General features: G+C 63.4%; 55 protein-coding genes (1 of these 55 running past the window's edge). 25 read left to right on the top strand and 30 right to left on the bottom strand.

Annotated features, from left to right (window positions below):
• A protein-coding gene (gene cbpA, locus QYE47_RS20730) for a curved DNA-binding protein (RefSeq protein WP_019437188.1) crosses the window boundary here: on the top strand, window positions 1–669 show its 3' portion. Its footprint begins 291 nt before the window's first position; 669 of the gene's 960 nt are visible here — the last part of the coding sequence; its start codon lies beyond the left edge, outside the window; its stop codon occupies window positions 667–669.
• 2 nt (window positions 670–671) lie between these two features.
• Window positions 672–977 (top strand): chaperone modulator CbpM, encoded by a 306-nt coding sequence (locus QYE47_RS20725; RefSeq protein WP_003249630.1) that lies wholly within the window; start codon window positions 672–674, stop codon window positions 975–977.
• 142 nt (window positions 978–1,119) lie between these two features.
• Here the strand turns inward: QYE47_RS20725 and QYE47_RS20720 are convergent, their stop codons facing one another.
• The 17 genes from QYE47_RS20720 to QYE47_RS20640 form a co-directional block, all read right to left on the bottom strand.
• Window positions 1,120–1,635, bottom strand: coding sequence for a GNAT family N-acetyltransferase (locus QYE47_RS20720; protein ID WP_014592567.1), 516 nt, complete (start codon window positions 1,633–1,635; stop codon window positions 1,120–1,122).
• 31 nt (window positions 1,636–1,666) lie between these two features.
• Window positions 1,667–2,365, bottom strand: coding sequence for an urea ABC transporter ATP-binding subunit UrtE (gene urtE / locus QYE47_RS20715; protein WP_003249634.1), 699 nt, complete (start codon window positions 2,363–2,365; stop codon window positions 1,667–1,669).
• Between the two features lie 152 nt (window positions 2,366–2,517).
• Window positions 2,518–3,375 carry an urea ABC transporter ATP-binding protein UrtD gene (urtD, locus tag QYE47_RS20710; RefSeq protein ID WP_019437187.1) on the bottom strand — a complete coding sequence of 286 codons (858 nt, stop codon included), beginning with the start codon at window positions 3,373–3,375 and terminating at the stop codon, window positions 2,518–2,520.
• Window positions 3,372–4,451 carry an urea ABC transporter permease subunit UrtC gene (gene urtC / locus QYE47_RS20705; protein WP_019437186.1) on the bottom strand — a complete coding sequence of 360 codons (1,080 nt, stop codon included), beginning with the start codon at window positions 4,449–4,451 and terminating at the stop codon, window positions 3,372–3,374. Before urtC ends, urtD begins: the two co-directional genes overlap by 4 nt.
• Window positions 4,451–5,938, bottom strand: coding sequence for an urea ABC transporter permease subunit UrtB (gene urtB, locus QYE47_RS20700; protein ID WP_172830943.1), 1,488 nt, complete (start codon window positions 5,936–5,938; stop codon window positions 4,451–4,453). The genes urtC and urtB overlap by 1 nt, the downstream gene beginning before the upstream one ends.
• A 126-nt stretch (window positions 5,939–6,064) precedes the next feature.
• A complete protein-coding gene (gene urtA / locus QYE47_RS20695) occupies window positions 6,065–7,330 on the bottom strand; it encodes an urea ABC transporter substrate-binding protein (RefSeq protein ID WP_003249642.1) in 1,266 nt (421 codons plus the stop codon).
• 249 nt (window positions 7,331–7,579) lie between these two features.
• Window positions 7,580–8,986, bottom strand: coding sequence for a D-serine/D-alanine/glycine transporter (cycA, locus tag QYE47_RS20690; RefSeq protein WP_014592562.1), 1,407 nt, complete (start codon window positions 8,984–8,986; stop codon window positions 7,580–7,582).
• 204 nt (window positions 8,987–9,190) lie between these two features.
• Window positions 9,191–10,558, bottom strand: a complete 1,368-nt coding sequence (locus QYE47_RS20685; RefSeq protein ID WP_070384402.1) for a PepSY domain-containing protein — start codon at window positions 10,556–10,558, stop codon at window positions 9,191–9,193.
• Window positions 10,559–10,613: 55 nt separating this feature from the next.
• Window positions 10,614–12,680 (bottom strand): TonB-dependent copper receptor, encoded by a 2,067-nt coding sequence (locus tag QYE47_RS20680; protein WP_070384401.1) that lies wholly within the window; start codon window positions 12,678–12,680, stop codon window positions 10,614–10,616.
• A gap of 66 nt (window positions 12,681–12,746) precedes the next feature.
• The gene (locus QYE47_RS20675) at window positions 12,747–13,178 is read right to left on the bottom strand and encodes a DUF2946 domain-containing protein (RefSeq protein WP_014754592.1); all 432 of its coding nucleotides are present in this window, start codon (window positions 13,176–13,178) and stop codon (window positions 12,747–12,749) included.
• Between the two features lie 22 nt (window positions 13,179–13,200).
• On the bottom strand, window positions 13,201–13,686 hold the full coding sequence (locus tag QYE47_RS20670) for a copper chaperone PCu(A)C (RefSeq protein WP_014592558.1): 486 nt from the start codon (window positions 13,684–13,686) through the stop codon (window positions 13,201–13,203).
• A 47-nt stretch (window positions 13,687–13,733) separates the two neighbouring features.
• Window positions 13,734–14,123 carry a DUF2946 domain-containing protein gene (locus tag QYE47_RS20665; protein ID WP_014592557.1) on the bottom strand — a complete coding sequence of 130 codons (390 nt, stop codon included), beginning with the start codon at window positions 14,121–14,123 and terminating at the stop codon, window positions 13,734–13,736.
• 120 nt (window positions 14,124–14,243) lie between these two features.
• Entirely contained in the window at window positions 14,244–15,098 is an 855-nt protein-coding gene (locus tag QYE47_RS20660; RefSeq protein WP_014592556.1) for an SPFH domain-containing protein, read from the bottom strand.
• Window positions 15,099–15,124: 26 nt separating this feature from the next.
• Window positions 15,125–15,562 (bottom strand): NfeD family protein, encoded by a 438-nt coding sequence (locus tag QYE47_RS20655; protein ID WP_014592555.1) that lies wholly within the window; start codon window positions 15,560–15,562, stop codon window positions 15,125–15,127.
• A gap of 128 nt (window positions 15,563–15,690) precedes the next feature.
• A complete protein-coding gene (locus tag QYE47_RS20650) occupies window positions 15,691–16,410 on the bottom strand; it encodes a cobalt-precorrin-6A reductase (RefSeq protein ID WP_070384400.1) in 720 nt (239 codons plus the stop codon).
• Window positions 16,407–17,501: a cobalt-precorrin-5B (C(1))-methyltransferase gene (locus QYE47_RS20645; protein ID WP_019437005.1), complete on the bottom strand. Its 1,095-nt coding sequence runs from the start codon at window positions 17,499–17,501 to the stop codon at window positions 16,407–16,409. The genes QYE47_RS20650 and QYE47_RS20645 overlap by 4 nt, the downstream gene beginning before the upstream one ends.
• The gene (locus QYE47_RS20640; protein WP_014592553.1) at window positions 17,494–18,705 is read right to left on the bottom strand and encodes a bifunctional cobalt-precorrin-7 (C(5))-methyltransferase/cobalt-precorrin-6B (C(15))-methyltransferase; all 1,212 of its coding nucleotides are present in this window, start codon (window positions 18,703–18,705) and stop codon (window positions 17,494–17,496) included. Before QYE47_RS20640 ends, QYE47_RS20645 begins: the two co-directional genes overlap by 8 nt.
• 243 nt (window positions 18,706–18,948) lie before the next feature.
• Here QYE47_RS20640 and cobG point away from each other — a divergent pair, with 243 nt between their 5' ends.
• The 7 genes from cobG (at window position 18,949) to QYE47_RS20605 (ending at window position 25,507) form a co-directional block, all read left to right on the top strand.
• Entirely contained in the window at window positions 18,949–20,280 is a 1,332-nt protein-coding gene (gene cobG, locus QYE47_RS20635) for a precorrin-3B synthase (protein ID WP_172830942.1), read from the top strand.
• Complete coding sequence (locus QYE47_RS20630; RefSeq protein WP_014592551.1) at window positions 20,273–20,899, top strand: precorrin-8X methylmutase; 627 nt, start codon at window positions 20,273–20,275, stop codon at window positions 20,897–20,899. The genes cobG and QYE47_RS20630 overlap by 8 nt, the downstream gene beginning before the upstream one ends.
• Window positions 20,899–21,630 (top strand): precorrin-2 C(20)-methyltransferase, encoded by a 732-nt coding sequence (locus QYE47_RS20625; protein WP_026031823.1) that lies wholly within the window; start codon window positions 20,899–20,901, stop codon window positions 21,628–21,630. Before QYE47_RS20630 ends, QYE47_RS20625 begins: the two co-directional genes overlap by 1 nt.
• On the top strand, window positions 21,618–23,315 hold the full coding sequence (cobJ, locus tag QYE47_RS20620) for a precorrin-3B C(17)-methyltransferase (RefSeq protein WP_014592549.1): 1,698 nt from the start codon (window positions 21,618–21,620) through the stop codon (window positions 23,313–23,315). The genes QYE47_RS20625 and cobJ overlap by 13 nt, the downstream gene beginning before the upstream one ends.
• Before the next feature lie 82 nt (window positions 23,316–23,397).
• The gene (locus QYE47_RS20615) at window positions 23,398–24,117 is read left to right on the top strand and encodes a hypothetical protein (RefSeq protein ID WP_172830941.1); all 720 of its coding nucleotides are present in this window, start codon (window positions 23,398–23,400) and stop codon (window positions 24,115–24,117) included.
• 51 nt (window positions 24,118–24,168) lie between these two features.
• Window positions 24,169–24,858, top strand: a complete 690-nt coding sequence (locus QYE47_RS20610) for a hypothetical protein (RefSeq protein WP_070384398.1) — start codon at window positions 24,169–24,171, stop codon at window positions 24,856–24,858.
• Window positions 24,851–25,507: a hypothetical protein gene (locus QYE47_RS20605; protein ID WP_014592546.1), complete on the top strand. Its 657-nt coding sequence runs from the start codon at window positions 24,851–24,853 to the stop codon at window positions 25,505–25,507. Before QYE47_RS20610 ends, QYE47_RS20605 begins: the two co-directional genes overlap by 8 nt.
• Window positions 25,508–25,547: 40 nt before the next feature.
• Here QYE47_RS20605 and QYE47_RS20600 read toward each other — a convergent pair whose 3' ends face one another.
• The 9 genes from QYE47_RS20600 to QYE47_RS20560 form a co-directional block, all read right to left on the bottom strand.
• Window positions 25,548–26,144, bottom strand: coding sequence for a MarC family protein (locus QYE47_RS20600; protein ID WP_014592545.1), 597 nt, complete (start codon window positions 26,142–26,144; stop codon window positions 25,548–25,550).
• 75 nt (window positions 26,145–26,219) lie between these two features.
• Window positions 26,220–28,991, bottom strand: coding sequence for a hybrid sensor histidine kinase/response regulator (locus tag QYE47_RS20595; protein WP_070384397.1), 2,772 nt, complete (start codon window positions 28,989–28,991; stop codon window positions 26,220–26,222).
• 135 nt (window positions 28,992–29,126) lie between these two features.
• Window positions 29,127–30,422, bottom strand: coding sequence for a phosphoribosylamine--glycine ligase (purD, locus tag QYE47_RS20590; protein WP_070384396.1), 1,296 nt, complete (start codon window positions 30,420–30,422; stop codon window positions 29,127–29,129).
• A 146-nt stretch (window positions 30,423–30,568) separates the two neighbouring features.
• Window positions 30,569–32,176 carry a bifunctional phosphoribosylaminoimidazolecarboxamide formyltransferase/IMP cyclohydrolase gene (gene purH, locus QYE47_RS20585; RefSeq protein ID WP_070384395.1) on the bottom strand — a complete coding sequence of 536 codons (1,608 nt, stop codon included), beginning with the start codon at window positions 32,174–32,176 and terminating at the stop codon, window positions 30,569–30,571.
• Window positions 32,177–32,257: 81 nt separating this feature from the next.
• Window positions 32,258–32,578 (bottom strand): DNA-binding transcriptional regulator Fis, encoded by a 321-nt coding sequence (fis, locus tag QYE47_RS20580; protein WP_012274390.1) that lies wholly within the window; start codon window positions 32,576–32,578, stop codon window positions 32,258–32,260.
• Window positions 32,575–33,588: a tRNA dihydrouridine synthase DusB gene (dusB, locus tag QYE47_RS20575; protein ID WP_003249695.1), complete on the bottom strand. Its 1,014-nt coding sequence runs from the start codon at window positions 33,586–33,588 to the stop codon at window positions 32,575–32,577. Before dusB ends, fis begins: the two co-directional genes overlap by 4 nt.
• A gap of 207 nt (window positions 33,589–33,795) precedes the next feature.
• Window positions 33,796–35,151, bottom strand: a complete 1,356-nt coding sequence (locus QYE47_RS20570) for a DUF3426 domain-containing protein (protein ID WP_070384394.1) — start codon at window positions 35,149–35,151, stop codon at window positions 33,796–33,798.
• Window positions 35,152–35,194: 43 nt separating this feature from the next.
• On the bottom strand, window positions 35,195–36,073 hold the full coding sequence (gene prmA / locus QYE47_RS20565; protein ID WP_003249700.1) for a 50S ribosomal protein L11 methyltransferase: 879 nt from the start codon (window positions 36,071–36,073) through the stop codon (window positions 35,195–35,197).
• A gap of 116 nt (window positions 36,074–36,189) precedes the next feature.
• Window positions 36,190–36,645 (bottom strand): MaoC family dehydratase, encoded by a 456-nt coding sequence (locus QYE47_RS20560; RefSeq protein WP_070384393.1) that lies wholly within the window; start codon window positions 36,643–36,645, stop codon window positions 36,190–36,192.
• A 143-nt stretch (window positions 36,646–36,788) separates the two neighbouring features.
• Between QYE47_RS20560 and QYE47_RS20555 the strand changes: the two genes are divergently transcribed.
• From QYE47_RS20555 to QYE47_RS20545, 3 genes are read left to right on the top strand one after another with little or no spacing between them, the layout of a single operon-like run.
• The gene (locus QYE47_RS20555) at window positions 36,789–37,151 is read left to right on the top strand and encodes a CidA/LrgA family protein (protein ID WP_070384392.1); all 363 of its coding nucleotides are present in this window, start codon (window positions 36,789–36,791) and stop codon (window positions 37,149–37,151) included.
• The gene (locus QYE47_RS20550; RefSeq protein WP_004576852.1) at window positions 37,148–37,864 is read left to right on the top strand and encodes an LrgB family protein; all 717 of its coding nucleotides are present in this window, start codon (window positions 37,148–37,150) and stop codon (window positions 37,862–37,864) included. Before QYE47_RS20555 ends, QYE47_RS20550 begins: the two co-directional genes overlap by 4 nt.
• 9 nt (window positions 37,865–37,873) lie before the next feature.
• Entirely contained in the window at window positions 37,874–38,464 is a 591-nt protein-coding gene (locus QYE47_RS20545) for an LON peptidase substrate-binding domain-containing protein (protein WP_003249708.1), read from the top strand.
• A gap of 130 nt (window positions 38,465–38,594) precedes the next feature.
• On the opposite strand, the gene QYE47_RS20540 is transcribed toward QYE47_RS20545, so the two are convergent.
• The gene (locus QYE47_RS20540) at window positions 38,595–39,911 is read right to left on the bottom strand and encodes a bifunctional DedA family/phosphatase PAP2 family protein (RefSeq protein WP_070384391.1); all 1,317 of its coding nucleotides are present in this window, start codon (window positions 39,909–39,911) and stop codon (window positions 38,595–38,597) included.
• 2 nt (window positions 39,912–39,913) lie between these two features.
• Window positions 39,914–40,582 (bottom strand): DNA-3-methyladenine glycosylase, encoded by a 669-nt coding sequence (locus QYE47_RS20535; protein WP_070384390.1) that lies wholly within the window; start codon window positions 40,580–40,582, stop codon window positions 39,914–39,916.
• Between the two features lie 304 nt (window positions 40,583–40,886).
• Between QYE47_RS20535 and QYE47_RS20530 the strand changes: the two genes are divergently transcribed.
• The 13 genes from QYE47_RS20530 to QYE47_RS20470 all read left to right on the top strand — a co-directional run bounded on the left by QYE47_RS20530 (window position 40,887) and on the right by QYE47_RS20470 (window position 53,270).
• Window positions 40,887–42,158 (top strand): glutamate-5-semialdehyde dehydrogenase, encoded by a 1,272-nt coding sequence (locus tag QYE47_RS20530; protein WP_004576854.1) that lies wholly within the window; start codon window positions 40,887–40,889, stop codon window positions 42,156–42,158.
• A complete protein-coding gene (gene nadD, locus QYE47_RS20525; RefSeq protein WP_014592538.1) occupies window positions 42,127–42,819 on the top strand; it encodes a nicotinate-nucleotide adenylyltransferase in 693 nt (230 codons plus the stop codon). Before QYE47_RS20530 ends, nadD begins: the two co-directional genes overlap by 32 nt.
• A 43-nt stretch (window positions 42,820–42,862) precedes the next feature.
• Window positions 42,863–43,282, top strand: coding sequence for a ribosome silencing factor (rsfS, locus tag QYE47_RS20520; protein WP_009685825.1), 420 nt, complete (start codon window positions 42,863–42,865; stop codon window positions 43,280–43,282).
• A gap of 10 nt (window positions 43,283–43,292) precedes the next feature.
• The gene (gene rlmH / locus QYE47_RS20515) at window positions 43,293–43,760 is read left to right on the top strand and encodes a 23S rRNA (pseudouridine(1915)-N(3))-methyltransferase RlmH (RefSeq protein ID WP_003249722.1); all 468 of its coding nucleotides are present in this window, start codon (window positions 43,293–43,295) and stop codon (window positions 43,758–43,760) included.
• A 16-nt stretch (window positions 43,761–43,776) separates the two neighbouring features.
• On the top strand, window positions 43,777–45,666 hold the full coding sequence (mrdA, locus tag QYE47_RS20510; protein WP_019437047.1) for a penicillin-binding protein 2: 1,890 nt from the start codon (window positions 43,777–43,779) through the stop codon (window positions 45,664–45,666).
• Window positions 45,667–45,704: 38 nt separating this feature from the next.
• A complete protein-coding gene (gene rodA / locus QYE47_RS20505) occupies window positions 45,705–46,808 on the top strand; it encodes a rod shape-determining protein RodA (protein ID WP_003249727.1) in 1,104 nt (367 codons plus the stop codon).
• A 17-nt stretch (window positions 46,809–46,825) separates the two neighbouring features.
• Window positions 46,826–47,836, top strand: a complete 1,011-nt coding sequence (mltB, locus tag QYE47_RS20500) for a lytic murein transglycosylase B (protein ID WP_014592536.1) — start codon at window positions 46,826–46,828, stop codon at window positions 47,834–47,836.
• Window positions 47,836–48,837, top strand: coding sequence for a septal ring lytic transglycosylase RlpA family protein (locus QYE47_RS20495; protein ID WP_014592535.1), 1,002 nt, complete (start codon window positions 47,836–47,838; stop codon window positions 48,835–48,837). Before mltB ends, QYE47_RS20495 begins: the two co-directional genes overlap by 1 nt.
• Window positions 48,838–49,057: 220 nt before the next feature.
• A complete protein-coding gene (locus QYE47_RS20490; protein ID WP_014592534.1) occupies window positions 49,058–50,218 on the top strand; it encodes a D-alanyl-D-alanine carboxypeptidase family protein in 1,161 nt (386 codons plus the stop codon).
• A 73-nt stretch (window positions 50,219–50,291) separates the two neighbouring features.
• A complete protein-coding gene (locus QYE47_RS20485; protein WP_003249736.1) occupies window positions 50,292–50,567 on the top strand; it encodes a DUF493 domain-containing protein in 276 nt (91 codons plus the stop codon).
• Window positions 50,567–51,214, top strand: coding sequence for a lipoyl(octanoyl) transferase LipB (lipB, locus tag QYE47_RS20480; RefSeq protein WP_003249738.1), 648 nt, complete (start codon window positions 50,567–50,569; stop codon window positions 51,212–51,214). The genes QYE47_RS20485 and lipB overlap by 1 nt, the downstream gene beginning before the upstream one ends.
• A gap of 2 nt (window positions 51,215–51,216) precedes the next feature.
• On the top strand, window positions 51,217–52,233 hold the full coding sequence (gene lipA / locus QYE47_RS20475) for a lipoyl synthase (protein WP_003249742.1): 1,017 nt from the start codon (window positions 51,217–51,219) through the stop codon (window positions 52,231–52,233).
• 98 nt (window positions 52,234–52,331) lie between these two features.
• The gene (locus tag QYE47_RS20470) at window positions 52,332–53,270 is read left to right on the top strand and encodes an LD-carboxypeptidase (protein ID WP_014592533.1); all 939 of its coding nucleotides are present in this window, start codon (window positions 52,332–52,334) and stop codon (window positions 53,268–53,270) included.
• Window positions 53,271–53,303: 33 nt separating this feature from the next.
• Here QYE47_RS20470 and QYE47_RS20465 read toward each other — a convergent pair whose 3' ends face one another.
• Together QYE47_RS20465 and arfA are read right to left on the bottom strand one after the other, a co-directional pair.
• Entirely contained in the window at window positions 53,304–54,620 is a 1,317-nt protein-coding gene (locus tag QYE47_RS20465) for a lytic murein transglycosylase (protein WP_014592532.1), read from the bottom strand.
• A gap of 60 nt (window positions 54,621–54,680) precedes the next feature.
• A complete protein-coding gene (gene arfA / locus QYE47_RS20460) occupies window positions 54,681–54,845 on the bottom strand; it encodes an alternative ribosome rescue factor ArfA (protein WP_003249747.1) in 165 nt (54 codons plus the stop codon).
• Window positions 54,846–55,058: the final 213 nt, after the last annotated feature.

Below are 55,058 nucleotides of genomic sequence, written 5' to 3'. Positions count from 1 at the left end.
GACTTCTCCGACTTCTTCAGCTCGATCTTCGGTGGGCGCAGTGCGGGTGGCAACCCCTTCGGTGGCGCCCGGCAGCAGCAACGCAGTGCTGGCAGGCGGGGGCAGGACGTGGAGCTTGAACTGGCAGTGTTCCTTGAAGAGACCCTGAGCAAGGAGTCCAAGCAGATCAGCTTCCAGGTGCCGCAAACCAATGCCATGGGCCAGCGCACCGGCTTCACCACCAAGACCTTGAACGTGAGGATTCCGGCTGGGGTGACCGACGGCGAGCGCATCCGCCTCAAGGGCCAGGGCGCGCCGGGCAGCGGTGGCGGGGCCAACGGTGACCTGTTCCTGACCATCCGCATGGCACCGCACCCGCTGTTCGATGTCGAAGGTCATGACCTGATCATCACTGTGCCGTTGGCACCGTGGGAGGCGGCCTTGGGCGCCAAGGTGGCGGTTCCGACCCTGGATGGCAAGATCAACCTGACCATCCGTCCTGACAGCCAGAGCGGCCAGCGCCTGCGTGTACCGGGCAAGGGCCTGGCGAACAAGCAAGGAGAGCGCGGCAACCTTTATGCGCAGCTCAAGGTGGTCATGCCGCCCGCGTCTGACGAATCTGCCCGCGAACTTTGGACCAAGCTTTCCGAGAAAGCTGCGTTCAACCCGAGGACACAATGGAGTAAGTGATCATGAGCAGCACCCTGATCGTTCAACTGGACATGCGTACCCTGTGTCAGGAAGCCGATGTCACGGCTGAATGCGTGATCGAAATCGTCGAACACGGCATTGTCGAACCTTCCGGGCGAACGCCGGAGGACTGGCTGTTTGACGATCAGGCGCCGTTGGTGACCAAACGAGCGGTGAAGCTGCACCAGGAGCTGGAACTTGAGTGGGAAGGGGTGGCGCTGGCGCTGGAGCTGTTGCAGGAAGTGCAGCAGTTGCGCAGTGAGAACAACATGCTGAAGCAGCGGCTGGGCCGGTTTATCCAGATGTAAGTTGCCTTGCCGGCATCTGTGGGAGCGGCCTTGTGTCGCGATGGGCTGTGCAGCAGCCCCAGATCTTTGCTCCACCGCAAAATTGCCGGGGCTGCTTTGCAGCCGTTCGCGACACAAGGCCGCTCCCCCAATGGCGCGCATTTCAGGTTGGTTCGGCGCCCGGGTTCAGCACCAGTTGCATGAAGGTCAGATCAAGCCAGCGGCCAAACTTTACACCCACCTGCGGCATCTGGCCGGTCACCACGAAGCCCAGCCGCTCATGCAGGCGCACCGACGCTGCATTGCCACGCTCGATCGCTGCCACCATCACATGCTTGCCACATCCGCGCGCGCGTTCGACCAGCGCCGCCATCAACTCCGGCCCGAGCCCTTTGCCACGCTGGTCGCTGCGCACGTACACCGAGTGCTCAACGGTCAGGCGAAAGCCCTCGAAAGGCCGCCAGTCGCCAAACGAGGCATACCCCAGCACGCCGGTTTCATCGACCGCCACCAGAATCGGGTAGCCCTGCTGCGCCCGCGCTTCAAACCAGGCCTGGCGGTTGCCGAGGTCCACCGGGGTTTCGTTCCAGATCGCCGTGGTGTTGAGCACCGCGTCGTTGTAGATGTCGAGTATGCCTGGCACATCGGTGGGCAGGGCATCGCGGATTTCGTAGCTCATGACAGCGTCTCGCAAGGTCGTTGCTCGCAGATTAAATGGTTACCAGCCCGCGTACACCTTCGGCTTGCATGTTTTCGCCGCGACCGCGCTGGATGATTTCGCCACGGGCCATGACCAGGTACTGGTCAGCCAGCGCTTCGGCAAAGTCGTAGAACTGCTCCACCAGCAAAATCGCCATGTCGCCACGCTCGGCGAGGCGGCGGATAACCGCGCCGATTTCCTTGATCACCGACGGCTGGATGCCTTCGGTCGGCTCGTCGAGAATCAGCAGGCGCGGGCGGCTGGCCAGGGCGCGGCCGATGGCCAGCTGTTGCTGCTGGCCGCCAGACAGGTCGCCACCGCGGCGCTGTTTCATCTGCTCCAGCACAGGGAACAGTTCGTAGATGAAGGCCGGTACCTCGCGGGCTTCACGGGCGGGGAAGCGCGACAGGCCCATCAGCAGATTTTCCTCGACGGTGAGGCGCGGGAAGATCTCGCGGCCCTGGGGCACGTAGGCGATGCCGGCCTGTACCCGTTGCTGTGGTTTGAACGCGGTGATCGGCTTGCCTTCCCATTCGATGCTGCCATCGCGGGCGGGCACCAGGCCCATCAGGCAGCGCAGCAAGGTGGTCTTGCCCACGCCGTTGCGGCCCAGCAGGCAGGTCACTTCGCCGACCTTGGCTTCGAAGGACAGGCCTCGCAGGATGTGGCTGCCGCCGTAGTACTGGTGCAGGGTGTCGATCTTGAGCATGTGAGAGTTCCTGAAAGGGATGCTGTGCCTGGCCCGGCCTCTTCGCGGGTAAACCCGCTCTACAGTGGGCGTAATGCCAGGGGGCGGTTCCCGTCGTAGGAGCGGGCTTGCCCGCGAAGAGGCCGGCACAGGCGCCAAAAATTCAAATCCGGTCACCGGCCCAGATACACCTCGACCACCCGCTCATCTGCCTGCACCTGCTCCAGCGAGCCTTCCGCCAGCACGCTCCCCTGGTGCAGCACGGTCACATGGTCGGCAATGCTGCCGACGAAGCCCATGTCATGTTCCACCACCATCAGCGAATGCTTGCCGGCCAGGCCCTTGAACAGCTCGGCGGTAAATTCGGTCTCGGCATCGGTCATGCCGGCCACCGGTTCATCCAGTAGCAGCAGTTGCGGCTCCTGCACCAGCAGCATGCCGATCTCCAGAAACTGCTTCTGCCCATGCGACAGCAAGCCGGCCTGGCGCTGGGCCAGCGGCAGCAGGCGTAGGGTGGTCAGCACGTCCTCGATGCGCTGGCGCTGGTCACCGCTCAGGCGCGCGGCCAGGCTGGCCCACACCGACTTGTCGGTCTTCAGCGCCAGTTCCAGGTTCTCGAACACGGTCAGCGCTTCGAACACTGTGGGCTTCTGGAACTTGCGGCCAATGCCGGCCTGGGCGATCTGGTATTCGCTCATGCGGGTCAGGTCGAGGGTGTCGCCGAAGTAAGCCGTGCCGCTGTCGGGGCGGGTCTTGCCGGTGATTACGTCCATCATCGTGGTCTTGCCGGCGCCGTTGGGGCCGATGATGCAGCGCAGCTCGCCCACCCCGATGTACAGGTTCAGCGTGTTGAGCGCCTTGAAGCCATCGAAGCTGACGCTGATGTCTTCCAGGCTCAGCACCGTACCGTGCCGGGTATCCAGGCCGGCCTTGCGGCTGTGGCCCAGGCCGATGGCATCGCGCCCGGCGCCGAGGTTGTCGAATACCGGTTCCAGCATGAACTCCGGGTGGACTGGGGGCACGCCTCTCATGGCTGGCTCCTTTTCTTCAACAGGCCGACCACGCCCTTGGGCAGGTACAGGGTAACGAGGATGAACAACGCGCCGAGGAAGAACAGCCAGAACTCGGGGAAGGCCACGGTGAACCAGCTTTTCATGCCATTGACCAGGCCGGCACCGAGCAGCGGGCCGATCAGCGTGCCGCGCCCGCCCAAGGCTACCCAGACGGCGGCTTCGATCGAGTTGGTCGGCGACATCTCGCTGGGGTTGATGATGCCCACCTGCGGCACGTACAGCGCACCGGCCAGGCCGCACAGCACGGCGCTCAGTACCCACACCAGCAGCTTGAAGCCGCGCGGGTCGTAGCCACAGAACATCATGCGGTTTTCAGCGTCACGCACCGCGGTGAGCAGGCGGCCGAACTTGCTGCGGGTCAGGCACCAGCACAGGTACAGGCTGGCCAGCAGCAGGCCCACGGTCAGCAGGAACAACACCGCGCGGGTGCCCTGGGCTGCAATGTCGAAGCCGAGGATGGTGCGGAAGCTGGTGAAGCCGTTGTTGCCGCCGAAGCCGGTTTCGTTGCGGAAGAACAGCAGCATGCCGGCAAAGGTCAGGGCCTGGGTCATGATCGAGAAGTACACGCCCTTGATCCGCGAGCGGAAGGCGAACCAGCCGAACACCAGCGCCAGCAGCCCGGGCGCCAGCACCACCAGGCACAGGGCCCAGGCGAAATGCTGGGTACCGGCCCAGTACCAGGGCAGCTCGGTCCACGACAGGAAGGTCATGAACCCGGGCAGGCCTTCGCCGGCGGCCTGCCGCATCAGGTACATGCCCATGGCATAGCCGCCCAGGGCGAAGAACAGGCCATGGCCCAGGGACAACAGCCCGGCATAGCCCCAGACCAGGTCCAGAGCCAGGGCGACGATGGCGTAACAGAGAATCTTGCCGACCAGGGTCAGGGTGTAGGCCGACACGTGCAGGGCATGATCTGCCGGCAGCAGTGAGCACAGTGGCAAAGCCACCAGCAGCAGGACGACGACGGCACCGATGGCAAGGGTCAGGCGTGGGCCGGCCTTTTGCGTAGCAGTGACAAGCAGTGGCTGGTTCATCAGTCGATTACCCGTCCCTTTAGGGCGAACAGGCCTTGCGGGCGTTTCTGGATGAACAGAATGATCAACGCAAGGATGAGGATCTTGCCGAGTACGGCACCGATCTGCGGCTCCAGCAGCTTGTTGGCGATGCCCAGGCCGAACGCGGCCCAGAGGCTACCGGCCAGTTGCCCGACGCCGCCGAGCACCACCACCAGGAACGAATCGATGATGTAGCTCTGGCCCAGGTCCGGGCCGACATTGCCCACCTGGCTCAATGCCACGCCACCGAGCCCGGCGATGCCCGAGCCAAGGCCAAAGGCGAGCATGTCGACGCGCCCGGTGGACACGCCGCAGCAGGCGGCCATGTTGCGGTTCTGGGTGACTGCGCGCACGTTCAGGCCCAACCGGGTACGGTTGAGCAGCAGCCAGGTGAGCAGCACCACGGCCAGGGCGAAGCCGATGATGACCAGGCGGTTGTATGGCAGCACCAGGTTGGGCAGCAGCTGGATGCCGCCGGACAGCCAGGCCGGGTTGCTCACCTCGACGTTCTGCGCGCCGAACAGCAGGCGAATGGCCTGGATCAGGATCAGGCTGATACCCCAGGTGGCCAGCAGGGTTTCCAGTGGGCGGCCGTACAGGTGGCGGATAACCGTGCGCTCCAGCGCCATGCCTACCCCGGCACTGACGGCGAAGGCCACCGGCAGGGCAATCAGCGGGTAGAACTCGATGGCGCCTGGGGCAAAGCGCTGCAGCAGTACCTGGACCATGTAGGTACTGTAAGCGCCGAGCATCAGCATCTCGCCATGGGCCATGTTGATCACCCCAAGCAGGCCGAAGGTGATCGCAAGGCCCAGCGCTGCCAGTAGCAGGACCGAACCCAGCGACAGGCCGCTGAAGGCCTGGCCGAGCAGTTCGCCTACCAGCAGTTTGCGCTTGACCTGGGCCAGGCTTGTTTCGGCGGCTGTGCGCACGCCCGGGTCGCGTTCCGCATCGGGCTGCAGCAGGGCTTCGAGGCGGGTGCGGGCCAGCGGGTCGCCAGTTTCACCTAACAGGCGCACGGCGGCCAGGCGCACTGCTGGCTCGCTGGCGCCCAGTTGCAGGTTGGCCAGGGCCAGGCCGAGGGCGGCCTGTACGGCGGCGTCCGGCTCGGCGGCGAAGCGCCGGTCGAGGAAGGCCATTTGCGCGGGTTGTGCGCTTTTCTGCAATTGCTGGGCGGCGGCCAGGCGGGTGTCGATGTTGTCGCTGAGCAACTGATGGCTGGCCAGGGCGTTGTCGATCATGCCGCGCAGGCGGTTGTTCAGGCGCACCTTGCGGGTGTCGTCGGCAGCGATGCGGCCTTGGCGCAGGTTTTCCAGCAGCGGCAGGCGCGCGGCATCGGGTTGTGCTGCCCAGCCTTCGAGCAGGCTGGCCTGCTCGGCGGGCTTGGCGGTGAGAAAGAATTCGCCCTCGCTGGCGTGGGTTGCCAGGGGGATTAGCAGCAGGAGGGTGAGCAGGAGTCTGAGCATGCGGGCAATCCTGGGAATCGGTGTTGGATTCTTCGCGGGTAAACCCGCTCCTACAGGGATTTCACCGGTGGGGATCCTGTAGGAGCGGGTTCACCCGCGAATGGGCTGCAAAGCAGCCCCATGCACTCAGTTACCTTTCACGGCGTAATCTGGCCGCTTGTCATTGCCCGGAATGAACGGGCTCCATGGCTGCGCCCGCAGTGGCTGCTCGGTTTCCCACACCACGCTGAACTGCCCGTCATCCTGAATCTCGCCAATCATCACCGGCTTGTGCAGGTGGTGGTTGGTCTTGTCCATGGTCAGGGTGAAGCCCGACGGTGCCTCGAAGCTCTGTCCGGCCAGTGCTTCACGCACCTTGTCGACGTCGGTGGACTTGGCTTTCTCCACCGCTTGCGCCCACATGTGGATGCCTACATAGGTGGCTTCCATGGGGTCGTTGGTCACGGCCTTGTCGGCACCTGGCAGGCCCTTGGCCTTGGCGTAGGCCTTCCAGTCGGCGACAAACTTCTGGTTGACCGGGTTATCCACCGATTCGAAGTAGTTCCATGCCGCCAGGTGGCCCACGAGCGGTTTGGTGTCGATGCCGCGCAGTTCCTCCTCGCCCACCGAGAAGGCCACGACCGGCACGTCGGTGGCCTTCAGGCCCTGGTTGGCCAGTTCCTTGTAGAACGGCACGTTGGAGTCACCATTGACTGTGGAAATGACAGCGGTCTTGCCGCCGGCAGAGAACTTTTTGATGCTGGCGACAATGGTCTGGTAATCAGCGTGGCCAAACGGTGTGTACACCTCTTCGATGTCCTTGTCGGCCACGCCTTTACTGTGCAGGAATGCGCGCAGGATCTTGTTGGTGGTGCGCGGGTAGACGTAGTCGGTGCCCAACAGGAAGAAGCGCTTGGCGCTGCCGCCGTCCTCGCTCATCAGGTATTCCACGGCCGGGATCGCTTGCTGGTTCGGGGCGGCGCCTGTGTAGAACACGTTCGGCGACATCTCTTCGCCCTCATACTGCACCGGGTAGAACAGCAGGCCGTTGAGTTCTTCGAACACGGGCAGAACGGACTTGCGCGACACGGAGGTCCAGCAGCCGAACACCACGGCCACTTTGTCCTGGGTCAGCAGTTGGCGGCTCTTTTCAGCGAACAGCGGCCAGTTGGACGCCGGGTCGACCACCACCGGTTCCAGCATCTTGCCGTTCACGCCACCCTTGGCGTTGATCTGCTCGATGGTCATCAGCGCCATGTCCTTGAGCGATGTCTCGGAAATGGCCATGGTCCCGGAAAGCGAATGCAGGATACCGACCTTGATGGTCTCGGCGGCCTGGATACTCCAGCTCAGGCCCATCGCCGCAATCGATGCGCTGAGGGTAAGGGCCTTGATCAGACTGCGACGCTTCATGTGCTCTCTCCGCTGAGTTTTTTATGGTGTTGGGCAAGCGGGGAGGGCGTTGCAAGGGGTGTGCCTAGTGGCGAAAGGTGCGGTTTAGAGGGGCTGTGCGAGGTGTTGGGGCGTTGGTTGGATCCAGGTTGGTGCCTGATGGATTTGTGTGCACAAGATTGGGGCCGCGGTGCGGCCCATCGCGACACAAGGCCGCTCCCACATCGGACGGTGTACACCGTGCCTTCTTGGGAGCTGCCCCCGAGGCCATCAGCCGTTGCGCACGGCCGTGCGGGGATGGCGCCTGCTGCGTACGAGCTGGTAGGTCACTGCCAGCACGACAAACCAGATTGGTGTCACCACCAGCGCTGAACGCGTATCCGCTTCCAGGCTCAGCAACACCAGGATGAACGCAAAGAACGACAGGCACACGTAGCACATGAAGCGCCCGCCCGGCATCTTGTAGTTCGATGCCTGGTGCAGCGCCGCGCGGTTTTTGCGGTACTTCAGGTATGACAGCAGGATCAGCGTCCACACGAACATGAACAGTACCGCCGACACGGTGGTGACCAGGGTGAACGCCTCGACCACGTTCGGCACCAGGTAGATCAGCACTGCACCGAGCAACAGGCAGGTGCACGAGAAGTACAGGCCGTTGGCCGGCACCGAACGGCTCGACAGTTTTTCAAAGGCCTTGGGCGCGTCACCTTCCTGCGACAGGCCGTAGAGCATGCGGCTGGTGGAGAATACGCCGCTGTTGGCCGACGAAGCCGCCGAGGTCAGCACCACGAAGTTGATGATGCTCGCTGCCGCCGGCAGGCCTGCCAGCACGAACAACTCAACGAATGGGCTCTTGCCTGGCACCACGTCGCGCCACGGGGTCACGGCCATGATCGCGATCAGCGCCAGCACATAGAACACGATGATGCGGATCGGGATCGAATTGATCGCCCGCGGCAGGGTGCGTTCCGGGTTCTTCGCTTCGGCGGCGGTGGTACCCACCAGCTCGATGCCGACGAAGGCGAACACGGCGATCTGGAAACCGGCGAAGAAGCCCATCAGGCCATGGGGGAACATGCCGCCGTCATTCCACAGGTTGGCCAGCTGGGCGGTGCGCCCGCTGGGCGAGGTGAAGCCGGTGATGACCATGTACAGGCCGGTAGCGACCAGACCGAGGATGGCAACGATCTTGATCAGGGCGAACCAGAACTCCATTTCGCCGAACATTTTCACTGTAACCAGGTTCAGCGACAGCAGCAGCCCTACGCAGGTCAGCGCCGGTATCCACTGCGGCAGGTCGGGGAACCAGAACTGCGTGTAGGCGGCGATCGCGACCACGTCGGCAATGCCGGTGACCACCCAGCAGAACCAGTAGGTCCAGCCAGTAAAGTAGCCGGCCCAGGGGCCGAGCAGATCGGCGGAAAAGTCGATGAACGATTTGTAGTTCAGGTTCGACAGCAGCAGTTCGCCCATGGCGCGCATGACGAAGAACAGCATGAAGCCGATAATCATGTAGACGAAGATGATCGATGGCCCGGCCAGGCTGATGGTCTTGCCTGAGCCCATGAACAGACCGGTACCGATCGCGCCGCCGATGGCGATCAGCTGGATGTGGCGGTTGGTCAGGTTGCGTTGCAGGTGCGGTTCATCTGTCGCTATGGGTGAGGTTTGCGTCATAGGCTGCAGTCTTCTTGTCAGAGGTAGCCGGCTAGGCTAACACGCGCGTTCCAGATCGGGGCGCGACAGATCGACTCTGCATTTTCGGCTCAGCATTTCGCCTGTACCGGCCTCTTCGCGGGTAAACCCGCTCCTACAAAGGCAACGCGGTCCCCTGTAGGAGCGGGTTTACCCGCGAAGAGGCCAGCACAGGCAATACAAGGCTCAAGCGCTGGCCAAGACCCGGCGGCGCCTCACCACCAAACTATCCACCCCCCACATCACCACCATCGACACCCCCACCAGCGGGAACATCACCCCCAGTACCAGCATCACTGCCACCGCCGCCTTCCAGCGTGGCAGGTCATGACGCAAAGGCGGTACGCCCAGGCCGCCTTCAGGCCGGCGCTTCCACCACATCACCAGCCCGCTCACCGAACCCAGCAGAATCATCAGGCACACCAGCAGAATGATGATCTGGTTCAGCGCCCCGAACATCTTGCCTTCGTGCAGCATCACGCCCAGTTCGGTGGCGCGGGCGACCGGGCTGTAGTCGTGCCAGCGCACATCGGCCAGAACCTTGCCGGTGTATTGGTCGACATGCAGGGTGGCGTCGTTGCGCGGGTCGTCGGCGAACACGGCAATGGTGAACACCCCGTCGGCAGTGGTGGGCAGGGTAATGCTGTAGCCCGGCTCGACCTGACGCGAAGTGGCAATGTCTTCGACTTGCTGCACGCTCACCTGGGGCGCTGCGGGCATATCCGACATCATGTGGTGCCCGGCGTGCTCGGCGTGTGCACCGGACTGTGGCATCTGCGTGTTTTCCATGGCCCAGGGCACGGTCTGGCGGTGTGCGCTGTTCAGCTCACGCGCCTGCTGGTCCGACTTGGGCACGTCGTTCCACATGGCTGCCGGGAAGCGGTTCCACAAATCAGCGTACTGCTTGCCCCACAAGCCGGTCCAGGTCATGCCGCTGATCAGCATCAACAACAGCAAGGCCGAACCCCAGAAACCGGTTACCGCGTGCAGGTCACGCCAGAGCAGCCGGCCGCGTGCCGTCAGCCGCGGCCAAAGCACGCCAGCGCCACTGCGCCCGCGCGGCCACCACAGGTACAGGCCCGATACCACCAGCACGATGCCCCAGCCCGCAGCCAGTTCCACCAGCCGGTCACCGACCGTGCCGACCATCAGCTCGCCATGCAGGGCGCGGGCGATGGCCTGCAGGTTCTGCTTGCCGTCCTGTTCGCCGAGGACCTTGCCACTGTATGGGTCGACGAACACGTTCAGTTCGCGCCCGCCGTCATGCACCACGAACTGCGCACTGCGCTCGGCGTTCAGTGGCGGCAAGTACTGGGCGATGTGGCCCTTTGGGTAGGCTTGGCGCACTTCAGCCAGCATCGTGTCTGCGCCCTGCCGGTGCTGGCCGGCCTCGACCACCATCAGGTCGCGGTACAGCAGCGGGTCGAGCTGGGGCTTGAACAAGTAGATGATCCCGGTGATTGCCAACAGGATCATGAACGGGGCCACGAACAGCCCCGCATAGAAATGCCAACGCCAGGCCAGGTTGTAGAAAGAGACGCGTGTTCCTCTCATGGGAACCTCCTTTTTGACCAGCTGAAAGGCGCAACCGAAGCTGCGCCCGTTATTGTCAGAAGCTGAAGTCGACCTTGGTCCAGAAGGTCCTGCCTGGCTCGTTGACCGGCTGTGGATCTGTAGCCGGGTAGCCGAACCCGGCGTTCCCGGCCAGGTTCAAGTGCTCGGCGTAGGTTTTGTCGAACAGGTTGTCGACCCCTGCGCTTAGCTTGAGGTTGTTGTTCACCTTGTAGGCGCCGTTCAGGGAGAACACGCCGAAGCCGGCGCTCTTGTCGTAGTCCTTGCCGACGACGTTCCCTTGGTTTTCGGCAATGCGGTTCTGTGCCGCCACCAGCCGCCACAGTGCGCCGACGCTCCACGCATCGCGGCTGTAGGTCAGGCCCAGGCGGCTTTCCAGGGGAGGCATTTGAGGTAGCGCCTTGCCGTCACTGCTGTTCTTGCCCCAAGCGTAGGCAAGCGTGGCGTCGGCCTTCCAGTTGTCAGTCAGCTGGTAGGCGGCGCCCAGTTCGCCACCCATGATGCGGGCGTCGATGTTCTGCGCCTGCGAGGTGCTCATGCCCATCATGCCGGTGCGGTAGTCGAACAGGATGTAGTCGCGAATCTGCCCGACATAGCCCGAAGCCCAGGCCTCCAGGCGCTCGGTGCGGTACTGGATGCCGAAGTCGAGCTGGGTGGTTTTCTCTGGCTTGATGCCGTCGAAGGCGTTGGCTGCCCCGGCGGGTGCCAGCTTGGGTGAGAACAGCTCCCAGTAGTCGGGGAAGCGCTGGGCGTGGCCGAGGCCGATGTAGGTGGTGGCCGCAATGGCTGCCAGGTCGTGCTCGTAGCGGATGAAGCCGCTCGGCAGGGTGTCGGCACGGGTGTCGCCTCTGGTGGCGCTGGTTTTGCGGAAGTCACGCGCCGAGGCGCGGTCCAGGCGGGCGCCGGTTATCAAGCGGTCCTCGCCGCTGACGTACCAGGTCAGTTCGCTGAAGGCGCCGTAGTTGTGGAAGTCAGCGTCCTTGGTCCAGGCCTGGCCCTTGTGTGCGTCCACACCCATACCGCCACGCTGGCGATGTTCGTTGGTTTGCGCGTCTATGCCGCTGATCAGCTGCACGTCGGCCCAGCGCCAGGTGGCTTTGATGCGTGCGCCCATGGTGCGGCGGTCGACGTTGCTGACCATCGGCATGCCCATCATGCCGCTACCCGACGGCGTGCGCAGGCTGTAGTTATCCATCACATGGTCGGCGTAGTTGTAGTAGACCTGCGCCTCGACCTTGTCCAGCACCTCGCCGAGGTTGGACTTTTCAAAGCGCAGGCCCAGGCTTTCGCGCTTGAACTGCGAGCCGTCCATGCCGCGCCCGGCGTAGCGGGCTTCGCCATCACCCTTGCCGGCAGTCAGTTCCAGCAAGGTGTCCTGGTCGGGTGTCCAGCCGAGGGCGACATCGCCGTTCCACTTCTCCCAGCGCGACGGCACGGTGTCGTCGTTGCCGTCGTGGTAGTCGTCCGAACGTGACTGGTTGCCGACGAAGCGGGCATAGGCCTGACTGTTGCCAGCCGCGGCATCCAGCACCTTGTCGAAGCGGCCGTTGGAGCCAGCCAGCAGGCTTGCGTTGACGCGGCTGCCGAGGGTGCCGAATTTCTCCGGTTCGCGCTCGAAAAGGATGGTGCCTGCCGAGCCGCCGGGCCCCCAGATGACGCTCTGCGGGCCTTTGATCACGGTCAGGCGGTCGTAGGTTTCTGGCGAAATATAGGACGTGGGCGCGTCCATGCGATTGGGGCAGGCTCCAAGCATCAGGCCACCGTTGGTGAGGATGTTCAGGCGCGAGCCGAACATGCCGCGCAATACCGGGTCGCCGTTGGTGCCGCCGGCACGGATCGCCGAGAAGCCGGGGATGGTCTTCAGGTAGTCGGCGCCGTCGCTGGCCGGCACTGGCTGGCGCGGGTCTTTCGGGTTGGTGACCACGGTCAGCGGCGAACTCGGGGCCACGGCGGTGATCACCGTCGGGCTCAGCTCGGGTGCGTCGTGCATATGGTCTTCATGGCCAGGGTCGGCGGCCAGGGCCATGGGCGCGAGCAGCGAGCCGCACAGGGCGGCGATGGTCCCACGCAGGGACAAGGCAAAAACAGGGGTGCAGCCGGACATAATGATTCCAGTCGATCAGTCATGAGTTAGCGCGAAGCCTCCTGGCTTCGTGCGCAAAATGTGGTTTCAGACGTTGATCGAAGAAGGCGGGGCGCGGCTGCGCGCACCAGGGAATACAGCCTGCCGGGCATGGCCCTGGTGCGTTGGCGCAAGCAGGTGGGTGGTGGGGACGATGCTGCCGGCGCTGAGCGGGCTGAGGGCCTGGGGCAGGGCCGGGCAGTTGAACAACAGGCTGCAGTAACCGCACTTTTCCCACATCACATGCAACTGGCCATCGCCGCCGTGGCCGTGATGGGCGTCGCCGCCATGCTGATGGGCAGCCGCCATCGGCATGTCCATCGGCATGTTCATGCCCGCGTGGTGGTCCATCGGCATCGACTGGGAAATCAGCGGGCCGATGAAGATCATCCACATGGCGAACAGGCTCAGCCATCCGCCACCGGCGCGCCTGAGGTCAGGGCGGGTGGTACGGCCGATGCTGTGGCGCGGCAGGCTCATGGCGCGTGCCTGTCAGCAGGTATCAGTGCGCGTGTTCGTGGGCTTGCGGCTGGTCCGCAGGCGCCTGCTTCTGCACGGCCACTTCGACGGTGATGTCGCCGGCCTTTTCGAAGTGCAGGGTCAACGGGAAGCGTTTGCCTTCGCTGAGCAGGCTACGGTCCTTGGGCTGCATCAGCATCACATGGTAGGCACCGGGGGCAAAGGTCAGGTCCTTGCCGGCAGGCACTACCACGCTGGGCACCTGTTGCATCTTCATGGCGCCAGTGGCGCTCATGGCATGCTCATGCAGTTGCGCATCATCGCTGATGGGGCTGTCGACGCTGAGCAGGCGGTCATCAGCCTGGCCATTGTTGTGCACCACGAAATACGCGGCGACGTTAGGCGCGTTGGGTGGCAACTGCAGCGACCACGGGTGGGCAATGTGCAGGTCACCCACGCTGTATTCGTGGGCATTGGCAAAGGCGCCCGGCAGCAGCAGGGCGGCCATGACGAGGGCGTGCTTGAGCATGGTGAATCTCCGTTTCCGTTCTGGTTCAGGCAGACAGCATGATGAACTCAGGCTAGCGGAGAGGCACGAGGGTTTAGCCCAGGCCAGAGCTGGCGGGGCGTGGGTGTGTACTTGGCAGGTGGCGGCAGCAGCCCGCTGAGCAGTGTCGGCGGGTTGTGCAACTGTGGTGGGTAGCCGGGCAGGGCCAGCAGCGGCGCGGCACCGGAGCAGCACCAGCAGTTCATCATGCCGGCGCTGTCGTCACTTTGCGGGCCTAGGTCGATCTTGGCCAGGGCCTGAACGTCGACGTTGGCCTTGTTGGCCATGCTGGAACAGAAAGCCCCCCACAGCAACTGCTCGGCCGGGCCCTTGGGCGCAGCAGAAGACAGCGGCATGGCCAGCAGGTTGAACAGCACTGCAAGGCAGGCTATCCAGGCAATGTGCCGACGTGGGGGCATGGAGAGATCCGGTCAGGAATCGTGGTGGCTATTGTACGGCGGAGTATAGGTAAAAATGCCGGGGTGCGGTGAAGTGACGCAGGTGGTCTGGTAATGGGGCGCAAAGCGCCCCCAGCATTTTCAAGCCTTGCCGCGCCCCATAAGCCCACGCACGGTCTCCTGCAGATCCGCGGGCAACACCACCACCTTGGCATTGCTGCTCCCCGCCAGGTTCTCCATCGCGCCCACATAGCGTTCGCCCAATAGGTACATCGCCGGTACGGTCTCGTTGCCCACCGCTTCCTTCACCAGCGAAATCGAGCGCGCCGAGGCCTCGGCCAGGCTGATCTGTGCCTCGGCATCCAGCCTGGCCGCCTGCAGGCGCGCTTCTGCTTCGAGGATCGCCGCCTGCTTGGCCCCTTCGGCGCGGGTAACGTCGGCCTTGCGCTCACGTTCGGCCGCGGCCTGGCGTTCCATGGCCAGCTGCATGTTTTCCGAAGGTTTGATGTCTTGAATCTCCACCGAGCGTACGGTCACGCCCCAGTCTTCGGTCTGCTCGGACATTGCATCGCGCAGACGAGCCTTGATCTGCTCGCGGCTGGACAGCGCCTCGTCGAGGTCCATTGCACCGACGATGGCGCGCAGCGAGGTCATGGTCAGGCTGGTGACGGCGAACGAGAAGTCCTGCACGCCATACGAGGCTTTCTGCGGGTCGACTACCTTGGCGAAACACAGGGCGTTGGCGACGATTACCGCGTTGTCTTTGGTGATGATTTCCTGCTGCTGCACATCGAGGATGATGTCCTTGGTCGGCAGGCGGTAGGCGACCACGTCCATGTAGGGGATGACAATGTTCAAGCCCGGCTTGAGTGTGCTGTGGTAGCGGCCCAGGCGCTCGACGATCCACTCCTCGCCCTGGGGCACGATGCGCACCCCCTTGAACACGGTGATCAGGACGAACAGGGCGATGGCGCCGACGACGATGAGGCTGGTCATGTTGCAAAATTCCTTTTAATGCGGATTCAGGCCCGGATAACGCGGGCGGTGTTCCCCTCAATGGCGGTCAGGCGTACCCGCTCGCCGACGGCGATCTGGCTATCGGCGACGCAGGTCCATTCTTCGTTGCCGAGGATCGGCTTCTGAAAGCGTACGCGGCCTTTCTGGAACTCCGACACGGGAGCGGTCAGCAGGCCCACTTCGCCGATCACGCTGTCGGCAGTCCAGCGCACATCCGGTTGCTTGCGCCGGAACACTTTGAACCACAGTACGGTGGTGGCCGACGATAGCAGTACCCACAGCAGGACCTGCATGTCCAGTTGCAGGCTGGGTGCGGCGAGCGAGATCAGCGAGACCAGCACGGCGCCGATGCCGAACCAGAGTATGAAGAACGTTGGCAGGACCAGTTCAAGCAGGATCAGCGCGATGCCGAAGACCAGCCAGATCCACCATTGCATTTCCATATGGGTGAAACCTTCCGGGGGAGGGGCGTCGAGTTTAAGGCAGCAGAGCGGCAACGGGCCACTGGGTTGGTTGGAAGAAAAGTCTGAAGTCTTTGTAGGAGTGCCTTTGTGTCGGGAAAGGGCAGCGCCTAGAGGGCGAGCGCTGTTGCCAGGTCCACCAGTGAGTCGAATGTCCGGTCCACCTCCGGTAGTGTCGGACGTTTCAGGACGAGCACCGGCACGCCAAGCTCCCGCGCCACTTCCAGCTTCGGCTCGGTCGCCACACTGCCGCTGTTCTTGCTGATCAACACATCGATGTGGCGGCGCTGGAACAACGCCCGCTCATCCTCGATATGGAACGGCCCACGTGCGCCAATCACTTCACAGCGCTTGTTGCCAGGGCACGCCTCCAGCGCACGCAAGGTCCAGAACTGCTCTGGCGGAATCTCGTCCAGGTGCTGCAGCGGCTCGCGTCCTAGCGTGAACAGTGGCCTGCGGAACGGCTTCAGTGTTTCGATCAACCCTGCCCAATCCTCGACTTCTCGCCAGTCGTCCCCCGCTTGCGCCTGCCAGGCGGGGCGGCGCAAGGCCCAGCACGGGATGCCGGCGTTGCGTGCGGCGCTGGCGGCATTGCGGCTGATTTGCGCGGCATAGGGATGGGTGGCGTCGATCAGCAGGGTGATGCCCGCTTCGCGCAGGTAGCGGGTCAGGCCCTCGACACCGCCATAGCCCCCGACCCGCACCTGGCATTCCAAGCCCTGCGGCACGCGGCCGATACCGGCCAGGCTGTAGACATGTCGAGGCCCGAGCCGGCGGGCGATAGCCAGGGCTTCAGTGACACCCCCCAGCAACAGGATGCGCGCAGTCATTGCACACCCGCCTGGCCGACGATGCCGCCTTGGCGGTCGATGGCGAACACTTCCACGTGCACCTGCGCCGGCACGACGCTACGGGCGAAGGCCAGGGCGTGGGCACACACCGCGTCACCCAGGGCAATGCCGGCCGCATGAGCCAGGGCGAGCGCTTGCTGGCTGGTGTTGGCGCTGCTGATGGCAGCCTGCAACGCCTCGTCAGCGCCAATGTCTGCGGCCCAACCTGCCAGTTGCGGCAAGTCGATGCTGGAGTGACGGCTGTGCAGGTCCATGTGCCCGGCGGCCAGTTTGCTGATCTTGCCGAAGCCGCCGCACAGGGTCAGGCGCGGCACCGGTACCTTGCGCAGGTGCTTGAGCACCGCGCCGACGAAATCGCCCATTTCGATCAGGGCGATTTCCGGCAGACCGTAGACGCGGCGCATGGTGTCTTCGCTGGCATTGCCGGTGCACGCGGCTATGTGCGTGTAGCCATTGGTGTGGGCCACGTCGATGCCTTGGTGGATCGAGGCAATGTAGGCCGCGCAGGAGAACGGCCGCACGATGCCGCTGGTGCCGAGGATCGACAGCCCACCGAGAATGCCCAGACGCGGGTTCATGGTTTTCAGGGCCAGTTGCTCACCACCTTGCACATTGACCGTGACCTCGAAGCCGCCAAGGTAGCCGCACGCGTCGGCAAGGTGTTGCAGGTGTTCACTGATCATGCGCCGAGGCACCGGGTTGATGGCCGGTTCACCCACCGCCAGCACCAGCCCCGGCCGGGTCACCGTGCCCACGCCGCTGCCGGCGACAAAACCAATGCCAGGTTCTGCCAGCAGGCGCACCTGGCTATAGAGCAGGGCCCCGTGGGTCACGTCCGGGTCGTCACCCGCATCCTTAAGGGTGCCGGCCTCGGCGCACTCGCCGATCAGGCGGCAGAATTCCAGGCGCATCTGCACAACCTTGCCTTTGGGCAGGGTGATGTCCACTGCATCATCACGCTGCCCGGTGAGCAGCAGCTTGGCCGCTGCCAGGCTGGTGGCGGTGGCGCAGCTGCCGGTGGTAAGGCCGCTGCGCAGAGGCGCGGGCTGTTCGCGGGTTTCTTCACGCATCGGCGGGTTTCAGCACTTCCAGAAGGGTGATCGGCAGCGCCTGGCGCCAGGTGTCGAACGCACCCAAGGGCTGGGCATGAGCGACATGGATACGGGTCAGCTCACCACCGTGCTGTTCGCGAAAGTGCGCCAGGGTCAGTTCGCTTTGCAGGGTGACGGCGTTGGCCACCAGGCGGCCGCCGGGGCGCAGGCTTGCCCAGCACAGGTCCAGTACACCTGTGCGGGTAACGCCGCCTCCGATGAAGATCGCATCCGGTTGTTCCAGGCCTTGCAGCGCCGCTGGCGCTTGGCCGCGAACCAGTTGCAGGCCGGGTACACCCAGTGCATCGCGGTTATGCTCGATCAAACCCTGGCGACCTTCGTCGGCCTCGATGGCCAGGGCACGGCATGACGGATGGGCGCGCATCCATTCGATGCCGATCGAGCCGCAACCCGCGCCCACATCCCACAACAGTTCGCCAGGCTGCGGTGCCAGGCGCGCCAGAGTGATGGCGCGGACATCACGCTTGGTCAACTGGCCATCGTGCCGGAATGCGGCGTCCGGCAACCCGGCCAGCCGGTGCTGGCGGGGGGCATCCGGTGTAGCCAGGCATTCGATGGCGACCAGGTTGAGCGCCGCGATACCGGTGTGCGGCCAGTCTTGGGCGGTGCCGGCCAGTGCACGTTCGTCCACGCCCCCCAAGTGCTCGAACACCTGCAGGCGGCTTGGGCCGAAGCCGTGCTCGCGCAGCTGCGCGGCAATTGCCGCCGGGCTGTCGCCATCGTTGCTCAGCACCAGCAGGCGCATGCCGCTGTACAAGTGGGCATTGAGCGCCGCCAGGGGGCGGGCCACCAGCGACACCACCTGCAGGTCCTGCAGCGGCCAGCCCAGGCGGGCAGCGGCCAGGGCGCTGGAAGAGGGCATCGACAGCACGCGCATTTCTGCAGCAGGCACCTGGCGCGCCAGGCTGGCGCCGACGCCGTAGAACATAGGGTCACCGCTGGCCAGTACGCACACCGGCTCGCCGCGCAGGTTCAACACCGGGGCCAACGAGAACGGGCTGGGCCAGGCCAGCTGTTCAGCGGTCACGCAACGTGGCAGCAAGGCCAGCTGGCGCGGGCTGCCGAAGACCCGCCCAGCGCCCAGCAGGGCGCGCCGGGCCTGTTTGCCCAGGCCGCTGAAGCCGTCTTCGCCGATGCCTACTACTGTCAGCCAGGGTGTCATGTATTTCGATCCGCCATTTTTGGGGCCGCTTCGCGCCCCTTCGCGGGCAAGCCCGCTCCTACAGATACCGGGCAGCCTGTGCAGCCTGCAGTGATCCTGTGGAAGCGGGCGAGCCCGCGAAGAAGGCGACGCGGTCCTGAATTTCTACTTAATCGCCGAGGATGCTCGACCACCGGCTTTTCATGCCACCGGACAAAGCAGGCATAATACCGCGCCTTCTACACTCAAGCGCACTTTCACAGATTGCCGGACACCCCATTGACCCAGGCCGAAGCCCCCACTGTCATCCCTCGTCCCTCGGCCTGCCCGGGGTTGTGGCGTATCGTCAGTGCCCGTGATGGCGGCATCTGCCGTATCAAGCTGCCGGGTGGCCTGCTGCTGGCCGAGCAGGCCGAAGCCGTGGCGGCGGCGGCCGAGCGCTTTGCTGGCGGCGTGATCGAGGCCACCAACCGTGGCAACCTGCAGATTCGCGGCATTGGCAGCGAGCATCGCGCTTTGGTCGAGGCACTGCTCGCAGCTGGCCTGGGACCACGCGATGCCGCGGGTGACGATGTGCGTAACGTGATGCTCAGCCCGCTGGCCGGGCATGACCCGCTCATGCTGCTGGACGCCAGGCCGCTGGCCGGGCAGATCCTCGACCTGTTGGAAGGCACCCCGCGCTTTCACCAGCTGTCGGCCAAGTTCGCTGTGCAGCTGGATGCAGGCGAGCGCCTGGCGATGCTCGAGCACCCTCATGACCTGTGGCTGTCGCCCCTGCACCTGGACCAGCAGACCTGGCTGGCGTTTGGCCTGGCAGGTTGCCCGGCAGAGGGCCAGGCGCTCGGTGCGGTGCCGCTGGCGCAGGGCCTGATGCTGGTGCGCGCCGTCCTGGAGCACTTCCTCGATCTGGCATCCCCCACGCACACGCGCATGCGCCAGCTGCTTGAGGTGTACCCGACAGCCGATTTTGTCGCTGGGCTCGGCCTGGATATCCGCCGCGATGCTGCCGTGCTCACCTGGCGGCGTGAACCGCACCGCGCCTCGTGGTTGGGCAGATTGCCCCAGGCGCAGGGTATTGCCCTTGGCGCTGCCCCGCCGCAAGGCCGCCTGACCCCCGCGATGCTGCGTGGCGCCGCACGTATTGCCCGTGAACTGGGCGATGCCAGCATGCGCCTTAGCCCTTGGCAAAGCCTGGTGCTGACCAACCTGCAAGCGCAGCACATCGATCAGGCCCTGGCCGAACTGTCTGCGTTGGGGTTGCTGTGCCACGACCATGAACCCCTGGCGCGTATCAGCGCCTGCACCGGTGCCAGCGGCTGCGCCAAGGCCCTTGCCGAGACCAAGGCTGACGCCGTTGTCCTGGCCGCGTTGTTGGGCCCTGGCGTGCCTGCCAGCGTGCACCTGTCCGGCTGCCCCCGTTCCTGCGCCGTGGCCCATGTTGCCCCGGCCACCTTGCTGGCCCGTTCGCCGGGCCGTTACGACCTGTACCTGCGTGATGCGCGCCAGCCGGGTTTCGGTGCCCTGCGCGCCACCGACCTTACCTTGAATGAAGCAGGCGCCATGCTCGACCTGCCGACGGAGCACCTTGATGATTGACTACATCCGCGATGGTCAGGAGATCTATCGCAATTCCTTCCGGATCATCCGCGAGGAAGCTCGACTCGAGCGGATCCCCGCAGACCTCGAAAAGCTCGCTGTGCGCGTGATCCACGCCTGTGGCATGGTCGATGCCATCAATGGCCTGCAGTTCTCCGAAGGTGCCGGCCGGGCCGGGCGCGAGGCGCTGCTTAACGGCGCGCCGATCCTGTGCGATGCGCACATGGTGGCCGAAGGCATCACCCGGGCCCGCCTGCCAGCCGACAACAAAGTCATCTGCACCCTGCGCGACCCAAGCGTGCCGGGCCTGGCCAAAGATGCCGGCAACACACGTTCGGCCGTAGCCCTGGAGCTGTGGCGCCCGCACCTGGAAGGCAGCGTGGTGGTAATCGGCAATGCCCCTACCGCGCTGTTCTATCTGCTGGAAATGCTCGACGCCGGTGCGCCCAAGCCGGCGCTGATCCTCGGTTTCCCGGTCGGTTTCGTCGGGGCTGCCGAGTCCAAGGCCATGCTCGCCGCCGACAGCCGTGGCGTGCCGTTCGTGATCATGCAAGGCCGCCTGGGCGGTAGCGCGATGGCCGCCGCGGCGGTCAACGCCCTGGCCACGGAGGTGGAATGATGGCCCCGCGCGGACGACTGCTTGGCCTGGGCGTGGGCCCTGGCGATCCTGAACTGATTACCCTCAAGGCCCTGCGCCTGTTGCGTGAGGCACCGGTGGTCGGCTACTTCGTGGCCAAGGGCAAGCGTGGCAATGCCTTCGGCATTATCGAGGCGCACCTGCAGCCCGAGCAGACCTTGCTGCCGCTGGTCTACCCGGTCACCACCGAAGTGCTGCCGGCGCCGCTGTCCTATGAGCAAGTGATCAGCGACTTCTACGACGAGGCCAGCGTACAGGTGGCCGAGCACCTGGATGCCGGCCGCGACGTGGCGGTGATTTGCGAAGGCGACCCGTTCTTCTATGGCTCCTACATGTACTTGCATGACCGCCTGGCGCAGCGCTACGAGGCAGAAGTGATCCCCGGTGTCTGCTCCATGCTCGGTGGCGCTTCGGTGCTGGGGGCACCGCTGGTGTACCGTAACCAGAGCCTGTCGGTGTTGTCCGGCGTGTTGCCCGCTGAAGAGCTCAAGCGCCGTCTGGCCGACGCCGATGCAGCGGTGATCATGAAACTTGGGCGCAACTTCCCCAAGGTGCGCGAAGTGCTGGCCGACCTGGGCCTGGATGGGCGTGCGCTGTATGTGGAACGGGCGACCATGGCCAACCAGAAGATCGTGCCGCTGGACCAGGTCGACCCGCAGTCGTCACCCTACTTCTCGCTGATCATCGTGCCGGGGGAAAAATGGCAGGGCTGAACATGCACAGGGCACCGGCCATCGTCATTCTCGGCCCGGGCAGCCTGGCGACGGCGCAGCGTATCCAGGCCTGTTATCCACAGGCCACGATCCATGGCCTCGAGGGGCGTGTCGAGGGTGCGGACCAGTCGTACGCGTCGTTCGGCGATACCCTGCGCGGGTTGTACCAGCAAGACACGCCGATCATTGCGTTGTGCGCCGCGGGTATCGTCATCCGCAGCCTGGCCAGCCTGCTCAGCGAGAAGGGCAGCGAGCCGCCGGTACTGGCCGTGGCCGAGGATGGTAGTGCGGTAGTGCCGTTGCTCGGAGGCCTCGGCGGGGTGAACGTGATGGCACGCGAAATCGCTGACGCGCTGGGCGTTTCCGCCGCCATCACTACCAGTGGCGAGTTGCGCTTCGGGACTTGCCTGCTGAACCCGCCGCAGGGCTATGCATTGGCCGACATCGAGCAAGGCAAGCGCTTTGTATCCGACCTGTTGGCGGGTGAGTCTGTGCGCATCGAAGGTAACGCCCCGTGGTTGCAGCTGGCGCAGTTGCCCGCCAGCGAAGCGGCGCAGCGCACCATCCATGTGGGGCATCAGGCGCGCCCGGCCAACCGCGACGAGCTGCTGATCCACCCGCGCCTGGTGGTCGTGGGCGTTGCAGGTGGCAATCTGCACAGTATTCGCGCAGCACTGCAGCAGGCCGGCATTGCCGAGCCCTCGGTAGCCTGCGTGCTGGCCGACGAGCGAACCATGGCCGACAGCGCGTTGCAAGAAGCTGCGCAGGCCCTGGGTGTCCCCTTGCGCTTCGCTACCCGCTCTGGCGATGTGGCCAGCATGGTCGCTGCGGCGGTGCCCGATGCCGAGTTGATAGCGCTTGAAGAGGTCGTGGTCGCGGTGGCGCCTGCCCCGGTCGACGTAGCGCAGGTCGGCCGCCGTCGCGGTCGCCTGGCGGTCATCGGCCTTGGCCCAGGTGCGGCGGAGCTGATGGTGCCGGCGGTCAAGGCCGAACTGGCGCAGGCCGAAGATGTGCTCGGTTACGAAACTTACGTGCGCATGGCTGGCCCGTTCCGCAGCGACCAGGTGCTGCACTGCACCGACAACCGCGAAGAGATGCAGCGTGCCAGACATGCCTTCGAACTGGCGGCCCAAGGCCGTTCGGTGGTGGTGGTCTCTTCGGGTGACCCGGGCGTTTTCGCCATGGCTGCTGCGGTGCTCGAAGCATTGCACGAATCCAGCGACCCCACCTGGCATCGCGTTGACCTGCAGATCTTGCCGGGGGTTTCAGCCTCGCTGGCAACCGCCGCCCAGGCAGGTGCACCGCTGGGGCATGACTTCTGCGTGATGTCGCTGTCGGACAACCTCAAGCCCTGGTCGATCATTGAAAAACGCCTGGACCTGGCTGCCCAGGCCGACCTGGTGCTGGCCTTTTACAACCCGATCTCCAAGGCCAGGCCACACCAGCTCGGTGTGGCCCTGGAGGTTGTGCGTCGACACCGTGACGGGAATACGCCTGTAGTCCTAGGCCGTGACATCGGTAGGCCGGGGCAGACGCTGAAGGTAGTCACCTTGGCCGAACTGCTGCCAGAAATGGTCGACATGCGCACCATGGTGCTGGTTGGATCTTCCACTACCTGCACTTTCGACCGCGCAGCTGGCGGGGTTTGGGTGTATACCCCGCGCTGGTATGGCGCAAAGCCGTAAGCGGCGGTAGCGCGGGCAGATGAGGAACTGCTTCGTGGCAGATTGAGGTAAAGGTCGTAGGTAGGTTTGCGGCTGGAGCTATTTGGCTCCGACCGTACCCTTCCTGGAGACCTTTCCCATGACGACCGATAAAGAGAAGCTGCAGCTTCAGGTTCTGCCGGACAAGAATCTGTTCGTGTTCCCCGACCTGATGGGTGAGCAAAACCGCGATGCTGCAAAGGCTTGTCATGCCCTGGCAACGCAAGGTGCCAACAAGCAGCATGACCCTATCCGTGAAACGCAACTCTGGTTCAAACACTACATCTACCTGATGTCCAAGATGGGCTGGGCGCCGACCAATGTCGATGTACAGCAGGTCACTGAACGCAATATGCGCCTTGAGATCAGCAACTTGCTGGGCAAGGGCCTGCAGGCGGCATATGGCGTTTTCACTGGTGATGTGGCAACCGCCCTGGACAATCTCGGCAAAACGGTTGTTTCAGCCTTGGCCGCCAGCACCAAAAACGTCGAGTTGCTCGACCGCAGGTCGGTTGAAGATGACCGAACCGGGCTGAGCCTTACCAAGTGCGAGCAGACGGACGGCGGCCAAGTGGCGATGCTGGTCAGTGCGATCCAAACCGACGCCAAGCCTGACAAGGCTGCCAACTATCTGCTGTTCAAGTGGGAAAGCAACGGTACTTCCAACTTTGCTTGTGGTGCGGTGTTGAATTTCGATAAGCGCCAATACGACAAAGTTCGCGCCATTGTAGAAACCAAACTTGACGACAATGCCCTGCAGGTCCTGCTGGCACTGGAACTCTGACCATGAAGTTGGCCTGTCGACACGGCGTCGACGGGCTTGGAGGGCATACTGATGCAAGCCAATTACACTTTGTGGTTGAACGGCAATAGCCTGGTATTGATCGACAACAACGTCAGTGCTTCACGAGCAGAAGCACTGTTGGATGTTCAGCTGGCAGCCTACCTGACCGCTAACAAGGGGCACGCCATTCAGGACGCTGATTGGCACAAGGACTATCTGCGAATTCAGGGTAACTTCGGCTGCACTGTCGCGACCTTGCATTCCGGCGCCGTGCCTGCTGCAACCGCAGTGGCCTGTGAACCGTGGAGCATGCTGCGGGCCAAGCTCTTGGCAGGTGTGCCCAGCGCCCTGCAGGGGCCCGTAGCCAGATGCCTCGACGCCTACTCCGCCCAACCAGACGGTGCCATGGAACAGTTGTTATGGGCGGAATGTGTTCGGCCCCCGGACGATGAAGGCGTGAGCCATGTGCGTATGGAGTTGCGCCTGATACTGGCCGATTCAGGCGTCATCAGTACCGAGTTGGGCTTTAGCACAGCAGAGCATCTGGCGATGGATTGGCTGTGGCAGCCGCTGAATCTTTCAAGTGCCCATGCCACTCAGCAGTTCGATGCCAATTATTTCACCCATGAAAAAGTGATCAGTTCGATAAGTCCGGGCTTGCATGATGCTATCAAGGTCAAGCAATTGCAGTACCGCAGCCAGGTCAAACTTGCCACAACATCAGGAGTCGAAAATGAGTGAGTTCAATCAAGGTGTCGCCAGTGGCAAACTCGTCCACAGCAGCCTGCTGTCATTCTTGCCAGGTGTTAGCCGCGAAGCCCGTGACGACATCCTGTTGGCCAATGCGTTTGCCCAGCAAGTAGCCTGGGGGGACTTTAACGAAGGCCTGGAGCCGGACTGGTTCAGGAACTACTGGCGTAACCTTGCGTTTCTGGGCTTTGATGGCAAGCTCGCGCCCACTGCGACTCGACCGGGGCCCGACAGGGCCAGCCTTGCCGAGCAGGCGCTTGCCCAGGTTCGCCAGAAAGGCTCCGCCGGTCATTATCAATCTGCCCAGTCGTCGCTTCAGGCGCTGCGCAATGACAGCCAGGCACTGACCGCGTTTGAATCCAGGGCAGTCTCCAAAGCGGTCGGGCGCTTTCAGTTGCTGCCATGCTCACAGCAGTCGAGCGGCTTCATCGACATGGTGTTGGTCCACATGGAAATGTCGATGAAAAAGACCTCCAGGGACTTCCTGTTCATGCAGTTGAACAGTGAAGTAAAAATCCTGGACATGCGTGTCGAAGTGATCCACTTCAACTTGCAGGGGTTCCGCGAAGACTACCGCAAGCGGGCCCAGGCCAGTGTCGACAAGCAAAATGGCAAGGCTATCCTTGAGCTGCAGTTGTAGGCCTGCGGCCTACCGATCTGGACAGCTTAGGCTCTGCCCTCTAGGGCAGCAGGTAACCGCGAATCCCGGTAAAGATGATCTGTGCTGCCAGGGCGCAGACGAATAGGCCCATCAGGCGGCTGACGATTTGCAAACCCTGGTCACCGAGCAGGCGCTCGATACCGTGCGATAGATACAGCACCAGCCCTACGGTGAAGCTGGCCAGGGCAATGCTGACGATGGCCAGCAGTTTTTCATCCCAGTGTGGCTGGCTCACCCCCATCACCAACAGGGCACCGATGGTACCGGGGCCAACGGTCAGCGGAATGGTCAGCGGGACGATGGTCACATCCTGCTGCACGTTGTCGGCTTGTACCGCCGGCTTGCCCTGGGCCATGCCCAGGGCCGAAATGAACAGCACGCTGCCGGCACCGATGCGGAAGGCATCGGCGGTGATGCCGAATATTCCGAAGATCGCGCGCCCGAACAGGTAGAGCATCACGCTGGCGACCAAGGCTGCGAACGCGACCTTCCAGGCCAGTTGCTTGCGCTCCTTGCTGGAGTGGCCGCGGGTCAGGCTGATGAAACACGACAGCACGAAGAACGGGCTGTAGAGCACGAGCATTTTCAGGTAGACGCTGAACAACTCATGGAGCATGAGCAGTGTTCCTTGGGTTTATGCCGGCGCGGCCTTGTGTCGCGAGGCCGCTCCTGCAAGAGCATTGGATATCGGTCAGGACGTATGTGCCGGGTCCACCTTGGCTTCCCGGTGATTGGCCCAGTATTGAATCAGCTCACGCAACTGCGACAACTCCACCGGCTTGGCCATGTGTCCGTCCATGCCTGCCAGCCGCGCGCGCTCCTTGTGTTCGGCGAGTATGTGCGCTGTCAGTGCCACCACCGGCGTGCGCTGGCGCTGGTTTTCAGCTTCCCAGGCCCGCAACTGCTGGGTGGCCGAGAAACCGTCCAGTATCGGCATCTCGCAGTCCATCAACACCAGGTCATAATGCTGCGTTTTCATTGCCTGCAAGGCCTCTTCGCCATTGCAGGCGGTATCGGGCTTGAGGTTGAGCTTGCCGAGCATGCTGCGGATCACCTTGGTCGAGATGCTGTTGTCTTCGGCGACCAGCACGCGGAAGTCGCCAGGCAGGTCCAGCGCCTGCGGGATGCCAGGCAGGCTGGCAGGCATCGCCTGTTCGCGGCCGCGCTGGGCCAGCTCCTCGGCCAGGGTGGTCTTCAATGTATAACCAGCCACCGGCTTGGCCAGTATTCGCTTGACCCCGGCGTTGCGCGCGATGACTTTGCTCGGTGCATTGCTGATGCCGGTGAGCATCACCACCAGGATGTCGTGGTTCAGGCTCGGGTCTTCCTTGATCTTGGCGGCCAGCTGCATGCCGGTCATGCCGGGCATGTTCTGGTCCAGCAGCACCGCGTCGAAGTAGTCGCGCAGGTGTGCCTTGGTGCGCAAAAGGGCCAGAGCCTCCTTGCCGGACGGCACCGCGCTGACGTTCATGCCCCAGGCGCTGCACTGCTGTACAAGCACCTTGCGGCACGTATCGTTGTCGTCGACCACCAGCACGCGGGCATCGCGCAGCGGGCTGTCGAGGTCCGCCGGTGGCTGTTCCAGGCGTGAAGGGTCCAGCGGCAAGGTCAGCCACAAGGTGTTGCCCATGCCGGTGCTGCTCTTGATGCCGAACTCGCCCTGCATCAGACCGATCAGCTGTTTGGCGATGACCAGCCCCAGGTGGCCGCCCAGCTTGTTGCTTGAAAGGAAGTGGTGGCTGTGCAGCTCGGCCTGCAGCAAGGCTTCACGGTCGGCGGCGGGCAACGGCTCGCCGCTGTCCTGCACGGCGATACGCAGGCGTGGCACCTCGCCGCGTTGATCAAGCGCAACCACCAGCAGGATCTCGCCCTGGTCGGTGTTTTTCAGGGCGTTTTCCAGCAGGCTCGACAAGGCCTGGCGCAGGCGCGTCGGGTCTCCGCTGATGACCCGCGGTACTTGTGGCTGGGTGAAGCTGATCAGCTCGATGTTCTGTTGCTCGGCCTTGGCGCGGAAGATGTTCAGGCAATCTTCGATCAGCGCGTTAAGGTCGAACTGCACATCATCCAGCTCGATCTGCCGGGATTCCAGCTTGGAAATGTCCAGAATTTCGTTGATCAGCGTCAGCAGCTCGTTGCCCGCGCTGTGGATGGTCTGCACATAATCTCGTTGCTTCACCGACAGCGGTGTGCCCAGCAGCAGTTCAGTCATGCCGAGCACGCCGTTCATCGGGGTGCGGATTTCGTGGCTGATCTTGGCCAGGAACTCGGCTTTGGCGTTGATTTCTGCATCGCTGGCGGCCAGCGCACGGCTGGCGCTGAAGCGCTCCTCGCTTATGCGCCGCAGCCGTTCACTGACCGCCAGGTTGAGCAGCAGGCCACTGACCACGGTCAGGCCCAGCAGGATACACAGCAGCCAGGGTGTCGAGGTGCGTGTCAGGCCCAGCAGGGCTGGCAGCAGTACCAGGCCTCCGAGGTTGAACACCACCATGGCCAGGCTGAACAGGCGTCCGGGCGCATAACCCTTGTACCAGTGGTAGCTGCTGACCAGCAGCATGCTCACGCTGCCCAGCGCCATCAGGGTGTAGGTCATCAGGTTCAGTGGCAGGGTATCGATGAACAGCAGCACCAGCCCACTGAGCCCGACAATCAGCATCTCACCTTGCAGCAGGCGGTTAAGCCGGGGCGAATTGCACGGCGAAAAGAAATGTTGGGTGAAATACAACCCGGACAGGCCGGCCAGGACCAGCGTCAGATAGGCGGCAGGCGTTTGCGCACTGTGCCACACATGCCACCAAGGGCCGCTGAGGTTCAGCAGGATCAGGCCGCTGAGCAGCATCAGGCCGTGGTACAGCGCCAGGATCAGGGTGGTGCTGGAGCGGGTGTAGAGGAAGCGGATCAGGTTGTGCATGATCAGCATGATCAGGCCGCCGAACAGCATGCCGAACAGCAGCGGCTGGTGTTGGTCAGAGGCTGCCTCGGCCGCAGGCTCAAGGCTGATGGCCGGACGCAGCTGGTGCTCTGAGACCAGGCGCAGGTAGATGTCCAGCGGTTGCCTGCTGTTGGGCAGGGGCAATACATGGTCGCTGCCTCGCAGGGTCGGGCTGGCATTGCCGGCCTGGTGCCCGTGGTGCAGCTGACGCAGAAGTTGTTCGCCTTCGAGGGCGTAGAGGTCCAGGCCAGAAAGGTCCGGGGCAAATACCCGCAGCAGTTGCTCCTGGTCACCTGGTGCCAGACGATAGTGCAGCCACAAGGCCTGTCCAGCCGGGGCAGCATCAAGGTCGGCGAGAGGCAGTGGGCTGAACTGGTTGCGATAGCGCTCGGAGCGCACATCGCTCAGTTGCAGGTTGGCCTGTTCGTCGAGCAGAACGGTCCAGCCACCGTCATGTTCGGCCGCAGCCGGAAACATGCAGAGCAGGGTCAGCAAGCTGACGATCAGAGCTGAGGCAATCCGAAGCCGACGCACTACGAAATCCCTTCTTGGCCGATGTGCCGGGTACTCACTATGCGCGGCGCGCCAAGTCGAAGGCAAGGCCCATTCCGGGCCCTGTCGACGAGCCGGATGCCGCAGGCTGAAACCGCTACGGCATACCGGTAGTACTTACTGCTGGTGCTCACCGCGCTCGCGGGCGATGGCCCGATAGCCGATGTCGGAACGGTAGAAGCTGCCGTTCCAGCTGACTTCCTTGGCCAGGCGATAAGCCTGCTGCTGCGCGTCGGCAACGGTGCTGCCCATGGCGGTGGCACACAGCACGCGCCCGCCGTTGGTGGTTACCTTGCCATCCTTGAGCGCAGTACCGGCATGGAATACCTTGCCTTCGAGCTTGGCGGCAGCGTCCAGGCCGTTGATCACGTCGCCCTTGGCGTAGTCGCCCGGGTAACCGCCCGCGGCCAGGACCACGCCCAGGCTCGGGCGCGGGTCCCACTGTGCTTCGACCTTGTCCAGTGCCTTGGCGAATGCAGCTTCCACCAGCAGGACCAGGCTCGACTCCAGGCGCAGCATGACCGGCTGGGTTTCCGGGTCGCCGAAGCGGCAGTTGAACTCGATGACCTTGGGGTTGCCCGCCTTGTCGATCATCAGGCCGGCGTAGAGGAAGCCGGTGTAGACGTTGCCTTCCTCGGCCATGCCGCGCACGGTTGGCCAGATCACCTGGTCCATCACGCGCTGGTGCACGTCGGCGGTAACGACCGGGGCAGGGGAGTAGGCGCCCATGCCGCCCGTGTTCGGGCCGGTATCCTGGTCGCCGACGCGCTTGTGGTCCTGGCTGGTGGCCATGGGCAGCACATTGTGGCCGTCGACCATGACGATGAAGCTGGCTTCCTCGCCGTCGAGAAACTCTTCGATCACGACACGCGAACCTGCTTCACCGAAGGCGTTGCCAGCCAGCATGTCACGCACGGCGGCTTCGGCTTCTTCCAGCGTCATGGCGACGATCACGCCCTTGCCAGCCGCCAGGCCATCGGCCTTGATCACGATTGGCGCGCCTTTTTCCTGCAGGTAGGCCAGCGCTGGCTCGATCTCGGTGAAATTCTGGTAGTCGGCGGTCGGGATCTTGTGACGCGCCAGGAAATCCTTGGTGAAGGCCTTGGAGCCTTCCAGCTGGGCCGCGCCCTTGGTTGGGCCGAAGCAGTCCAGGCCGCGGCTGCGGAACAGGTCGACCACGCCGATAACCAGCGGTGCTTCCGGGCCGACGATGGTCAGGTCGACGTTTTTCTCGGCGAAGTCGGCCAGTTGCTCCAGGGCACACACGTCGATGGCGACGTTCTCGCACTTGGCTTCAATGGCGGTACCGGCGTTGCCCGGGGCAACGAAGACTTTCTCGACGCGTGGGTCCTGGGCGACTTTCCAGGCCAGGGCGTGCTCACGGCCGCCGCTGCCGATGATCAAAACTTTCATGTCAAAACCTCGATTCAAGTGATCCCGTGGCTTGCGCCGAACACTGTGGGAGCGGGCTTGCCCGCGAATGCGGCGGTGAATCCACCATCGTATTCGCGGGCAAGCCCGCTCCCACAGGATCTCGACTCGCCTCGGGATCCGCGTAATTAGTGGCGGAAGTGACGCATGCCAGTGAAGACCATCGCGATGCCGGCCTCGTCGGCAGCAGCGATGACTTCAGCATCACGCATCGAACCACCCGGCTGGATCACGGCGCTGATACCCACTTTAGCTGCATTGTCGATGCCGTCACGGAACGGGAAGAATGCATCCGACGCCATGACCGCGCCCTGCACCTGCAGGCCAGCGTGCTCGGCCTTGATTGCAGCGATGCGGGCGGAGTTGACGCGGCTCATCTGGCCGGCGCCGACGCCGATGGTCTGGCGCTGCTTGGCGTAGACAATGGCGTTGGACTTGACGAACTTGGCCACTTTCCAGGCGAATACCAGGTCGTGGATCTCTTGCTCGGTCGGGGCACGCTTGGTGACGATCTTCAGGTCATCGGCGGTGATCATGCCGATATCGCGGCTTTGCACCAGCAGGCCACCGTTGACGCGCTTGAAGTCCCAACCGGCAGCGCGCTCGGCTGGCCACTCGCCGCACTCCAGCAGGCGTACGTTCTGTTTGGCAGCCACCACCTCGCGGGCGGCCTGGGAGATTTTCGGGGCGATGATCACTTCGACGAACTGGCGGTCGACAATGGCCTTGGCGGTTTCGCCGTCCAGTTCACGGTTGAATGCGATGATGCCGCCGAACGCCGATTCGGTGTCGGTCGCGTAGGCCAGGTCGTAGGCTTTGCGGATGCCGCCTTCGTCTTCCGGTACTACCGCCACGCCGCACGGGTTGGCGTGCTTGACGATGACGCAGGCCGGCTTGACGAAGCTCTTTACGCATTCCAGCGCGGCGTCAGTGTCGGCCACGTTGTTGAATGACAGTTCCTTGCCTTGCAGCTGGACAGCGGTGGAAATGCTGGCTTCGCCTTTCTTGGCTTCTACATAGAACGCCGCGCTCTGGTGCGGGTTCTCGCCATAACGCATTTCCTGTGCCTTGACGAACTGGCTGTTGAAGGTGCGCGGGAATTCGTTGCGCGCCTCAGTGCTCAGGGTGTCCTTGGCCTGGTCGATGGTGCCCATGTAGTTGGCGATCATGCCGTCGTAGGCGGCAGTGTGCTCGAACGCCTTGAGCATCAGGTCGAAGCGCTGGGCATAGGTCAGGCCACCGGCCTTGAGGCCTTCGACGATGCCGGCGTAGTCGCTGGCGTTGACCACGATGGCCACGTCCTTGTGGTTCTTGGCTGCCGAACGGACCATGGTCGGGCCGCCGATGTCGATGTTCTCGATGGCGGTCGGCAGGTCACAGCCAGGCTTGGAAATGGTGGCTTCGAACGGGTACAGGTTGACCGCAACCAGGTCGATCGGCTTGATGCCGTGCTCGTTCATGATGGCGTCGTCGGTGCCACGACGGCCGAGGATACCGCCGTGGATCTTCGGGTGCAGGGTTTTGACCCGGCCATCCATCATTTCGGCGAAGCCGGTGTAGTCGGCCACTTCCACCGCGTTTACGCCGTTGTCCTTGAGCAGCTTGTAGGTGCCGCCGGTGGACAGGATCTCGACACCGAGCTGCTGCAGCTCACGGGCGAATTCGAGGATACCGGTCTTGTCGGAGACGCTGATCAGGGCGCGGCGGACTGGCAGGCGGGTAGTCTGGTCGGTCATTTCGGGTTCCAATAACGCGGTGGAGTCAGCAAAAAAGGCGCCTCTGTTCAGGGAGTCGCCTTTTCTGGATGGGATTCTGGCTTACAACAAGTCGTACTGCTTGAGCTTCTTGCGCAGGGTGCCTCGGTTCAGCCCGAGCATCTCGCTGGCCTTGGTCTGGTTGCCCTTCACGTAGTTCATCACGCTTTCGAGCAGGGGCGCCTCGACTTCGGAGAGCACCAGGTTGTACACGTCCGTCACGGTCGCGCCTTCCAGGTGGGCGAAGTAGTTGTGCAGCGCCTTCTCGACGCTGTCGCGAAGGGTCTGGCCCTCTTCGCTCGGCGTGTTGAGGTGCTGTTTCAGGTTGGCGTTGTCGCTCACGGGCGTTGTTCCACTCACAAATGTCTCGGTCATCATCGTCATGCGGCCACCCCTTGTCCGTCCTCTGTCTCAAGGCTCTGTCGACGTTCGCTGAAAAACGCGCGAACGTTGGCGCACTGCGCTTGTGTGTCTTCCAAAGCGTTGAACCGGGCGCGAAACTCCTTGCCGCCGGGTCGTGTTGCCAGGTACCAGCCAACGTGCTTGCGGGCGATACGTACGCCCATCACATCGCCATAGAAGGCATGCAGCGCGGCCAGATGCTCCAGCAGGATGCGTTCCACTTCGTCCAGTTGCGGCGCTGGCAGATGTTCGCCAGTGCGCAGGTAATGCTCGATCTCGCGAAAGATCCATGGCCGCCCCTGGGCAGCCCGGCCAATCAACAGGCCATCGACCCCGGTGGTTTCCAGCACCGCCCGGGCCTTTTCTGGCGAGGTGATATCGCCGTTGGCAAAAACCGGGATTGACACCGCCTGCTTGATGGCAGCGATGGTGTCGTACTCGGCTTCGCCGGTGTACAGGTCGGCACGTGTGCGGCCATGCACCGCCAGCGCCTGGATGCCAGCCTGTTCGGCGATCTTCGCCACGTTCAGGCCGTTCTTGTTCGCCCGGTCCCAGCCGGTGCGGATTTTCAGGGTCACCGGTACGTCCACGGCGCTGACCACGGCGTGGAGGATCTCGCTGACCAAGGCTTCATCTCTCAATAAAGCAGAGCCTGCGGCTTTGTTGCAGACTTTTTTTGCCGGACAGCCCATGTTGATGTCGATGATCTGGGCACCTGCTTCGACATTGGCCTTTGCCGCCGCTGCCATCATCTGCGCATCACCGCCGGCGATCTGCACCGAGCGTGGCTCGGGATCACCTTCATGGATGCGGCGCAGGCTCGACTTGCGGCTGTTCCACAGGCTCATGTCGCTGCTTACCATTTCCGACACCACCATGCCGGCGCCCAGGCGCTGGCAAAGTGTACGGAAAGGCTGGTCCGTGACCCCGGCCATGGGCGCGAGGATCAGGTTGTTACGTAGTGTGTATTGGCCGATGCGTACCGCCGACATAGGTGATCCCTGTTGTGGGGCCGAATCTTGGAGTTCGAAAAAGGGTTGGCATGATACCCGCTCTCGATGACTGGATAAAGATGGATTTGGATAAAATCTGAACAGTTGTCGGCTTATGCCTTTGCGCTTCAAGCAGCAAGCGACAAGACGAAAAGCGGTCACGGTTGGGGCTTCTTGTCTTGTCGCTTGCTGCTGGCCGCTTGCCGCCTACTCCGGCGAACGGAAGCTCAGGCTGTAATTCACGGCCTTCGGCCCAGGGTCGAGGATGTCCAGGGCAATGTGGATTGGCGTCTGGCTGGGCATTTCGCCACGCCCTGCCAGTTCGCCCGACAGGTACTCGCTGGGCTTGAAGCGACGGCTGGCGATCAGTTGACCATTGAGGTCGGCGAAGCGCAGCTCCAGCAATGGGAACGGCTGGGCGAACGGTGCGCGGTTGTAGATGATCGCGTCGACAATGAGTGCGCCCTTGAAGTCCGGGTGGCTGCGCACCACCAGATTGCTGCTCTTGATGCGTGCAATATCGACGCGGGTAGGCACCTGGCAACCGACCATCGGGCAGATCTGCTGGAAAATCGGCCGATACTGGTCCTGGCGGGCCATTTCGTCGAAATGGAACCACACGTACTGGAACGCCAGCAGGCCGGCAGCCAGCAGGGTCAGAAAGCCCCACAGCAGGCGCTTGCCCCAGTTGGGTGCGGGTTTTTCCCAGCCTAGCTGCAGCGGGTCGTCGACCACGTCGACCAGCGGCTCCTTGCGCGAGGAGCGCTCGGGTTTGCTGGCAAAGCCTGGTTCCAGGCGCTCTCCGGGCAGCGGCTCGACGGGCTCGTCGTCATGCGCCGACAGGCGCAGCGCCAGTGGTTCATCGTCGCGGGCGCTCAGGCCTTTTTCCGGGGTTTCGTCATCGCTGATGCGCAGCGGTTCGCTGAATGCGGGCTGGTCATCGCGTACGGCCGCACTGTGCACGGGGGGCTCGCCATCGATGTCCAGGTCAAGGTTGCTGCCCAGGGTAGGCTCGGTGCGTTCGCCGGGTGCAGGCTCCAGGTCGAGCTCCAAAGGTTCCGGTTCCAGCAGCACCGGGGTAGGCTCTGCCGGTTCCTGCGGCACGTAGGGCTCATCGGTAGCCGTGCCGAAAAGGTCTTCTGCGTGCTCGTCCGGGTGAAGTTCATCGCGCCGGGCCTGCAGGTTCTCATCCTGGCTGGCCGTGCGGGCCGGGGCCGGTTGGCCGCGACGCTCCAGGCGCTCCAGTTCCTTGTCGAGGTCGAGCTCGTCCAGCGCCTGGGCAGTCAGCGCCCAGTCCTGGTCAGGAGGGGTGCCGCGTACGCTGTCGGCGGGCTCTTGCGCCGGCTCGGCCAGTGGGGCGGCAGGCGCTGGAGGTACCGGTGCCGGCACCACGGGGGCGCTGGTGGTAGCGGCACGGTTTTGCTCCAGCAGCTGCTTGGCGGCATTGAATACCTGCAGACAGTGACCGCAGCGCACCACGCCACGCGCCACGCCCAACTGGTGGTGGGTGACGCGAAAGCTGGTCTGGCAATGCGGGCACTGGGTGACGAAACTGTCGGTCATGCGGCGATCCGGGGAGCTGTGCAGAAAAGTATTCTAGGCCCGCTTAGCGACGCCGACCACTGATGCGCACCCAGCCGTCGCGCACGACGATCGGGTCCAGTTCAAAGTCGGCGGCATAAGCGGCGGCCACGTCTTCACCTTGCTCGGCGAGGATGCCCGAAAGCGCCAGCAGACCACCTGGGCGAACCAGGCCGGACAACTGTGGCGCCAGCGACACCAGGGGGCCGGCGAGGATGTTGGCAACCAGTACGTCGGCCTGCATCGCCGGCATGTGCTCGGGCAGGTACAGCGCCAGTTTCTCGTCGGCAATGCCGTTGCGTTGGGCGTTGTCGCGCGAAGCCTCGATGGCCTGCACGTCGATGTCGGTACCTACCGCTTCGCGAGCGCCCAGCAGCAGCGCAGCGATGGCCAGGATGCCCGAACCGCAGCCAAAGTCCAGCACCTGGGTGCCTTCAAGCTGCTGGCCGTCGAGCCATTCCAGGCACAGGGCCGTGGTGGGGTGGGTGCCGGTGCCAAAGGCCAGGCCCGGGTCGAGCAGCAGGTTCACGGCGTCCTTTTCCGGGGCATCGTGCCAGCTGGGCACGATCCACAGGCGGCGGCCGAAGCGCATCGGCTGGAAGTTGTCCATCCAGCTGCGTTCCCAGTCCTGGTCCTCGATCACCTCGGCCTGGTGCTCGGGCAGCTCGGCGCCGGTCAGCAGGCGCAGGTGGGCGAACACCTGTTCAGGGTCGGCATCGGCCTCGAACAGCGCCAGCAGGTGAGTATGCGACCACAGCGGGGTGGTGTTGAGGTCTGGTTCGAAGATCGGTTGATCTTCGGCATCCATGAACGTGACCGAGACGGCGCCTACTTCAAGTAGCGCATCTTCATAGGTTTCGGCTTGTTCCGGGCTGATGGCCAGGCGTACTTGCAGCCAGGGCATGGCGGGCACCTTTGATAAATCGACAGGGGCAGCCCTAGGCTGCGCGAAGGCTGGCAGTTTACGCGAGTGCGGGGGATTTGTGGATCGGGGGCTGCACAGCAGCCCCCGGGCATGTATCAGACAAAACAGAGCGACAGCGACTCGGCTATATAAGCAGGTTTGTCTTCACCCTCAATCTCCAGCGTGGCAATCGCCTTGAGTAGCCACTGCCCCGGCTTTTTCTCCACCACCTCGCCCAGCTTTACCTTCAGCCGAACCCGGCTGTCGACCTTGACCGGCTGAATGAAGCGCACGCTGTCCAGCCCGTAGTTCACCACCATCTTCAACCCTTGCGGCAGGACGAGGATGTCCTCGATCAGCTTGGGGATCAGCGACAAGGTCAGGAAACCATGGGCGATCGTGCCGCCAAACGGGGTTTTTGCCGCCTTCTCAGGGTCGACATGGATGAACTGGAAATCGCCGGTCGCCTCGGCGAACAGGTTGATGCGCTGCTGGTCGATCTTCAACCACTCCGATTGGCCCAGCTCCTTGCCAACGTACTGCGAAAGCTCTGTAACCGGTACATGGGGCATCGCGGACTCTCCGGGCTGTCAATTGGTACGAAAGTACAAGATCAGCACGGCGAACCGTTTCAGTCAAGTTGCCCGCTTTTCGGCGAATGTCGGTCTGAAGCTGTGCGTGCTTATAATGGCGGCCATGCCCGAGGGAGATGCTTATGCTGTTGCGTGGTTTGACCTGGCTGGTCCTGTTCCAGCTGCTGGGGACGGCGATCAATCACCTGTTTGTGCCGTTTTTGCCCGGGCCGATCATCGGCCTGTTGTTGCTGCTGCTCTTCCTCATGGCCCGCGGTGAGGTCGGCAAGCCGCTGAACGAGGCCGCCAGCAGCTTGCTGCGCTATCTCCCGCTGCTGCTGGTGCCGCCGGCAGTCGGGGTGATGGTATATGCCAGGGACATTGCCGCCGACTTCTGGGCGATTTCCGGGGCCTTGCTGATCTCCTGCCTGGTGACCCTGGTATTCGTCGGTGTGCTGATGCAAAAGCTCATCCAGCGCCAGGGCAAGCGTGAGGAGCAGCCATGATGCTCGATTGGCAGGGCGCGCTCGATGCGGTCATTCATCACCCATTGTTCGGTATCGGCATCACGCTGGGGGCCTATCAGGTAGTGCTGGCAGCCTACGAGAAAACCCGCTGGATCTTCCTGCAACCTGTATTGGTATCGATGCTGCTGGTGATCGGTGTGTTGCTGCTGTGCGGCATCGATTACAGCGAGTACCGCAAAAGCACCGAAATCATGAACATCCTGCTGGGGCCCGCTACCGTGGCCCTGGCTGTGCCGCTCTATCTTAACCTGCGTCGCATCCGCCAGCTGTTCTGGCCTACATTTACTACGCTGGTAGTCGGAGGCCTGTTCGCCACGCTCTGCTGCCTGGTGCTGGGCTGGTGGTTCGGTGCCGAGCACATGATCCTGATGACCATGGCGCCGAAGTCCGTCACCTCGCCGATCGCCATGCTGGTGGCTGAGCAGATTGGCGGCGTGGCGGCCCTCGCCGCGGTGTTCGTGTTGATTACCGGGGTGATCGGGGCGATCTTCGGCCCGGCGTTGCTGAGCCGCTTCGGCGTGCACAGCCCTGAGGCGCGCGGCATGTCGCTGGGCGTGACCGCACACGCAGTGGGCACTTCGGTGGCCCTGCAGGAAAGTGACGAATGCGGCGCCTTTGCCGCGCTGGCGATGAGCCTGATGGGAGTGGCTACAGCGGTGTTCCTGCCGCTGGCAGTCAGCCTGGTGGCTTGAGGAATTGTGATGACGCTACCGCTGTTTCCGCTCAATACCGTGCTGTTTCCTGGCTGCTTTCTCGATTTGCAGATTTTCGAGGCGCGCTACCTGGACATGATCGGGCGCTGCATGAAGCAGGGCGAAGGGTTTGGGGTGGTGTGCATCCTTGAGGGCGAACAAGTCGGCAAGGCACCGCCGGTGGTCGCCTCGATCGGCTGTGAAGCGGTGATCCGCGACTTCGTGCAGCAGGATAACGGCTTACTGGGTATCCGCGTCGAGGGCGTGCGGCGCTTCAACCTGGAAAGCTCCGAGGTGCAGAAGGACCAGTTGCTGGTGGGCCAGGTGCAATGGCTGCCGGAGCAGGCAGACAGCCCATTGCTGGAAGCCGATGACGACCTGTTGGCGCTGCTGGTGGCTCTGGGTGAGCACCCCATGGTCGAAGCGCTGGGCATGCCGCGCCCGGTGGACGGGCGTCAGGCGCTGGCCAATCAGCTGGCGTATCTGTTGCCGTTCATGGAAGAGGACAAGCTGGACCTGCTGACCCTCGATTCGCCGCAGCAGCGGCTGGGGGAAATCCAGAAGCTGCTGGAGCGGATTCAGGGTGAATTGTTCGCCTGATGGTGCTGTATTGCCGGTGCCGGCCCCTTCGCGGGTAAACCCGCTCCTACAACGCGCGTAATACCCTGTGAACCACGCGATACCCATTGTAGGAGCGGGTTCACCCGCGAATAGGCCGGCACAGGCAACATCAATACTGATACCTGGCCAACGCCTGCGGCAACGCATGCATGGCGAAGAACGCCAGCAGCGCCACACATGCCGGCAACACCAGCCACCACACCCGTAGCGGCAGGGCTGGCAGGGGCTGCTGGCGTTGCACCAGTGTCAGGCTGAGTGCGCATACGCAACAGGCCAGAAGGGCCCCAGCCAGGATATCGGTTGGCCAGTGCGCCCCCAGGTACACCCGCGACAGGGCAATCGCCAGCGCTGGAATGCACCCCAGCATGACCCAGGTCAGGCGCATCCGGGGTGGCTGCCCACGCCCTGCCAGTACGGCCATTACCAGGAAGAACGCGAACGATGCCGAGCTGTGCCCGCTGGGCATGCTGTAGCTGGTCAGTGGATCGGTCAGTACGTCCGGCCTGGCTCGGGCAAATAGCCATTTCAGTGTGCCGTTGGCGATCGCCGTGCCCATCAACGCGCCCGCCGCGAAAAATGCGTGTCGCCACTGACGGGCAAGCAGCAGCAGGCCGGTCAGCAGGGCGCCGAGGAACAACTGGGTGCGGAAATCGCCTAGCCGTGTCACCAGCACCACGGTGCTGTCGATGGCCTGGCTGCGATGCTCCTGGACCAGTGTCATCACGCCTTGGTCGAATTCATGGAGGTAGCGCCAGCCGAGGAATACACCGGCCAGGGTGATGAAACTGAGCGCGGCAACCAGCCGGGTGCCGTGGCGCTGGTCACGCAGGCTGGTATTCAGGCTCAGGCCGATCAGCACCGCGAGGGCGCCGGCGATGATCCCGGCGTCCAGCCAGAAACCTTCCGGCAGGGGCAGGCGCATGGCGGCGCCGGTGGCCCAGCCGGGTAGCAGGTAGGCTACCGACCAGCCGGCGCCCGCCAACAGGCTGACGGCGATGAAGCGCGGCAGGGGCATGTCGAACATGCCGGCGACCATTGGCAGCATCGGCCGCAGCGGGCCGATGAAACGGCCTACCAGCAGGCTGGCGATGCCATAACGCTGGAAGTAGCTTTCGGCGCTGCCGATCCATTCCGGGTGGTGGCGTAGCAGCGGCAGGCGGCGGATGTTCTGGTGGAAGTACTTGCCCACTGCGTAAGACAAGGCGTCGCCCAGCAGGCCGCCGAGAAAGCCGAGGAGCAGCGTTTCGCCCAGGCTGAACGTGCCGTTACCGGCCAGTACGGCAACGGCGAACAGCAGTACGGTGCCCGGCACGATAATGCCGGCGATGGCCAGGCATTCGATGCAGGCCACCAGGAAAATCGCCAGGCCAAGCCACTGCGGGTTGGCGCTGAGCCAGCCGGTCAGGCTGTCGAGCCATTGGCCCATGTTCAGCTTCCTTGTTCGAGAATGAAGAAATCACGGCCTTCGACTTGGCCGCGACGTAACGGGTTCCGTGTGCAGAAACGGGCGTACTCGGCATCGACGAAGCGGTATGGCAGGTGCTCGTCGCGCCCGTGCGGGATGCCCAGGCGAGCAGCCTGGATCACCCGGGGCACGGCGTTGCCGCAGTCCTCGACGTACAGGCGTTCGGCGTCGAAACGCTGGGCGTCCCAATGCGGCACTTTCAGGCCCAGGGCCCGGCATAGCAGGGTCTGGCCGGCGCACAGGCGCTCTTGCGGGCGGATATTGCCGCTTGCATCGGGGTTGTTCAGTTGCATCTGCGCCAGGCTGTAGGGCCCCGAGAGGGTGTCCTGCCAAGGATAGGCAGACTTGATCAGCACCGCGTTGCCCGGCCCGTGGGCGCTGAAGTTCAGCGAATCGCCGCCGCGGGCGTAGTACATGTAGATGTGCCCCCCATCCAGGAACAGCGCCTTGCGTTTTTCGGTGTAGCCGAGCGAAGCGTGGCTACCTTTGTCGGAAAGGTAGTAGGCCTCGGTCTCGATGATCCGCGCGGCCAGCCACAGGTCGCCGTGGCGGTGACGGATGACCTTGCCCAGCAGGGCCTTGGCCAGGGTCTGGGCGTCGCGGTCGAAAAAGCTGTCGGGCAGGGCTGGCATGCGGGCAGTTCGTGGCTGGAGAGGCGGGGATGATAGCAATGAATGGCTTAATCGAGGCTGAATTGGAGGGTGAAGTTGGCAGTGCCGGCTCTTTCGCGGGTAAACCCGCTCCTACACAAATCCCTGTGGAAGCGGGCGCGCCCGCGAAAGGGCCGCAACAGGAGGTGGAAATCTCGATAACCCCGGTTACATCTTTCCTACACATTGCCCCATCCATTTTCTACCATCCGCCACCCGCCGCTGGGCGTACACCTGCGCGGCAGTTATAATCAGCCGATTTCCCCTTCGCCAAGACACCGAACCCATGACTGAGTCCGTTCTTGACTACATGACCCGCTTGGGTCGCGCTGCCCGTGAGGCTTCCCGGGTGATTGGCCGTGCCAGCACTGCGCAGAAGAACCGCGCCCTGCAAGCCGCCGCCGACGCGCTGGACGCTGCCCGTGCCGAACTCACCGCTGCCAACGAGCTGGACCTGGCCGCCGGCCGCGCCAGTGGCCTGGAGCCCGCACTGCTCGACCGTCTGGCGCTGACCCCGGCGCGTATCGACGGCATGATCACCGGCTTGCGCCAGGTGGCCAGCCTGCCGGACCCGGTCGGTGCCATCCGCGACATGAGCTACCGTCCATCGGGCATTCAGGTAGGCAAGATGCGTACCCCGCTGGGGGTGATCGGGATCATCTATGAATCGCGCCCGAACGTGACCATTGATGCCGCCAGCCTGTGCCTCAAGTCGGGCAATGCAACCATCCTGCGGGGCGGTTCCGAAGCCATACACTCCAACCGCGCCATTGCCACCTGCATTCAGCGTGGCCTGGCCGAAGCCGGCCTGCCGGCGGCGGTGGTGCAGGTGGTCGAAACCACCGACCGCGAAGCCGTGGGCGCGCTGATCAGCATGCCGGAATTCGTCGATGTCATCGTACCGCGCGGAGGCCGTGGCCTGATCGAGCGCATTAGTCGCGATGCCCGCGTGCCGGTGATCAAGCACCTGGACGGCATCTGCCACATCTATGTCAGCCAGCATGCCGACCTGGACAAGGCCTGGAATGTGGCTTTCAACGCCAAGACCTACCGCTACGGCATCTGCGGTGCCATGGAAACGCTGCTGGTCGACCAGCAAGTGGCTGAGCGCTTTTTGCCAGAAATGGCCCGCCGCTTCGTGGAGAAGGGCGTGGAGCTGCGCGGTTGCGAGCGTACCCAGGCTATCATCAGCGCCAAACCGGCCACCGAAGCCGACTGGCACACGGAATACCTCGATGCGATCCTGTCGATTCGCGTGGTCGACGGCCTGAACCAGGCCATCGAGCACATCAACCACTATGGCTCGCACCACACCGACTCGATCATCAGCGAACACCAGGGTGAAGCCCGTCAGTTCATGGCTGAGGTCGACTCGGCGTCGGTCATGCTCAACACCCCGACCTGCTTTGCCGATGGCTTCGAGTACGGCCTGGGTGCGGAAATCGGTATTTCCACCGACAAGCTGCATGCCCGCGGCCCTGTCGGCCTGGAAGGCCTGACCTGCGAGAAGTATGTGGTGATCGGCGATGGCCAGTTGCGCGGCCAGGGGTCCTGCTGAGTTGAGCAAGGCCCAGGCAGTCCGGCGTATCGGCATTCTAGGTGGTACCTTCGACCCCGTGCATATCGGCCACTTGCGCAGCGCGCTGGAAGTGGCCGAGTTCATGGGGCTCGATGAGCTACGCCTGCTGCCCAATGCCCGGCCGCCGCACCGCGACACGCCACAGGTGGCCGCGCAGGATCGCCTGGCCATGGTCCGTGAAGCGGTGCAGGGCGTCGCTTGCCTGAGCGTCGATGCCCGCGAGCTGGAACGTGACAAGCCGTCGTACACCATCGATACGCTGGAATCGATCCGCGCCGAGCTGTCCGGCAACGACCAGCTATTCCTGGTGCTGGGTTGGGATGCCTTCTGTGGCCTGCCCGCCTGGCATCGCTGGGAAGAATTGCTGCAACACTGTCACATCCTGGTACTGCAACGTCCGGATGCCGACGTAGAACCCCCTGACGAGTTGCGCAACCTGTTGGCTGCGCGCTCGGAGAGCGATCCCACCGCCATGTCCGGCCCGGCGGGAAATATTTCGTTCGTCTGGCAGACGCCGCTTGCGGTGTCGGCTACACAGATCCGACAGCTGCTGGCCAGCGGCAAATCGGTGAGGTTCCTGGTGCCGGACGCCGTACTGGCCTATATCGAGGCGCACGAACTGTATCGTGCGCCCAACTGACGGTGCCTCTGGCGCCTCATCCAACGAGTTGAACGAGTTTTATATGACCAAGCAGAAAATTTACGGCGAAGAACTGGTCGCAGTGACCAAGGCAGCGCTGGAAGACGTCAAGGCCCAGGACATCCAGGTCATCGACGTGCGCGAGAAGCACAGCCTGACCGACTACATGATCATTGCCACCGGTACCTCCAACCGCCAGATCAACGCGATGGCCGAAAAGGTCCGTGAAGCAGTCAAGGCCAAGGGCGCCCAGCCACTGGGTGAAGAAGGCAAAGGCGACAGCGACTGGGTGCTGCTGGACCTGAACGACGTCATCGTGCACATGATGACCGCCGCTGCCCGCCAGTTCTACGACCTTGAGCGTCTGTGGCAGGGTGCCGAGCAAAGCCGTGCCGCCGATGGCAAGCACCACAGCCCGGACCATGCTCACGAGTACTCCGACAAGCTCAAAGACCGCGAATAAGGAAAGCGCTGTGCGTCTGCGCCTGATTGCGGTCGGCTCGCGCATGCCGAAGTGGGTCGAGGAAGGCTGGCATGAATATGCCAAGCGCCTGCCCGCCGAGCTGTCGCTGGAGCTGGTGGAAATCCCGCTGAACACCCGTGGCAAGAATGCCGACGTCGCCCGCCTGATCCGTCAGGAGGGCGAAGCCATGCTGAGCAAGGTGCAGCCTGGGGAACGCATTGTCACCCTCGAGGTCCATGGCAAGCCCTGGAGTACCGAGCAGCTGGCCACCGAGCTGGACCGCTGGCGCCTGGATGCGCGCACGGTGAATTTGATGGTGGGCGGCCCGGAGGGCCTGGCGCCTGAGGTTTGCGCGCGCGCCGAGCAACGTTGGTCGCTGTCGCCGCTGACTTTGCCGCACCCGTTGGTAAGGATACTCATCGGCGAGCAGATCTACCGCGCCTGGACCGTGTTGTCCGGGCACCCTTACCACAAATGAGCCTGTAAGCAGTCCGATGTCGCAGCCGATCCGTCTCAAGGACCACGAGAAAGACGCCCGCCTGGTGCGCAACCGCGTCGTGGTCGGCGCAGTGGCGATCATGCTGCTTGTTTGTGTGTTGATCGCACGGCTGTACTACCTGCAGATCATCCAGTACGACTACCACTCCACGCTGTCGGAGAACAACCGGGTGCATGTGCAGCCGATCCCGCCAACCCGCGGGTTGATCTTCGACCGCAACGGGGTGATCGTTGCCGACAACCGGCCCAGCTTCAGCCTGTCGATGACCCGCGAACGTGCGGGTAACTGGCAGGAAGTGCTGGATACCATTGTCGAAGTGCTTGATCTCACTGCTGACGACCGTGCCCTTTTCGAGAAGCGCATGCGCCAGGGCCGCCGGCCATTCGAGCCGGTGCCGATCCTGTTCGAGCTCAACGAAGAGCAGATCGCCCGCGTGGCGGTAAACCAGTTCCGCCTGCCGGGTGTGGAAGTGGTGGCACAGCTGGTGCGGCATTACCCGCAGGGTGCGCATTTCGCCCATTCGGTGGGTTATGTAGGGCGGATCAACGAGAAAGAGCTGAAAACGCTCGACCCGGTGAACTACAGCGGCACCCACCATATCGGCAAGACCGGCATCGAGCGCTTCTACGAGGCCGCCCTGCATGGTCAGGTGGGTTACGAGGAAGTCGAGACCAACGCCCGTGGCCGGGTGCTGCGGGTGCTCAAGCGCACCGACCCGAAGCCGGGCAAGGACATTGTGCTGAGCCTGGACATCAAGCTGCAGGAGGCCGCTGAAGCCGCGCTGGGAGGCCGGCGTGGTGCAGTGGTTGCGCTCGACCCGCGAACCGGCGAGGTGCTGGCGATGGTGAGTCAGCCTAGCTTCGACCCCAACCTGTTCGTCACCGGCATCAGCTTCAAGGCCTATGCCGAATTGCGCGATTCGATCGATCGGCCGCTGTTCAACCGCGTGCTGCGTGGCTTGTACCCGCCGGGGTCGACCATCAAGCCGGCGGTGGCTATTGCCGGTCTGGACAGTGGCGTGGTGAATGCCAGCAGCAGGGTGTTCGACCCTGGCTACTACCAGTTGCCCAACTACGACCATAAATACCGTAACTGGAACCGTTCCGGGGATGGCTGGGTCGACCTGGACACCGCCATCATGCGCTCGAACGACACCTACTTCTATGACCTTGCGCACAAGATGGGCATCGATCGCTTGTCCAGCTACATGAACAAGTTCGGTATTGGCCAGCGGGTTTCCCTCGATATGTTCGAGGAGTCTGCCGGGTTGATGCCGTCGCGCGAATGGAAGCGTGCCACCCGTCGCCAGGCCTGGTTCCCTGGCGAAACCCTGATTCTCGGCATCGGCCAGGGCTATATGCAGGCTACGCCGCTGCAACTGGCCCAAGCCACTGCACTGATCGCCAACAAAGGTGTGTGGAACCGCCCGCACCTGGCCAAGACCATCGAAGGCCTGCCGCCGGTAGACGACAACCCCATGGAAGACATCGTGCTGCGTGACAAGTCCGACTGGGCCAAGGTCACCCATGGCATGGAACAGGTGATGCACAACGCCCGCGGTACCGCGCGCAAGGCAGCTGCCGGAGCCCAATACCGCATTGCCGGCAAGAGCGGTACCGCCCAGGTGGTGGCGATCAAGCAGGGCGAGAAGTATGACCGCAACAAGCTCCAGGAGCGCCACCGTGACCATGCCCTGTTCGTCGCGTTTGCCCCAGCCGAAGCCCCGAAAATCGTGGTTTCGGTGATGGTCGAGAACGGTGAGTCCGGCTCGGGTGTCGCCGCTCCGGTGGTACGCCAGATCATGGACGCCTGGCTGCTCGACGAAAATGGCCGGCTCAAACCCGAGTTCGCGCCCGCCACCGTTACCCAGGAATCGGCCCTGTGATGAACAATTTCGATCGCATGCTCTCCAGCGAGGATGTGATGCGTCGGCGTGCGAGCTTTCTGCAACGCATCCATATCGACGGCCCCTTGCTGATCATTCTGCTGACCCTTGCAGCCGGCAGCCTGTTCGTACTGTATTCGGCCAGTGGCAAGAACTGGGACCTGCTGCTCAAGCAAGCCACCTCGTTTGGCATCGGTCTGGTGTCGATGTTCGTCATCGCCCAGCTGGAGCCGCGCTTCATGGCGCGTTGGGTGCCATTGGCCTACCTGGCCGGGGTGCTGTTGCTGGTAGTGGTCGACGTAATGGGCCACAACGCCATGGGGGCCACACGCTGGATCAACATTCCTGGGGTGATCCGCTTCCAGCCCTCGGAATTCATGAAGATCATCATGCCGGCGACCATCGCCTGGTACCTGTCCAAGCGCACCTTGCCGCCCCATTTGAAGCACGTGGCGATCAGCCTGGTGCTGATCGGCGTGCCGTTCATGCTGATCGTACGTCAGCCCGACCTGGGGACCGCGCTGCTGATCCTGGCCTCTGGTGCCTTCGTGCTGTTCATGGGCGGCTTGCGCTGGCGCTGGATCCTCAGCGTGCTGGCGGCAGCCGTGCCAGTCGCGGTGGCAATGTGGTTCTTCGTCATGCACGACTACCAGAAGCAGCGGGTATTGACCTTCCTCGACCCTGAAAGCGACCCGTTGGGCACCGGTTGGAACATCATCCAATCCAAGGCAGCGATCGGCTCGGGCGGGGTGTTTGGCAAAGGCTGGCTGCTTGGCACGCAGTCGCACCTGGACTTTTTGCCGGAAAGCCACACCGACTTCATCATCGCCGTGCTCGGCGAGGAATTCGGCCTGGTCGGCATCTGCCTGCTGCTGATTGTCTACCTGCTGCTGATCGGCCGTGGCCTGGTGATCACCGCCCAGGCGCAGACCCTGTTCGGCAAGCTGCTTGCGGGCAGCCTGACCATGACTTTTTTTGTATACGTGTTCGTCAATATCGGAATGGTAAGCGGCCTTCTGCCCGTGGTGGGCGTGCCGTTACCTTTCATCAGCTATGGCGGAACATCGTTGGTGACGCTGCTGTCAGCGTTTGGCGTTTTGATGTCGATCCATACGCACCGCAAATGGATCGCGCAGGTTTGAATAAGGTGAACAATTTCATGCAAGCAGTGCGTAACTGGGCTGCCCGTTGTGCGCCTTGGATCGGTGCGGTGGGCCTGTTCGGCGCTGTACAGCTGGCCCATGCCGGCGAATACGACGGCTCGCCCGAGGTAGCCGCGTTTGTTGGCGAAATGAGCCGCGACTACGGTTTTGCGCCTGAGCAACTGATGGGTGTGTTTCGTGAGGTGCAGCGCAAGCAGTCGATCCTCGACGCCATATCGCGCCCGGCCGAGCGGGTCAAACCGTGGAAGGACTACCGGCCGATGTTCATCACCGATGCACGTATCGCTCGCGGTGTGGATTTCTGGCGTCAGCACGAGGCTGTATTGGCACGTGCCGAGCAGGAGTACGGCGTACCTGCGCAGTACATTGTCGCGATCATTGGCGTGGAAACCTTCTTTGGCCGCAATACCGGCAACTACCGGGTGATCGACGCCCTGTCGACGCTGGGCTTCGACTACCCGCCACGGGCCGAGTTCTTCCGCAAGGAGCTGCGTGAGTTCCTGCTGCTGGCCCGTGAGGAACAGCTCGATCCCTTGACGCTCAAGGGCTCGTACGCCGGCGCCATGGGGCTGCCGCAGTTCATGCCAAGCAGCTTCCGCAACTACGCGGTGGACTTCGACGGGGACGGCCATATCAATATCTGGAACAACCCTGACGATGCCATCGGCAGCGTGGCCAGCTACTTCAAGCGCCACGGCTGGGTGGCCGGCGAGGGTGTGGTCAGTCGCGCCTGGGTGGAAGGTGAGCGCGCCGACGAAGGCCTGACCACCGGCATCGAGCCGGTGAAAACGGTAGGGGAGTTGCGTACGCTTGGCTGGTCGGTTCATGATTCGCTGCGCGATGATCTGCCGGTTACCGCCTTCCGTCTCGAGGGCGAGAGCGGCCCCGAGTACTGGATGGGCCTGAAGAACTTCTACGCGATCACTCGCTACAACCGCAGCGTGATGTATGCCATGGCGGTACATCAGCTTGCGGAACAGCTGGTTCAAGTACGGGGCGTCAAGTAATGCGCGCAATCATCTCTGCCAACGCTTTCAAGCTGCTCACCTGCCTCGCCGTCGGTGTGGCGCTGGCCAGCTGCTCTTCCAACCGCCCGGCCCCGAAAAGCAGTGGCAACGTCGTGCGCAGCCAGCCGGGCCTGGACATCAACCGGGCGCACAAGGACGGCGCGCCGTGGTGGGACGTGGATGTGAACAAGATCCCCGATGCCACCCCGACCGTGCACACCGGTAACTACAAGGCCAACCCGTACACAGTGCTTGGCAAGACCTACTACCCGATGCAGGACTCGCGCAACTACCGCGCCGAGGGTACGGCATCGTGGTACGGCACCAAGTTCCACGGGCAGAACACTGCAAATGGCGAGCTGTACGACCTGTATGGCATGAGCGCAGCGCACAAGACCCTGCCGCTGCCAGCCTATGTGCGGGTGACCAACCTGGCGAACGGCCGCAGCGTGATCCTTCGGGTGAACGACCGTGGCCCGTTCTATTCCGACCGAATCATCGACTTGTCCTATGCTGCCGCGAAAAAGCTCGGCTATGCCGAGATCGGCACCGCGCATGTGCGCGTCGAGGGTATCGACCCGCAGCAGTGGTGGGCTCAGCGCGGCCAAACGCCGCCGATGGTGCTGAAGGAGCCGCAAGTGGCGCAGACCCAGGCAATACCGGCCAGTACCGGGCGGGTCGAGCAGTGGACCCCGCCGCCACAGCAGCACGCAGCGCCCGTGGTACCCGTGCAGGTGGGTGGCAACAACGTGCCCGGTGGTAACGGTGGCAGTTTCTTGCAGGTAGGCGCGTTCGCCAACCCGGACGCTGCCGAGTTACTGCGCGCCAAGCTCAGCACCATGGTCAATGCACCCGTGTTCATCAGCTCGATCGTGCGTAACCAGCAGACCCTGCACCGCGTGCGCCTGGGGCCGATCGGCAGCCAGGGCGAGATCCAGCAAGCACAGGACAGCATTCGCCTGGCGAACTTGGGGCAGGCAAAGCTGGTCACAGCAGACTGACTGTGGGAGCGGGCGCGCCTGCGAAGACGGCAACACCAAACTATCGGTTTTGTCATGAATTGCCGGTCGCGGCCATGTACAATGACCGCTTTTGCCCGCAGCGACATAAAGCCGCACATTCGCGGGCCAGGCCATTGGCCATAAAACTAGACTGACTGGCGCTGGGCACATGATCTTGCCCAGGGAACATCTCAGACCATTAGCGATTTTCGAGAGACGGATGAACATCACCAACCTTGCCAAACGACTTTGCCTGCCTGTACTGCTGCTGATCACGCCTGCCGCCTTTGCGGCGGAGCAGATGACGCCGGCGCCACCGCAACTGGCAGCCAAGTCCTACGTACTCATGGACGCGTCCAGCGGCAACGTGCTGGTCGAGAACAACGGTGACGAGCGCCTGCCGCCAGCCAGCCTGACCAAGCTGATGACCGCCTACATCGCCACCCTGGACATCCGCCGCGGCCAGATCGGTGAAAGCGACCCGGTTACTGTCAGCGAAAACGCCTGGCGTACCGGCGGTTCGCGCATGTTCATCAAGGTTGGCAGCCAGGTAACGGTCAGCGACCTGCTGCACGGCATCATCATCCAGTCCGGTAACGACGCCTCGGTCGCCCTGGCCGAGCACATCGCCGGCAGCGAAGACGCCTTTGCCGACATGATGAACAAGACGGCTGCCGACCTGGGCATGACCAACAGCCACTTCATGAACCCGACCGGTCTGCCGCACCCCGAGCATTACTCGTCGGCGCACGACATGGCGACCCTGGCCCGTGCGATCATCAACGTCGACCCGGCCCACTACGCCATCTACTCGCAGAAAGAGTTCTTCTGGAACAATATCAAGCAGCCTAACCGCAACCTGCTGCTGTGGCGTGACAAGACCGTCGATGGCCTGAAAACCGGTCACACCGACGAAGCCGGCTACTGCATGGTGGCGTCGGCCGTTCGTGACGGCCAGCGCCTGATCGCAGTGGTGTTCGGTACCAACAGCGAACAATCGCGTGCTGCCGAAACCCAGAAGCTGCTGACCTACGGTTTCCGCTTCTTCGAAACCCAGACCTTCTACCAGAAGGGCACCGAGCTGACCCAGGCCCCGGTCTGGAAGGGCGCTACCAGCCAGATCAAGGCTGGCCTGGCTGACGACCTGACCATGACTATGCCTAAAGGCCAATTGAAGCGTCTGCAGGCTTCGATGACCATGAACCCGCAGCTCACCGCACCGATCGCCAAAGGTGACGTGATCGGCAAAGTGGAAGTCAAACTGGACGAGAAAGTGGTTCACAGCGCCGACCTGATCGCCCTTGATGGCGTCGAGGAAGGTGGTTTCTTCCGCCGTATGTGGGATAGCATCCGTCTATTCTTCTACGGGTTGTTCAACTGATACGTGACCTGCATGCCCCCGCGCCTACCGCGGGGGTGTTGTTGTTGCCACGGCTTACGAGGCCGTTTCCGCCATGAGCGAACCAGACGTCAAGTCGCACAAGATCGAATTCCCTTGCGACGATTACCCGATCAAGGTCATCGGTGACACCGTTGTCGGTTTCAAGGACACGGTGATCGAGATTCTCAGCAAGCACGCCAAAGTCGACCTTTCCACCCTGGCCGAACGCCAGAGCAAGGAAGGCAAATACACCACCGTGCAATTGCACATCGTTGCCGAAAGCGAGAACCAGCTGCACGATATCAACAGCGCCCTGCGCGCTACCGGCATCGTGAAAATGGTGCTTTGATGTCCGCCTGCCTCGGTTTTCGCGAGCTTGGCCTGCAGCCCTATGAACCGGTGCTGGAGGCCATGCGTCGTTTTACCGAGCAGCGCAGCCCGGACAGCCAGGATGAAATCTGGCTGGTCGAGCACCCCGCGGTCTTCACCCAGGGGCAGGCCGGCAAGGCCGAGCACCTGCTGGTGCCGGGCGACATACCGGTGGTGCAGACCGACCGCGGCGGTCAGGTCACTTACCATGGCCCCGGGCAGTTGGTGGCCTACCTGCTGCTGGATGTGCGCCGGCTGGGCTTTGGCGTGCGTGAGCTGGTCAGCCGTATCGAGCTGGCCCTGATCGACCTGCTCGCCAGCTATGCTGTTCAGGCGTCTGCCAAGCCCGATGCCCCGGGTGTCTATGTCGACGGAGCGAAAATCGCCTCCCTCGGCCTGCGAATTCGCAACGGCCGTTCGTTTCACGGCCTTGCCCTGAACGTGGACATGGACCTTGCGCCATTCCGCCGAATCAACCCCTGCGGCTATGCGGGGCTGGCGATGACCCAGCTGCGCGACCTGGCAGGTCCGATCGAACTCGACGAGGTCAGGACAAGGCTGCGCGGACAGCTGGTCAAGCACCTCGACTACGCTGAGCAGACGACCCTCACGGGCGGAATCGACTGAATATGACAACTGTGCAAGAAGCCGTGCCGAACCTGATACCTACCCAGGATGCCACCCCGCGCCCAGCGCCGAAGAAGGTGGAAGCTGGGGTCAAGCTGCGTGGTGCCGACAAAGTCGCGCGCATCCCGGTGAAGATCATCCCTACCGATGAGCTACCCAAGAAGCCCGACTGGATTCGCGTGCGTATCCCGGTGTCGCCCGAGGTTGACCGCATCAAACAACTGCTGCGCAAGCACAAACTGCACAGCGTGTGTGAAGAGGCCTCCTGCCCGAACCTGGGCGAGTGCTTCTCGGGTGGTACCGCCACCTTCATGATCATGGGTGACATCTGCACCCGTCGTTGCCCGTTCTGCGACGTTGGTCACGGCCGACCGAAGCCGCTGGATCTGGACGAGCCGAAAAACCTGGCGGTTGCCATTGCCGACCTGCGCCTGAAGTATGTGGTGATCACCTCGGTGGACCGCGACGACCTGCGTGACGGTGGTGCCCAGCACTTCGCTGACTGCATCCGCGAAATCCGCGCGCTGTCGCCGGGCGTGCAGTTGGAGACCTTGGTGCCGGACTACCGTGGCCGTATGGACGTTGCCCTGGAAATCACCGCGCAAGAGCCGCCGGATGTGTTCAACCACAACCTCGAGACCGTACCGCGCCTGTACAAGGCCGCGCGCCCGGGTTCGGACTATGACTGGTCGCTGGACTTGCTGCAGAAGTTCAAGCAGTTGGTGCCGCACGTACCGACCAAGTCGGGCCTGATGCTCGGCCTGGGCGAAACCGACGAGGAAGTGATCGAAGTGATGCACCGCATGCGCGAGCATGACATCGACATGCTTACCCTCGGCCAGTACCTGCAGCCGTCGCGCAGCCACTTGCCGGTGCAGCGTTTCGTTCACCCGGACACCTTTGCCTGGTTTGCCGAGGAAGGTTACAAGATGGGCTTCAAGAACGTTGCTTCTGGCCCGCTGGTGCGTTCTTCGTACCACGCCGACCAGCAGGCCCACGAAGCCAAGATCAAGCTCTGAGCTATGCTCTAGCCTAGAGCAGAGCCACAGATGCCGATGCGCGCCCAAGGGCGGCATCGGCATTTTTGTTTGTGTCCCATGCGCTGCAAGGAGCCGCGATGTATTGCGCCAAAACCTTCCAACCCACCCTGCCAGCCGCGCTGCCGGCCAACGCATGTTTTGCCATTGTCGCCCCGGCGGGCGCGGCGCGGCTTGATGCGCACAAGGTAAGCCAGTGGTTCGTTGACCGCGGCTACCGTTGCCATATCTACCCGGGTGCCCTGCAGGCGCAGGGCTACTTGGCGGGGCCGGACCAGCAGCGCCTGCAGGACTTGCATGCAGCGTTTGCCGATCCGGCCATGGACGCCATCCTGTGCATGCGTGGCGGCTACGGCAGCATGCGCCTGCTTGACCAGCTCGACTTTGAACTGATCCGGCGCAACCCCAAGCCGCTGATCGGCTACAGCGACATCACCGCGCTGCATACGGCGATCTACCGGCATGCCGGACTGGTGACCTTCCATGGGGGAATGCTCAATGCCGACCTGTTGGGGGCCAAGTTGCCACCGACCGAGTCGTCGTTGCTGGCGCAACTGGGTGGGCATGTGAGGGCAGGCGAGCAGGTCGCGCACCCGGCGGGTTTCGCTTTGGGCTGCGTGCTGCCGGGGGCGGCCAGCGGGCCGCTGCTGGGGGGCAACCTGTCGATGCTGGGTGCGACCATGGGGACGCTTGCCGAGCTGGATACCCAGGGCTGCATCCTGTTCATCGAGGATGTCAACGAGCCGTTGTACAGGGTGGATCGGCTGCTGACCCAGTTACGCCTGGCAGGCAAGCTGGAGGGGATCAAAGGCGTGCTGGTGGGCGACTTTGCCGGTATTACCACAGCCGCGCTGACACCATTGCTGGAGGATACGTTTGCACCGCTGGGTGTACCGGTGCTGGCGGGCTGGCGCAGCGGGCATTGTGACCCGAATGTATGTTTGCCCCTGGGGGCTCGGGTGACGCTGGATAGTGTTCAGCAAACACTGGTGCTGGAGCAGGATCTGTTCAGGGCGTGAAACTACCGGGGCCGCGCAGCGGCCCCGAAATGCTTACTGCTGCCGCAGGCTCTCAAGCAGCTTATGGGTCGGGTAGCCATCCGCCGGCCAGCCCAGCCCTTGCTGGGCATTGCGGATCGCCTTGCGGGTATTGGCCCCGATAATGCCATCGGCATTACCCGCATCATGCCCGCGGCTGTTCAACAGGTTCTGCAACTCCATGCGCTCGCTGCGGCTGAGCGGCAAATCCTCTTTCGGCCAGCTGCCGGCTATGAAGCCCCAGCCGCTGAAGCGATCCCCGAGCAGGCTCACCGCCAAGGCATAGGACGACGAGTTGTTGTACTTGAGGATGGCGCGGAAGTTGTCCAGCACCAGGAACGCCGGGCCGCGTGCACCGGCCGGCAGCAGCAGGGCGGCAGACAGCTGGTTGCTACCTGCCGGCAGCTGGGTGCCTGCTGGCAGTTTCACGCCCATCGCCAGCCATTCACTCACTGGTTTGCGCAGTGCGCCATCGGCTTGCCAGAAGTCGAAGCCCGCCGGCACCTGTACCTCGAAGCCCCACGGTTGGCCGCGTTTCCAGCCCGAACTCTGCAGGTAGTGCGCTGTTGAGGCCAGGGCGTCTGGTGTGCTGTTCCAGATGTCGCGGCGGCCATCGCCGTCGAAGTCAACGGCATGGGTGTTGTAGGTGGTCGGGATGAACTGGGTCTGGCCCATGGCGCCGGCCCACGAGCCACGCATGGCTTCAGGCTGGATGTCACCATGCTGGATGATCTGCAGCGCGGCAATCAGCTGATCCTGGGCGAACTGTGGGCGGCGGCCCTCATAGGCCAAAGTGGCCAGCGAGCGGATTACCGACTTGCTGCCCTGGAACTGGCCGAAGTTGCTTTCCATGCCCCACACCGCGACCAGCACCTGGCGGTCCACGCCATAGCGTTGCTCAAGGCGAGTCAGCAGCTCGGCGTTCTGCTCCAGCAGCTTCTTGCCGTTGCGCACACGCAGGGGCGACAGGGCGCCTTCGAGGTATTCCCACACCGGGCGAGTGAACTCCGGCTGGCTACGGTCTGCCTTGATCACGTCCAGGTCGGGGGTGACACCGAGGAAGGCACGGTCGAAGGTGCTCGGCGAAATGCCGGCTTGCAGGGCCTGCTCGCGGAAGCCCGCTTGCCATTGGGCGAAGGTTTGCAGGGGCTGGATGTCAGTGCTGACGTCGGGCGTTGCGCCGGGCACGGTCACCACGGGATTGGGTTGGGCAGGGGCCAGCGGCAGCGCGTCGGCGGCGGTGGGCTTTTCCGCACAGGCCACGAGCAGAATGAAGCTGGAGGCCGCGATCAGCTGGCGGGTTTCCCAGCGGGGGATAAGACGGAAGAGCATGCACAGATCCAGAGTTGCAGGTCAGGTGACGACCATACCATGCCTGCGCTTGCGATGCTTTCATGCAGCCAAAAAGTAGGAAGCCTCCCAATCTCTCGATTGGAAGGCTTCGCGGCGGTAGCTGCCTTTGCCCTTGTTCGGCTGTTCCTGGCGGCAGCGGAACAGTGGCTGGGCAACGATGGACTTGGCCTTGTTGGGGCCGTGCTTTTTCGGCTTTTTGCTCATGGCGGGCTTCCCGGGTTGGGTGGGTTTCGCGGCGCACTGTAGGCCCCCCGAGGGGTGGGGGCCAATTGATTGTGTATATGGTCGAGGCGCTGGTGCCTATGTAGGAGCGGGTTTACCCGCGTATACGGTAGCGGCGGCAACGGTGAACGGCGGGTGGAGATTGGCCAGCAGGCCCGGCCCTTTCGCGGGTAAACCCGCTCCTACGACGGCCTG

This window comes from Pseudomonas sp. 2,4-D, assembly GCF_030418155.1.
GTDB lineage: Bacteria > Pseudomonadota > Gammaproteobacteria > Pseudomonadales > Pseudomonadaceae > Aquipseudomonas > Aquipseudomonas alloputida.
Note: the sequence above shows the minus strand (reverse complement) of the source record. Positions and strands in the feature narration are given on the sequence as shown.

What these genes read in the sequence shown, in the direction of transcription:
- urtA (WP_003249642.1), bottom strand. Translation starts at nt 7,330, where the DNA reads ATGAAGCGTCGCAGTCTGATCAAGGCCCTTACCCTCAGCGCATCGATT.
- rsfS (WP_009685825.1), top strand. Translation starts at nt 42,863, where the DNA reads ATGACCAAGCAGAAAATTTACGGCGAAGAACTGGTCGCAGTGACCAAG.
- prmA (WP_003249700.1), bottom strand. Translation starts at nt 36,073, where the DNA reads ATGCCCTGGCTGCAAGTACGCCTGGCCATCAGCCCGGAACAAGCCGAA.
- urtD (WP_019437187.1), bottom strand. Translation starts at nt 3,375, where the DNA reads ATGAGAGGCGTGCCCCCAGTCCACCCGGAGTTCATGCTGGAACCGGTA.
- nadD (WP_014592538.1), top strand. Translation starts at nt 42,127, where the DNA reads ATGGCCAGTTGCGCGGCCAGGGGTCCTGCTGAGTTGAGCAAGGCCCAG.
- QYE47_RS20685 (WP_070384402.1), bottom strand. Translation starts at nt 10,558, where the DNA reads ATGAGAGGAACACGCGTCTCTTTCTACAACCTGGCCTGGCGTTGGCAT.
- QYE47_RS20660 (WP_014592556.1), bottom strand. Translation starts at nt 15,098, where the DNA reads ATGACCAGCCTCATCGTCGTCGGCGCCATCGCCCTGTTCGTCCTGATC.
- lipA (WP_003249742.1), top strand. Translation starts at nt 51,217, where the DNA reads ATGACAACTGTGCAAGAAGCCGTGCCGAACCTGATACCTACCCAGGAT.
- lipB (WP_003249738.1), top strand. Translation starts at nt 50,567, where the DNA reads ATGTCCGCCTGCCTCGGTTTTCGCGAGCTTGGCCTGCAGCCCTATGAA.
- QYE47_RS20545 (WP_003249708.1), top strand. Translation starts at nt 37,874, where the DNA reads ATGACGCTACCGCTGTTTCCGCTCAATACCGTGCTGTTTCCTGGCTGC.
- QYE47_RS20650 (WP_070384400.1), bottom strand. Translation starts at nt 16,410, where the DNA reads ATGACTGCGCGCATCCTGTTGCTGGGGGGTGTCACTGAAGCCCTGGCT.
- QYE47_RS20680 (WP_070384401.1), bottom strand. Translation starts at nt 12,680, where the DNA reads ATGTCCGGCTGCACCCCTGTTTTTGCCTTGTCCCTGCGTGGGACCATC.
- purH (WP_070384395.1), bottom strand. Translation starts at nt 32,176, where the DNA reads ATGACCGACCAGACTACCCGCCTGCCAGTCCGCCGCGCCCTGATCAGC.
- QYE47_RS20535 (WP_070384390.1), bottom strand. Translation starts at nt 40,582, where the DNA reads ATGCCAGCCCTGCCCGACAGCTTTTTCGACCGCGACGCCCAGACCCTG.
- QYE47_RS20605 (WP_014592546.1), top strand. Translation starts at nt 24,851, where the DNA reads ATGAGTGAGTTCAATCAAGGTGTCGCCAGTGGCAAACTCGTCCACAGC.
- cycA (WP_014592562.1), bottom strand. Translation starts at nt 8,986, where the DNA reads ATGACGCAAACCTCACCCATAGCGACAGATGAACCGCACCTGCAACGC.
- QYE47_RS20555 (WP_070384392.1), top strand. Translation starts at nt 36,789, where the DNA reads ATGCTGTTGCGTGGTTTGACCTGGCTGGTCCTGTTCCAGCTGCTGGGG.
- QYE47_RS20560 (WP_070384393.1), bottom strand. Translation starts at nt 36,645, where the DNA reads ATGCCCCATGTACCGGTTACAGAGCTTTCGCAGTACGTTGGCAAGGAG.
- QYE47_RS20485 (WP_003249736.1), top strand. Translation starts at nt 50,292, where the DNA reads ATGAGCGAACCAGACGTCAAGTCGCACAAGATCGAATTCCCTTGCGAC.
- QYE47_RS20530 (WP_004576854.1), top strand. Translation starts at nt 40,887, where the DNA reads ATGACTGAGTCCGTTCTTGACTACATGACCCGCTTGGGTCGCGCTGCC.
- purD (WP_070384396.1), bottom strand. Translation starts at nt 30,422, where the DNA reads ATGAAAGTTTTGATCATCGGCAGCGGCGGCCGTGAGCACGCCCTGGCC.
- QYE47_RS20465 (WP_014592532.1), bottom strand. Translation starts at nt 54,620, where the DNA reads ATGCTCTTCCGTCTTATCCCCCGCTGGGAAACCCGCCAGCTGATCGCG.
- mrdA (WP_019437047.1), top strand. Translation starts at nt 43,777, where the DNA reads ATGTCGCAGCCGATCCGTCTCAAGGACCACGAGAAAGACGCCCGCCTG.
- QYE47_RS20720 (WP_014592567.1), bottom strand. Translation starts at nt 1,635, where the DNA reads ATGAGCTACGAAATCCGCGATGCCCTGCCCACCGATGTGCCAGGCATA.
- QYE47_RS20725 (WP_003249630.1), top strand. Translation starts at nt 672, where the DNA reads ATGAGCAGCACCCTGATCGTTCAACTGGACATGCGTACCCTGTGTCAG.
- urtB (WP_172830943.1), bottom strand. Translation starts at nt 5,938, where the DNA reads ATGCTCAGACTCCTGCTCACCCTCCTGCTGCTAATCCCCCTGGCAACC.
- QYE47_RS20570 (WP_070384394.1), bottom strand. Translation starts at nt 35,151, where the DNA reads ATGACCGACAGTTTCGTCACCCAGTGCCCGCATTGCCAGACCAGCTTT.
- QYE47_RS20470 (WP_014592533.1), top strand. Translation starts at nt 52,332, where the DNA reads ATGTATTGCGCCAAAACCTTCCAACCCACCCTGCCAGCCGCGCTGCCG.
- QYE47_RS20645 (WP_019437005.1), bottom strand. Translation starts at nt 17,501, where the DNA reads ATGCGTGAAGAAACCCGCGAACAGCCCGCGCCTCTGCGCAGCGGCCTT.
- QYE47_RS20550 (WP_004576852.1), top strand. Translation starts at nt 37,148, where the DNA reads ATGATGCTCGATTGGCAGGGCGCGCTCGATGCGGTCATTCATCACCCA.
- QYE47_RS20640 (WP_014592553.1), bottom strand. Translation starts at nt 18,705, where the DNA reads ATGACACCCTGGCTGACAGTAGTAGGCATCGGCGAAGACGGCTTCAGC.
- QYE47_RS20600 (WP_014592545.1), bottom strand. Translation starts at nt 26,144, where the DNA reads ATGCTCCATGAGTTGTTCAGCGTCTACCTGAAAATGCTCGTGCTCTAC.
- urtE (WP_003249634.1), bottom strand. Translation starts at nt 2,365, where the DNA reads ATGCTCAAGATCGACACCCTGCACCAGTACTACGGCGGCAGCCACATC.
- QYE47_RS20625 (WP_026031823.1), top strand. Translation starts at nt 20,899, where the DNA reads ATGGCCCCGCGCGGACGACTGCTTGGCCTGGGCGTGGGCCCTGGCGAT.
- QYE47_RS20665 (WP_014592557.1), bottom strand. Translation starts at nt 14,123, where the DNA reads ATGCCCCCACGTCGGCACATTGCCTGGATAGCCTGCCTTGCAGTGCTG.
- QYE47_RS20490 (WP_014592534.1), top strand. Translation starts at nt 49,058, where the DNA reads ATGAACATCACCAACCTTGCCAAACGACTTTGCCTGCCTGTACTGCTG.
- cobJ (WP_014592549.1), top strand. Translation starts at nt 21,618, where the DNA reads ATGGCAGGGCTGAACATGCACAGGGCACCGGCCATCGTCATTCTCGGC.
- rodA (WP_003249727.1), top strand. Translation starts at nt 45,705, where the DNA reads ATGCGTCGGCGTGCGAGCTTTCTGCAACGCATCCATATCGACGGCCCC.
- urtC (WP_019437186.1), bottom strand. Translation starts at nt 4,451, where the DNA reads ATGAACCAGCCACTGCTTGTCACTGCTACGCAAAAGGCCGGCCCACGC.
- QYE47_RS20655 (WP_014592555.1), bottom strand. Translation starts at nt 15,562, where the DNA reads ATGGAAATGCAATGGTGGATCTGGCTGGTCTTCGGCATCGCGCTGATC.
- QYE47_RS20610 (WP_070384398.1), top strand. Translation starts at nt 24,169, where the DNA reads ATGCAAGCCAATTACACTTTGTGGTTGAACGGCAATAGCCTGGTATTG.
- arfA (WP_003249747.1), bottom strand. Translation starts at nt 54,845, where the DNA reads ATGAGCAAAAAGCCGAAAAAGCACGGCCCCAACAAGGCCAAGTCCATC.
- QYE47_RS20495 (WP_014592535.1), top strand. Translation starts at nt 47,836, where the DNA reads ATGCGCGCAATCATCTCTGCCAACGCTTTCAAGCTGCTCACCTGCCTC.
- mltB (WP_014592536.1), top strand. Translation starts at nt 46,826, where the DNA reads ATGCAAGCAGTGCGTAACTGGGCTGCCCGTTGTGCGCCTTGGATCGGT.
- dusB (WP_003249695.1), bottom strand. Translation starts at nt 33,588, where the DNA reads ATGTCGGCGGTACGCATCGGCCAATACACACTACGTAACAACCTGATC.
- QYE47_RS20540 (WP_070384391.1), bottom strand. Translation starts at nt 39,911, where the DNA reads ATGGGCCAATGGCTCGACAGCCTGACCGGCTGGCTCAGCGCCAACCCG.
- QYE47_RS20670 (WP_014592558.1), bottom strand. Translation starts at nt 13,686, where the DNA reads ATGCTCAAGCACGCCCTCGTCATGGCCGCCCTGCTGCTGCCGGGCGCC.
- fis (WP_012274390.1), bottom strand. Translation starts at nt 32,578, where the DNA reads ATGACGATGATGACCGAGACATTTGTGAGTGGAACAACGCCCGTGAGC.
- QYE47_RS20630 (WP_014592551.1), top strand. Translation starts at nt 20,273, where the DNA reads ATGATTGACTACATCCGCGATGGTCAGGAGATCTATCGCAATTCCTTC.
- QYE47_RS20675 (WP_014754592.1), bottom strand. Translation starts at nt 13,178, where the DNA reads ATGAGCCTGCCGCGCCACAGCATCGGCCGTACCACCCGCCCTGACCTC.